Below are 57671 nucleotides of genomic sequence, written 5' to 3'. Positions count from 1 at the left end.
CGCACAATGCAGCGTGTCGTGCAGTAGCATTAACAACAGCGCAAGCAAAGAGAATAAATATATAACGGCGAGCATGCTTATCCGTTGTAAGTGACACCGAGCGGCGGCAGTCGTGAGGTACAGGAGGTCGCGTGAATGGTTAACGTTACGGTTTTGGGCGCTGGAGCAGGGGCGGCGCCGTTAGGCAAACAGCCCGGTGGGCTGTTTGTAGGCGACGCCGAGCGGCGGCAGCCGCGAGGTAATGTGACAGCACCCCATGTGGAGGCGTGCCGATGAATATTACAGTTCTAGGCGCCGGAGCATGGGGTACCGCTTTCGGCAAAGTACTGGCCGACGCAGGCAACGACGTGACGATGTGGGCCATCGAACCGGAGATCGTCGAAGGCATTCGTGACCGCCACTGCAATGAGGTGCGCCTGCCCGTTGTCGAGCAACTGCCCGCGAACATGACGGCTACGGGCGATCGCGCCGAAGCCGTGCGGGGTGCCGAGATCGTCGTGGTGGCCATCGCCGCCCAGTTCGCGCGCGTCGCCCTCGAACCGTTCAACGGGCTGATCCCCCCGAACGCCATAGTCGTGAGCCTGATGAAAGGCATCGAACGCAACACCAACAAGCGCATGGACGAGGTCGTGTGCGAATCGCTGGGTCTTGACGCCAGCCATTTCGCCGCCGTGTCCGGGCCGAACCTCAGCAAGGAAATCGCCCAGGAGCAGCCCGCCGCCACCGTGGTCGCCTGCGAGGATATCGACAATGCCAAGAAGGTCGCGCGCGCTTGCACCACCAACTATTTCAAGGCCTTCGTCACCACCGATGTCATCGGCTTGGAGATGTGCGGCAGCCTGAAGAACGTGGTGGCGCTCGCCGTCGGCATGGCACGCGGCGCGGGGTACGGCGAAAACACCGCCGCCATGATCGAGACGCGCGGCTTGGCCGAACTCACCGCTTTGGGCGAAGCGGCCGGCGCGAATCCGAAGACCTTCGCGGGGCTCGCTGGCGTGGGCGACCTGATCGCCACCTGCGGCTCGCCGTTGAGCCGCAACTACACATTTGGCGCGAATCTGGGCAAGGGCATGAGCAAGGACGAAGCCACCAAGGCAAGCAACGGCGTGGCCGAAGGCGTGCCCACCACAGCGGCTGTGGTCGCGCTCGGCGAGCGGTACGGCGTGCCCACGCCGCTGGCTTCGGCCATGAACCGCGTGCTTGAGGAGGGCATCTCCTGTGCGGATATGCTCGCGCAACTGTTCGGCAGCGACATCACCGTCGAATAACCCAACACAAGCCAAGACAAACCCAACACAACCCAACACAACAAAGCCGGCTGAGAGCAAGAGGGAGCAGTCATGACCAAGAAGCGCATTGCGGTGCTGTATGGCGGCCGCGCCGACGAACACCCGATCTCCTGCGTGTCCGCAGCCGGCGTGCTGAATGCGATTGACGCCGAGCGGTTCGACGTGCTGCCCATCGGCATCACCAAAACCGGCCAGTGGATTGTCGACGGCCCCGACCCGCGCAACGCGAACCTGAGCGGCGAAGCAATGCCCGAAGTCACCGTCACTGCCACCTCGCGCCCGGTGATGCTGGACGTCTCACTCGGCAAGGACGGCTTCTTCGCAGCCGACCCGCACAACCCCACCAATATCGCGCCGCTCGGCCATGTGGACGCCGTATTCCCCGTGTTGCACGGCATGTATGGCGAGGATGGCACCGTGCAGGGTTTGCTGGAGATGATGGGCGTGCCGTACGTCGGTTGCGGCGTGCTCGCCTCCGCCGCCTGCATGGACAAGCATTACACCAAGGTGCTGTTGAACGCGGCCGGCATTCCCACCGCGCCCGGCGTGATGGTGGACGCGCGCCGAATTTCCGCCGCCGAAGCGCTCGAACAAGTCGAACAGGCCGGTCTGCAATACCCGCTGTTCGTCAAGCCGTCGCGCAGCGGCTCCAGCTTCGGCGTCACCAAGGTGGAGCAGCCCGCGGCGCTCGGTGAGGCCATCGAGAAGGCCGGCAAGCACGATTGGAAAGTGCTTATCGAGCAGGGTATCGATGCGCGCGAAATCGAGTGCGCCGTGTTGCGCCCCGGCGAGGGCGACGAGCCGCAGGTCAGCCAGCCCGGCGAGATCGTGCTCGACCGTCGCGAGACGGGCGACGACCAGTTCTACGACTTCGATTCCAAATACCTTGATTCCTCCGCCTCGCATGTGGAGGTGCCGGCCAACTTGCCGGCCGAAACGCTTGAGCGGGTGCGCGAAGTGGCCCGCCGCGCGTTCGTGGCGGTGGACGGCGCCGGACTGAGCCGCGTCGACACCTTCGTCACGCCCAGCGGCACCGTGATGGTCAACGAGATCAACACCATGCCCGGCTTCACCCCCATCTCCCTGTATCCCAAGGCATGGGAGGCCGCCGGCATCTCCTACGCCGCCCTCATCACCCGCCTCATCGAAGGCGTCCTGCGCTAGCGCTCGCTGGGTTTCGCGCCATCGATCCATACCCGCAACAGCTCCTACTATAGGATTATCGGATTTCCTACTATAAGATTATCGGAATCGCTACTATAGGATTATCGGATTTCCTACTATAGGATTATCGGAAAAGCAACTATAGGATTATCGGATTTCAGGAGCGGTGATGATACCCAGAACATTAATCGACCAAGCCCAAAAACTAGCGACCTGGTTTCCCGTGGTGTCCGTCACCGGCCCGAGGCAGAGCGGCAAATCGACCCTGGTCAGGCATGCGTTCCCCGACTACGAATACATCAATCTCGAAAGCGAGCAAGTGCGCCGGCTCGCCCAGGAGGATCCGGTCGGCTTCATCAGGAACCGACCGGCGAAACTCATCATCGACGAGGCGCAACATGTGCCGGAACTGTTCTCCGAGATACAGGTCGTCTCCGACGCCAACAACAAGCCGGGGCAATATATTCTTTCCGGCTCGCAGAACTTCCTGTTGCTCAAGAACATCACCCAATCGCTGGCCGGCCGCGTCGGTCTGCTCAAACTGTTGCCGCTCTCCTTCAAAGAGGCGTTACAGGCGAAACCCACCCTGACGGCCGATGAGTTCATGTTCTCCGGCGGCTTCCCGCGCCTGTACGACACGGGGCTCCCGGAACATCTGCTGTTCTCGAACTACGTCGAAACGTATGTGCAACGCGATGTGTCCGATTATCTTGATGTGCGCAACCTCGCAAGCTTCAGGAAATTTCTGGAACTGTGCGCCCTGAACGTCGGCAATCTCACCAACTACAGCAACCTTGCCAACGACGCGGACATCAGCCCGCTCACCGCGAAATCGTGGCTGTCGATTCTCGAGTCGAGCTATGTGGCTTTCGAGCTGATGCCCTATCACAGCAGTGCGCGCACGCGCCTGACGAAAACCCCGAAGCTGTATTTTTACGATACGGGGTTGCTGTGCTATTTGCTGGGAATAACCAGCTTGGAGGAGCTGCTGCTTTCCGAGCATCTCGGTGCCGTGTATGAGAATCTCATCATCGGCGAAACGTTGAAGGATTACTTCAATCAGACGCAGGAGCCACGTTTGTGTTTTTATCGCGACGCCAGCGGCCGCGAAATCGATCTGATTGACGAATCGCGCCCCCGGGAGCCGATGCTTGTGGAGATCAAATCGAGCGAAACCTATCACGACAGATTCGCCAAGCACTTGCGCGCCATCGGTGACGAACTGGGGGTGCCGTCGGAGCGCCGGCATGTGGTTTCGCGCGTGGCGGATAGCTATGTTTCCAAGGGGGTTCCCGTCAGCAGCGCCCGCGACTGGCTATTGCGCTAGCACTCACAGCGAATATTTGCGGCGGCGTGCGTCGGCGAGTTCATATACTTCCTTGTCGGAACGCACACCCACGACGATGATGCGCATCACATTGTCTTGACGAACCGCCTTATAGACCACGCGGATGCCGATTTCGCGGAACTTGACCTTGCAGAGCCCGGCGAGTTTTGCCTGGTTATCGTTGCGCAGCGGCTTGCCGTACCCGCCTTCGTTTTGTGGCAATGGGTTTTGGGCGACTTTATCCAAACCTTTTTGGACCTGCACTCGCACCGCTTCGGTAAGTTTGCCCATCTCCTTGCTGGCTTCTGGAAGAAATTGCTGTTCCCATGCGGTCATTCGACGGTGACCTCCGGTGCGGCGTCGATGTCGGCTTGCGTGATGCCCAGAAGCTTCATGTTTTCTTCCCGGCTGATCGTGGGCTTACCCTCGTTCGCTTCGAGCCGCTGAACGGCGAGTTCGTAATCGTAGAGATCCTCCAGAGCGTCCATCTGCCGCTTGTATTCATCAAAGTCGATGATGACGTAGCTGGGCGTGTTGTTCTTGAGAATGTACTGCGGGCGGTGCTCCGCGCGCGCGAAAATCTTGCTGTATTTGCCTTTGCCGAAGTCGCTGATCGAGGCGATGTCGTCAAATACATCCAATGCTGCTGCCGGGCTCATAGTATTTCCTTTCTATACATATTTACATCTAATAATAGATTAGTATTTTCCATACTATTATCAAGCTACTATTTAGTGAACGTGTTGCCTGGCCCGCGCTCATCGTCCCTGTCGCGCTTGCCGTCGCGCCATCCGCATGGAACCCGCGACTGGCTATTGCGCTGAGGAGGCGCCGTTGGTGACGAGATGGTTGTCGCTCATTTCGGCGATGGCGCGCGCCGCCTGATCCGCCACGGTGGGCAGGGCCACGCCGTCGCGCGCGAATAACACCACGTTGCCTTCGGTGCCATACGGCGAAAAGCCCGTCAATCTCACGACTGGCTGACTGCCGGGCATGGTCAGGTCGGCTGTTGCGCCGCTGACGGCCGCGAGAATGTCGCGTTCGAGCTGCTCCGGGGCGCTGTCGCCCCGCGCGGTGAACGCCACGGTGACGGCACTTTCCGTGGCCGGCGTCAGTCGCGTCAGCGCGGTGGTGTTGAGCACCGAATTGGGAATCACCATGTGATTGCCCAGCCGCGTTTCGATGACGGTCTGCCGCCAGGTGATGTCGCGCACCGTGCCGGTGATGTCTTGGATGGTGACCAAATCGCCGGGGCGAATCACATGCCCGAACATCAGCGCGAATCCGCCGATCACATTGGCGATCGTGTCCTTCAAACCCAGCGACAGCGCCAAGCCGCCGATGCCCAGTGCGGCAAGCAGCGTGGTGGGGTTGATGCCGAACACCGGCTCCAGCACCAGCGCGAAAGCGAGCAGGCAGATAATCGCGCGCATGAGGTTCACGAAAATCGAGGCGCTGGGAATCTGCGACTTATCCAGCACGCGGCGCAACAGCCGGCCGAACACCGTCGAAGCGGCAATCGCCAGCGCAATCACCACCACCAGCCAAATCAATTTGCCGAGATTGGCGGCGAGCCACGTCAACACCGTGTCTTTGAATTCACTCATACCCGCTATCGTAACCCGCCCGTCGTCTCGCCCACAACGGGCGCAGCTCGAAAGACTACAGGCGCTTAAGGGTTATAGGGATATTAAGGGACTTAAGGAATAGCCGAAGTAAAGTAACGAAACAGACACCCCGTCACTGAATTTCAGTAATTCATCCCCATGGCGCAGCGGACCTCGTCCAAGGTAGCTTCGGCGATGGCGTTGGCGCGGCGGTTGCCGTCCTCCAACACGTCACGCACGTAGTCCATGTCCTTGGCGAGCTCGGCGCGGCGCTCGCGGTGCGGGGCGAGGAACCCATTCACCGAATCGATGACATACATCTTCAACGCACCCGCGCCGGCGTCGCCAATCTCGGCGGCGATATCCTCAGGCGCGCGGCCGGTCGCCAGCGAGGCGGTGGTCAGCAACGCGGACACCTCCGGGCGGTTCACCGGGTCGAAAGTGATGGTGCGCTCGGAATCGGTGCGGCTCTTCTTGATGAGCTTCGCGGTCTCTTCCGCGGTGGCGCTCAGCACAATGGAATTGCCGCGCGACTTGCTCATCTTCTGCCCGTCAAGCCCCGGAATCTCCGGCGCGTCGGACAAAATGGCCGCCGGCTCGGGGAACACGGGGTTCTTCTTGGCATACCGCTCGTTGAAACGGCGCGCGATGGTGCGAGTCAACTCGATATGCGGCAGCTGATCCTTGCCGACCGGCACCACATTGCCCTTGCAGAACAGAATGTCGCACGCCTGATGCACCGGGTAGGTCAGCAGCAGCCCGGTCAGCGCGTGGCCGGAAGCCTCCATCTCCGCTTTGACGGTGGGGTTGCGGTGCAGCTCCGCTTCGGTGACCAGCGACAGGAACGGCAGCATCAGCTGGTTCTCGGCCGGCACGGCGGAATGCGTGTAGATCATCGTCTTCTTCGGGTCGATGCCCGCGGCCAAGTAGTCGAGCACGAGGTTCAGCACATTGTCTTGGATATGTTCGGTGGTGTCGCGGTCGGTGATCACCTGATAGTCGGCGATGATGATGTTGGTGTGCACACCCTTGTTCTGCATGGCCACGCGCTCGCGGATTGTGCCAAAATAATGGCCCAGATGCAGCCGCCCCGTCGGCCTGTCGCCGGTGAGCATGGTGAATTTGCCGGGATTGGCTTCGATTTCGGCCTCGGTGGCGTCCGAACGTTTTTTCGCCGCTAGAAAACTGGCGCTCATTTCATTGCCGACCGCTGTGATTTGCGTGCCCCGCGTTTCGTCCGTCATGCCTGCCATCCTTCGCCAAGAAGTGGGATAAACCTGTGCAAAATATCGCTTTTATCGTAAAAGTGTCAGCAGACAAGCAAACCTGCTTGAACAAGTGGTACTCTTCTTAGGTGATGAATCGATAGCAAGCGAATACAGCAGGGGGTCAGATGGGCCGCGGACGTCAGAAAGCCAAGCAACAGAAAATTGCCCGTAAGCTCAAGTATCTGACCACCGACACCGATTACGACGAGCTTGCCAAGGAGCTGAACCATCAGGAGCCGGGTTCCGGTTCGGTCGATCCGTTCGCCGATGTGGAAGACCAGTATGCGGACAAAAACGCGGACTCCGTGTCGACTCCCGCCCCTGCCGACGATTTGGACGATTACGCCAAGTGGGCCGCCGAAGCCGCGGCCAAGGCGACCAGCGGCGAAATGCCGGTGTCCAACCCCGCGCCGAAACCGCGTAAGCCCATGCCCATGCCGGTGCCCAGCGCGCTGAAGCGCAAGAAGAGCTGATATCTACAGCGGCAGCAGCTCGCTCAGGTCGTCGCGCTCGCCGACGGCGCTGATATGCCCCGCTTGCCGCTCCTCGCTCCATGTGGTGATGCCGCACGCAAGCCGCAACCATACGTTCGGCTCGAGTTCGATGACATCGGGCGGCGTGAGGTTATGCGGATCGGAAGCCGGCCCGTCGAGAATCTTGACGGCTCCCCACGGCGCCACGCGCACCTCCACGCCGGGGCCGGGGGCTTTGCGCTCCAGAAGATGCAGCGAATAGCGCACGGCCATGGCTTGTGTGGAACGCGGCACTTCGGGGTCAAGGCTCGCGCGATATGCCACGCTTGTGCTCGCGCCGCTCTCGCCGTTCCCCCCGTTTCCGCCGTTCGCGCCCGCCTCGCCGCCGTCTGCGAGCGCGTGTCGAGCCGCTTGCCCCCACTGCTCGTATGCCGCGCGCCCGCGTTCCAAATCCTTGCGCAAAATCACTGCCATGCCTCCATTGTGGCGCATACGGCACCCATGCCGCGGTTTGGTGCGGTTTGGCGCGGCTTGGTACGGCGTTTTGCCTACGTTTTCATTTTGGCAACACCTCATGCGTCGATTACTGCAGCTCGAGACTGATGTATGTGGTAGCCTTGCAGTGACAACGTATGCACAACGGTGTGGAAACGTGACAGAAGCCTTCGGGCGGAATTGAATCGTAACGATACCGCGACATACTATTGACCGGGAAACATAACAGAGAAAGTCGGGAAGCAATATGAGCGAAATCACCGCACCAAAATCCCCAGTCACCGCCGAGCAATTTGCCGACGAGATCCGCGAACAGCTCAAATACGCCCAAGGCGTCACCGTCGAGCAGGCCACCCCCGCCGATGTGTACGTCGCAGCGGCAGTCGCCGTGCGCCATCACCTGATGGATTCGTGGATGCAGACCCAGCACGACATGGTCAACGGCACCACCAAGGCCGTCGGCTATCTGTCCGCCGAATTCCTGATGGGCAAGCAGCTGCGCAACGCCCTGCTCAACGCCGGGCTCACCGAGCAATACAACGCCGCCATCGAATCCCTGGGCTTCAACCTGCAGGACGTCGTCGACACGGAATACGAGCCGGGCTTGGGCAACGGCGGCCTGGGCCGTCTGGCCGCGTGCTTCATCGATTCGCTCGCTTCGCTGGGCGTGCCGGCGTTCGGTTACGGCATCCAATACAAGTACGGCATCTTCAAGCAGGAGTTCGACAAGGACGGCAAGCAGGTCGAAACGCCGGACTACTGGCTGGCCAACGAGGAGCCGTGGGGGCATATCGATTACAACCGCTCGCAGAAGGTCTCCTTCGGTGGCAAGGTCGTCAAGGAAGGCGGCAAGAAGGTGTGGAAGCCGGCGTGGTCGGTGCGCGCCGTTCCGGTGGATTACATGGTGCCCGGCTACGCCTCCGGCCGCGTGAACACCCTGCGTTTGTGGAGCGCGAAAGCTGAAGACGAGTTCGATCTGCTCACTTTCAACCGCTCCGAATACTTAAGCGCCGTCAAGCCGCAGGTCAAGGCGGAGAACATCTCCAAGATTCTCTATCCGGAGGACTCCACCAAGGAAGGCAAGCAACTGCGCCTTGAACAGCAGTATTTCTTCGTGTCGGCCTCGCTGCATGACGCAATCCGCGTGTTCTATCCGGGCGAAAGCAAGCCGGACCTGACCACGCTGCCGGACAAGATCGTCTTCCAGCTCAACGACACCCACCCGGTGATCGGCATCCCCGAGCTGATGCGCATCCTCATCGACGAATACGGCTACGACTGGGACACCGCCTGGTCCATCACCAACAAGACCTTCAACTACACCTGCCACACGCTGCTGCCCGAGGCGCTGGAAGTGTGGCCGGCCGACCTGATCGGCGAGCTTCTGCCGCGTCACCTCGAAATCATCGAGAAGATCAACGAGCAATTCGAGGCCGAGCTGAAAGCCAAGGGCGTGGGCGCCGTCACCATCAAGGATATGGCGATTTACACCGGCGACTCCGTGCGCATGGCCTACCTCGCCACTTACGGTGGCTCGCACGTCAACGGCGTGGCCGAACTGCACTCCCAGCTCCTGAAGGACGTGACGCTCAAGAACTTCTCCGACGTCTACCCTGACAAATTCACCAACGTGACCAACGGCGTCACCCCGCGCCGCTTCATCAAGCTGGCCAACCCGCGCCTGTCCGACCTCATCACCGAAGGCCTGGGCACCGACAAGTGGCTGAGCGACCTGGAGCTGCTCAAGGGCCTGGAGCCGCTGGCCGCCGATGACGAGTTCGTCAGGAAGTTCGCCGCCGTCAAGCAGGCCAACAAGGTCGATTTCGCCAACTACGCCAAACGCGAGTATGGCTTCGACCTCGACCCCGACACCATGTTCAACACCATGGTCAAGCGCTTGCACGAATACAAGCGCCAGGCCTTGAAGATTCTGGCCCTGATCGCCCGCTACGCCGACATCAAGTCGGGCAAGCTCTCCGCCGACGACGTGATGCCGCGCACCGTGATCTTCGGCGCGAAGGCCGCCCCCGGCTATTACCTGGCCAAGATGACCATCCAGCTGATCAACAATGTGGCGCGCGTGGTCAACAACGATCCGGACGTCAAGGGCAAGCTCAACGTGTATTTCCCGTGGAACTACAACGTGCGCCTCGCCCAGCACCTCATCCCGGCCACCGACCTCGACGAGCAGATCTCGCAGGCCGGCAAGGAGGCCTCCGGCACCGGCAACATGAAGTTCGCCCTGAACGGCGCGATGACCGTCGGCACGCTCGACGGCGCAAACGTCGAGATTCGCGAGCGCGTGGGCGCCGAGAACTTCTTCCTCTTCGGCATGACCGTCGACGAGGTGGACAAGCTCTATGCCGACGGCTACGGCCCGCGCAAGTACTATGAGGCCGACCCTCGCCTGAAGGCCGCGATCGACATGGTGGCCGACGGCACCTTCTCCAACGGCAACAAGGACACCTACGCCCCGCTGGTCAGCGATTGGCTCTCCAAGGATTGGTTCATGACGCTGGCCGACTTCCACGCCTACACCGCCATCCAGTCCGAAATCGAGGCGCTGTATGCCCAGCCGCTTGAGTGGAACCGCAAGGCCCTGATCAACGTGGCGAACTCGGGCTACTTCAGCTCCGATCGCTCGATCAGCGACTATCTGGAGCGCATCTGGCACACCGGCCCGCTGCCGGCGCTTGCGTGAGGTTGATGACGCGAGGTCAGTAGCGTGAGGTCAATAGCGTAAAGAAAACCCCTGCAACCGTTGTGGCGCAGGGGTTTTCTTCGTTGCTTTAGCGTTTTAAGCGCTTTAAACGTTTATTCGATTCAGGCAACTTCCGCGGCGGTTTCGCCCTCGGCAACTTCGTCCTCGTCTTCGGCCTTGTCCAAGCCCAAATCGACCGGCGAGGAGCTGTTCTCCCACGGTTCCTCCCACGGATCGTAATCCGGGTTCTGCTGCTTGTAGACGTAGAGTCCAACGGCTGCGGCGAGCAGTGCGCCGAACAGCAGGGCAAAGAACTTCCAACCGCTTGAAGACTTATTCTCCATGGCGACTCCTTTCGTTAAGGCTTGTTGGCCTGTCCATTCAAACCAACTCCACTATCCATCATAAAACGAGTTATGTGAGGATTAAGTGAGGTTGTCCCCGCCAGTCGCGGCAGACAACAATCCGCCGCCATCGGTTGCGCCCGGATTCCACGCCGCCGCTCGCCCGAACCGGCCGGGAATGCCATTCGCTACAGTGGGGGCATGCAGATTCCAACCAAACGGCAGATTCGTGGCGAGTGGGCGAGCGGCGGCCCGGTAATCACATGGGCACTTATCGTCGCATGCGTGGCCGTGTGGCTGGTGGAGATGATTCTGCGATTCATGGCGCCCCGCGCGTTCGCCGTGATGGTCAACTTCGGTATGGTCATGCCCGCGACCATGGTCTCCCATCCGTGGACGTGGCTGACTTCGATGTTCCTGCACGCGCCGAACCTGATGCACATTGCGTTCAATATGCTCGCGCTGTTCTCGGTGGGGCCGGTGCTGGAGCGCATGATGGGCCATTGGCGTTACCTTGCGTTCTATCTCATCTCCGGTTTTGGCGGTGCCGCCGGGCTGATGGTGTGGGCGCGGGTGAGCGGCGATTGGACGATGGCCGCGTATGGTGCCTCTGGCGCGCTGTTCGGCCTGTTTGCCGCCCTGCTGGTGGTGTTCCGCCGCATCGGCGCGGATATCCGCTCGATGCTGGTGTGGATGGGCATCAACTTCCTGCTGCCGTTCGTGGTCGGCGGCATCGCCTGGCAGTCGCATGCCGGCGGATTCGTCACCGGCGGCGTGCTCACTTGGCTGCTGGTTTCCGGCGTACCGGCTTTGCGCAACCGTTCGTTCACCCAGCGCATGATGATTTACGGCACTGCCGTTGTCGCGGTGCTGATTGTGGTCATTCTGGTCTGTGCGCCGGTCTTCTAGGCTCTAGGCTGTCCACAGACATAAATTACACACGTGTAGTTTTCCACACATGTGGAAAACATTGTGGATAACTTAGATGTCGAGACGGCGAGCCGTATTGGGCAAACATGGCAAGGCGGATTCAGAACCGCAGCAAACAGAAAATCCATCAACAGACATCATCAGCCCCTGCGTCCAACTCAAGGAATGAAAACGGTCCAACTCAAGGAATGAAAACGGTCCAACTCAAGGAATGAAAACGGTCCAACTCAAGGAATATGATGTGCCTATTGCTTTGATTGCAAAGGAATGTCATGTCCGTAAACCAATACTTGCCGCGGATTGCCGACAGCGTACTTGCCCGTAAGCTGCGCACGGCGGGAGCTGTGCATATCGTGGGGCCTAAATGGTGCGGCAAAACCGCTACGGCGCGTCAGAGATCGGCCAGCCAGGTTTACCTACAAGACCCCGATAGCGGCCCTGCGTTGCTGGCATTGGCGGATGCCAAGCCTTCGGCGATACTCGCGGGTGAAGAGCCTCGCCTGATCGACGAATGGCAGATGGCCCCCCAGCTATGGGACGCTGTCAGGTTTGCGATTGACAGTGGACACGGCAGAGGGCGTTTCATTCTCACCGGATCGGCCACACCGCGGCGGGCAGGCGAACAGCCGCAGCACTCGGGTGTCGGCCGCATCTCAAGCATGACCATGCGCCCAATGTCACTGTATGAATCCGGTGAGTCCAGCGGGGCGGTTTCATTGTCGTCACTATTCGACGGCGATTTGGCGGTTGCAGCAGGCATCACGGATTTCGATATCGAGCACTTGGCGTTCGCCCTGTGTCGTGGCGGATGGCCCGAGGCCGTTATCGAGCGGGATCGCCAGAACGCATTGGACATGGCGAGCGATTACGTGAGTGAATTGCTTGACGCAGACATCGAACAGATGGATGGCATGAAACGCAACAAAACATGGATGCGCTCGATTATGCGTTCCTATGCCAGAAACACGGCATCGGAAGCGCCGTTGACCACCATAGCCAATGATATGCAAGGCGAGCCGCCCTCAATCGACACCGTTGCGGATTACGTGGACGCGCTGACGCGAGCTTATGTCATTGAAGACCTCGCGGCTTGGAGCCCGCGGCTGCGCTCCAAAACGGCGGTCCGCACAAGTCCAACACGCCACTTCGTTGATCCTTCAATCGCGGCCACAATGCTCAGGGCCACCCCAAGCAAGCTGTTGTCTGATTTCGAGACGTTCGGGCTGCTGTTTGAATCACTGTGCGTGCGCGATCTGCGCATATATGCCGATGCCTTGCAGGGGCAGGTGCGCCATTATCGCGACAAAACTGGTCTGGAGGCGGACGCGGTCATTACGCTCGACGATGGCAGGTGGGCTCTCGTGGAGGTCAAGCTTGGTTCGCGTATGGTCGATCAGGCCGCAAAGCATCTGCTGAAGCTGGCCGACCGCGTGAATCAGCAACGTGAGGGGAGCCCCGCATTCCTTCTGGTGCTCACTGGCACTGCCACGGCATATCAGCGCGAGGATGGCGTGCTGGTCGTGCCGCTATCTATGTTGGCCCCGTAGGCGTGGATATCGGCTGGCTGGTTGGTGACTGGCTTAGAATTGCTGGTAATGGCAACGGTTCGCTGGTTGTTTGTATTGCGCAATCGCATATACAAGCCGCCAGCGAACCGTTATTGTCTTTGTGGGTAACCCTTAGCGAACCCTTAGCGCCACCACATGGTCATTAGGAAGCCGATCATGATGATGACGAAACCGATAAGCAGATTCCAAGCGCCGATGTTCGGAATCGGGTATTTGGAGGTCAGGTAATAAGTCACCACCCAGATCAGGCCAATCACCATGAGAATGCAGAACAGCGGCACGAACCAGCGCGGGTTCGACTTGGTGCCCTTGATGGACTCCTCGACGCGCTTGGTGCTCTCTTCCTGACGCGACATCATGCGGCGCATCTGCGGGGTCATGGCCGTCGTGTCCGCAGTGGCGTTCAGCACGGCTTCGATCTTGTCCATATCGACGAGGTTGACCGCTTCCTGAGCGTCGTCGTCTTTGTCGTCCGCGTTCTTATTGTCCTTGTTGTTGGCCTCATCCACAGGCGCTTCATCGGCATCAGTTTCCGCTACTTCGGCCTCGGTCGCTTCGTCGGCGTCGGTTTCCGCCTCGGCCTCGGGCGCGTCTTCCTCGGATGCCGCGTCACCGTCGACCCCGTCAGTCTCCTCAGTCTCCTCGGTCTCAGCGACTTCTGCTTCAGCGACTTCGCCGGATTCGTTGAACTCCTCGATCTCGGTGATGTCGAGCGTCTCGACCTTCTCGGCATCGTGATCGGACTGCAAGTCCTGGGGCTCGTTCGGGTCGATTGTGTGCAGTTCTTCGTCAGCCATCAGCTTATCTCCATTCAGTAGGCTAGAAGTCATCATAGTGGCTACACTCGAAAGCGACGGGCGACGCGCGTCGGCATGACGTGGGTAGTCCCGTGAATCCATCCGAAAGGTGGTCTATGAGCAAGCATGCCAGCAAGCATGGGGTTAAGCGCTCCGTGATGGGCAGTGTCGCCGTGCTGCTTGTCGTGGCGCTGACGGGGTATCTGTTCGTCACCAATCTGCGCGTCAACCGCACCTCCACCGTCACCTCCGACACAGCCGGCCTCATCGAACAGCGCGTGCAAGAGGTCAATAAGCTGCAGGAGGAAGTGAACAAACTTTCCTCCGACGTCAACACCATGACCGAACTGGCCACCAAGGACGGCAACTCCAGCAAAACCGCCGACGACCCGGGAAGCGGCACGACGCTGCCGGCCGTCGAAGGTCCCGGCGTGACGGTGACGCTGGACGATTCGCCGCTGTGGGAGCAAACCGTCGACTCGTCCGGCTCGTCCGAGGACATCGACAAATACGTCATTCACCAACAGGACATCGAGGCCGTCGTCAACGCGTTGTGGGAAGGCGGCGCCGAAGCCATGATGCTGATGGATCAGCGCGTGCTGTTCAATTCCGCCGTGATCTGCTCGGGCAATGTCATCTCCCTGCACGGCAAGAAATACTCGCCTCCGTTCACCATCTCGGCCATCGGCGACGCCGACAATCTCATCCAGGCGCTGAATGACTCGCCCACGATTAAGATTTACAAGCAGTACGTAAGCTCCTTCGGCCTCGGCTGGAAGGTGGAGCGCAAGAAGAATCTGCATTTCGATGAAACCGCGGCGTTGCTGCAACCGTTGAAATATGCGAAGGTGTCCGGCAAAACCGAACAGGAAGCGGATGCTTCAGATGCCGACGAGTCGGCAAAGGGGGATAACTGATGAGGCATGGCTCTCGGCGGCAAGCGGGGACGCGCCGCAGCCCGTTGTGGCAAGCGCTCGGCATATTGTCGGAACTGCTGTTCACGCTCGCCGCGATTTGCGCGCTTTATATCGTGTGGCAGATGTGGTGGACGGGCGTGCAGGCGGAACGTACGCAGGCCCAAACGAGCGAGCAGGTCAGCTGGTCGGACCCCGCCTCCTCCTCGGAAGTCAAAATCGCCCAGGCGCAGGAGGGTGATGCGCCCGTGCAGCCGACGAGCGCCAGTTACGGCGATCTGATCGCGCAGATTTATATTCCGCGCTTCGGCCAAAGTTGGGAACGCAATGTGGTTGAGGGCACGGATGCCGCGCAGCTCGCCCGGCATGGCTTGGGGCACTATACGAACACGCAGATGCCCGGCCAGCTCGGCAATTTCGCCGTCGCCGGCCACCGCAACGGATACGGCCAGCCGCTGGGCGACGTGGACAAGCTGCAAGAGGGCGACCCCATCGTGGTTCGCACGCAGGACTATTGGTATGTCTACACCTATACCTCTTACAAGATAGTGGAGCCGACCAATGCCGAAGTCATCGATCCCGTTCCCGAACAGCCGGGCGCAGCGGCGGACAAGCGCAGGATCACCCTGACCACTTGCGAGCCGAAATACACCACCCCGACGCATCGCTGGGTCGTGTGGGGAGAGCTGAAGTATTGGGCGAAGGTCTCGGACGGCGTGCCGCAGGAGCTTGCCGTCATCGATTCCAACAACAAGGTGAAGTTCGCGGCCAAGTCGACATCCTATATGTCGCTTCCCGCCCGCATCAGCTCGCTCAAGCCCTATGTGCTCGGCGCGCTGCTCGCCTGGCTCGTGCTGTTCGCCGCCGCCGCCGTGGCGTGGCGTTGGCCGCTGCTCGCCGAGATTCGCAGTGGCGACAAGCCCCGCCCCGACGCGAGCATATACGGCTGGCTGTTGCGATTACAGCCCGGGGTGCTGCCGGTGCGCATCGTGCTGTTTGCGCTGCTGCTGTTCGCCGCCGCCGCCGCGCTGTTTGAATGGGTGTTCCCGTGGGGTGCCTCCAATATCCCCATTCTGCAACAGATGAGCAATTACGCCGCGTTCGACTGAGCAGGCGGAGTAACGGAACGATAGATCGATAGTTCGATAGTTCGATTTAGATAGATAGATTGATTAGATAGACAGACAGACCAAAACAGACCAAAGGAGCCATGGTGAGCGATTCTGCCCATATTCTGGTGATTGATAATTACGATTCGTTCGTCTATACCATCGTGGGTTATCTCAAGACGCTCGGTGCCAGCGTGGACGTGGTGCGCAACGACGCCATCGACCCGACCGATGAAACGGTGACCGAGCGCTATGACGGCGTGCTGATCAGCCCGGGGCCGGGGGCGCCATGCGATTCCGGCGCGTCCGAGGACATGATTCGCCTGTGCGCCAAGCAGGGCAAGCCGATGTTCGGCGTGTGCCTGGGGCTGCAGGCGCTCGCGGAGGTCTATGGCTGCACCGTCGGCCACGCTCCCACGATTATGCACGGCAAAACCAGCCTGGTTGAACACGTCGATGACGAGATCTTCGACGGCGTGGCCAACCCGATGACGGCCACGCGCTATCACTCGCTCGCCGTCGAGCCGGCTTCGGTGCCCGACGCGCTCGAAGTGACCGCTTGGACGCAAGGCGACCACATTGTGCAGGGGATTCGCGTCAAGGGCAAGCCGATGTACGCCGTGCAGTTCCATCCCGAATCGGTGATGACTCAAGATGGCTACCGTCTGCTCGCCAACTGGCTTGCAGTGTGCGGCCAGTCCAGCGCCGTGGCAAACGCCGCCGGACTGAAGCCCAAAGTCAGCCGGTAAGCAAGTCAGCTGTAAGCAGCTAGTCGGCTAATCAACGGCCAATCAGCCAACTAACTAAATCAACCCGCGGCCAACCGCCGCACTCCATCAAGGGGTTTTGTTGGTGGAACTCGAGCTCGAATTCGAACTTGAACTTGAGTTCGAACTCGACGAGGGCGTGGTGGTGAGGGTGACGGTGGAACCCTTGTCGGCTTCGTCGCCATTTTCAGGAGTCTGGTCGATGACTTTGTCACCGGAACTCGTGGAACCGTTTTGCTTGACGGTGAAGCCATACTTTTCCAGAATATCCTTGGCTTGGCCATAGGTGTATCCATAGCTGACGACATCCGGCACGGTCACCTGCTCCTTGCCCTTGGAGATGATGAGCGTCACCGACGAGCGCTGAGCCACCGAGGTGTTGGAACCGGGGTTCACGCTGATCACCATCCCCGTCTCGACGGAATCGGAATACGCCTCTTCGACGGTGACGCTGAACTGGATGTCCTGCAGGGTCTTCACCGCGGCATCCTTCGTCTGGCCCACCAGCCCATCGGGAACCTTGGTCATGCCCGACGAAACATACATCATAATCGACGTGCCCTTCGGCTGTGAGGTGCCTGCGGCCGGATCCGTGCGGGTCACCTTGTCTTTGTCGATGTCGATGCTGTCTTCGGTTTGCACGCTGACCTGCACATTGAAGCCGGATTGCGTCAGTTTCTCGCGGGCGTCACTTTGGGACATGCCCTTGGTGTCGGGAACCTGCTTGCTTTGCGGGCCTGCGGAGAACCATACCTTGACGGTGGAGCCCTTGTTCACCTTCGTGTCGCCGTCGGGGCTTTGCTTGGTGAAAGTGCCTTCCGCTTCGGTGGAATCGGTGTCCGTCATCTCTTCGAAGACCAAGCCCGCCGCTTCGATCTTCGAACGAGCCATGTCTTTGGTCATCGAAGTGGTGATCGTCGGCACGCTGACGGTTTGCTCCTCCTGCTGCTGTTTATTGTTGTTGTTCATCATGAACAGCAACCCGACAAGCAAGCCGATGAGCACAAGGGAGCTGATGATCGAAGTGATGATGATCTGCTTCTTGCGCTTGGCTTTCGCCGCGGTCGCACGCTGCTCGGCGCGCGTGTTCGCCGCCGCTTGTTGCTGCTGGAACTGGCCGGTGATCGGATTGAACGCCTGGGTGACTTCGCCGTGGTCCAACGCGACAGTGGCGGCGTCCTGCTCCGCCTGCTTGCGCGCCTTCATATTGGCCAGATCGGTCAGCGGGTTGAACGCGGCCGCCACCGGCTCGCCGCCGTTCATGATGGTCAGAACGTCCTTCTTGAACTCGCTGGCCGTGGCATAACGGTTCTGCCTGTCTTTGGCCATGGCCTTCGCGCAAACGGAATCCCACATCGACGGCAATCCCGGCACCACGGTGGAAGGCGGGGTGGCCACTTCGGAGACATGCTGATAGGCGATGGCCACCGCGGAATCGCCGGTGAACGGCGGCTTGCCGGTGAGCATCTCATAGAGCACGCAACCGGCGGAATACAGGTCGGAACGCATGTCCACGGTTTCGCCGCGCGCCTGCTCGGGGCTCAGGTATTGCGCGGTGCCCACCACGCCCTGCGATTGGGTCATGGTCGCCGCGGAATCGTCGAGCGCACGCGCGATGCCGAAATCCATCACCTTGACCGCGCCCTGATCGGAAATCATGATGTTTCCGGGCTTGATGTCACGGTGGATCACGCCCATGCGGTGCGAATATTCCAAGGCGCTGAGCATCCCCAGCATCACCTGCGCCGCGTCACGCTGCGACAGCGGCCCGGTGGCGCGAATGATGTCGCGCAGGGTCTGTCCCTTGACGTATTCCATGACCAGATAGGGCAGGCGCTCGGTGCGGCCCGCTTCGTCGGTCACCGTCTCCTCGCCCGAATCGTAGATATTCACGATGTTCGGGTTGTTCATCTGCGCCACCGAATGTGCTTCGCGGCGGAAGCGGGTCAGGAAGATCGCATCATTGGCCAAATCGGCACGCATGATCTTGACTGCGACGGTGCGCCCCAGTCTGGTGTCGAGCGCCACATGCACTTCCGCCATGCCGCCGCGTCCGATAAGCTGACCGATCTGATAGCGGCCATTAGCCAAAGAAGAGGGCATGTTGCTCATTATTGCTCCTTCTGATAGGTCTGCGAGTCGGCGACGTTTCGCGCGACGGGCGGAAGGTGGGGGGCGCTCGCGATTCTGCGTGGCAGGCGGGTGCCCGAGATGGTGGTGGTGGAAGCATTCAGTTCGGTCTGCTCATCGAGCAAACGCCGTTCGATGCGAGCGAGTGTGCGGGAGACCACCAAGGCGTCGCTTGGGCGGTCGAGCGGATCCTTGGCGAGCATCGACATGACGAATTCACGCAACTGCACGTCCACCGAATCCGGCAGCGGCGGCACGAAATCGTTGACGTGCGCGGCGGCAATGTCCACAGGCGTGGCGCCGGTGAACGGGCGGTGCCCGGCAAGCCCCTCATAGGCGACGACCCCCAGCGAATAGATGTCGGATTGGGGCGTGGCCTGCTGGCCCTGCGCCTGCTCGGGGGAGATGTATTGCGCGGTGCCCACCACCATGCCGTCTTGGGTGATCTGTTCCTGATCGGTCGAATAGCTCACGCCGAAATCGGTGATTTTCACGTCGTTATTGTCGGACACCATGATGTTCGCGGGCTTGACGTCGCGGTGGATGACGCCGTGGCTGTGCGCCACGAACAGGCCGCGCGCGGTTTGGATGAGAATCGGCAGCAGCTTGAGGGGTTCCATGCCACCCTGCTGCTCGTGGAACAAATCGGCCAACGATTTCGACGGCACATATTCCATAATCAAAAAGCCGATGCCGTCGTGTTCGTAATACTCGAACAACGCTGCGATATTCGGGTGCGCGAGGTTCGCGGAATTGTGTGCTTCGGCGCGAAGCCGACGCAACTTGGCTTCGGCGTTGGTGAGGTCGGAACGCAACGCCTTGATCGCCACCGGCCGGTTCAGCTGAATATCCCAGCCTTTCCACACTTCGCCCATGCCGCCTTGCGCCAGTCGCGAATCGAGGCGATAGCGGCCATGAATGAGTCGTCCTTCAACAAGTTTCATTGCTTGAGCGCCTCCTCAATCACGGAACTGAAAATCGGGCCCGCAGCTGTAATTCCATAATCGGTGATGTTGTGTACCAACACCGACACGGCGATTTGCGGGTCATCGGCCGGGGCGAAACCCATCACCCAGCCATCGATGGCATCGTTGTTCATGCCAATTTGCGCGGTGCCCGTCTTCGCGGCCACGCTGATGCCGTTGGGCGCGAGAGAAGGCGAGCTCTTGGTGACGACGGCCTTCATCATCTCGGTGAGCGTGTTGGCCGTGTCGGCGCTGAACGCGGTGCTCATCACCGAAGACTTGGTTTCGCTCAGCACAGACAAATCGCTGGCCCGCACGCGATCGACCAGCGTGGGGTGCATCAGCTGTCCGTCATTGGCGATGGCTGCGGCGATCATCGCGTTCTGCAACGGCGTTTCGACCACATCTCCTTGACCGATGGAGGCCAGGGCGAGCTTGTCGTCGCTCATTGAGGTGGGGAAGCGCGAGGCGGTGGCCTTCATCGGCGTTCCCGACGAATTGGAGCTGTCGATGGTGATCGAGCTGCCGAAGCCGAGTTTGGTGGCCTGTTGCGCAATCGCGTCCTGGCCGAGGCTCACGCCCAGTTGGGCGAACGCCGTGTTGGACGAATAGGCGATCGCGTCCTCGAAGCTGATGGTGCCATTGGAGCCGTTCGCTTGCCACGACGAGTTGGTCAGTTGCGTGCTTGTGCCGGGCAGAGTGTAGCTCGCTCCGGCAGGAATCTGGCTGTCGAGCTGGTATTTCCCTGTTTCGAGGGCGGCGGCGGCCACCACGGTTTTGAACGTGGATCCGGGCGGGAACAGCTGGCTGGTGGCGTTGCTGAGCAACGGGCTCGGGTTGGCCTCGACCAGATTCGTATAGGTCTGTTCCAGCGTTTTGCTGTCGTGCGTCGCCAATTCGTTCGGATCGTAGCTTGGTGTGGACACCATGGCGAGGATGCGCCCCGTCTTCACCTCGATGGCCACCACCGCGCCGGATCGGGAACCCAACGCCTGATAGGCCGCGGACTGCAACGATGGCTTGATTGACGTCTCGATGGTCGCGCCCTTGTTTTCGCTCCCCGATGCGATCGATTTGAGGCGTTGCCAGAATAGCGACTCCGATTCGCCCGAAAGCAGCGAGTTATATGAGGATTCGATGCCGCGGTCGGCTCGCTGGCTGATTGAGAAATAGCCGGTGACGGGCGCATACAGCGCGCCGTCGGCGTACGTGCGCTGGTAATTGAAGGCGTCGTTGCTGGGCACGGAGCTGGCCAGCACGGTGCCGTCGGAGGCGAGAATGGAACCGCGCTGGGCACCCAGTTCGTGATACAGCGCGCGCGAATTGCGGGTGTCGTTGTTCAGGGCGTTAGCGCAAATGGCCGTGATGATCGAGGTGGACATCCCCAGAATGGCGAACAATACGATCACCGCGGTGAACAGTTGGCGCAACATCTTGTTCATTGGGCGCCTCCCTTCACCGCACGAGCGGTGCTGGCGGCGCGTTCCGCCTCGCGTTCCTTGAGTTCGTGATCGCGCAATACCGCAAGCGCTTCATGCTGGAACGTGTCGGAAACGGTTTCCGGCACGGGCTTATTCGCCGCGTTCGAGATGATGATCAGCAGCGTGGCCAGCAGATAGTTGGCGATCAGCGAAGAGCCGCCGGCGGCCATGAACGGCAGGGTCAGGCCGGTGAGCGGAATCACCAGCGTGATGCCTCCCACCACGGTGAACACCTGGAACGCCATGGTGAACACCAGCCCGGAAGCGAGCAGTTTGCCGAACCCGTCCTTGATCTTCATGGCGGTGATAAAGCCGGAGGCAATGATGATGATATACAGCAGCAGCACGCCGAAGCAGCCCATAAGGCCAAGTTCCTCGCCGATGGAGGCGTAGATGTAATCGGAATTGGCGTAAGGGGTCAGGTTCGGGTGGCCTTGGCCGAGGCCGGTGCCGAACAGGCCGCCCGAAGCGAGCCCGAACAGGCCGGTGACGATTTGATAGGAACCGCCGTATTGCCGGTCATACAGCGTCTGGTCGAACGGATGCAGCCAGGCCTCAACGCGCGCGCCGACATGGCTGAAAATCATCGAGGCGAGTACCGCGCCCACGGCGAAAGCCAGGAAGCCGATGATGATCCAACTGACGCGACCGGTGGCCACATACAGCATGGCGACGAACATGGCGAAGAACATCAGCGAGGTTCCCAAGTCATGCTGTATGACCAGCACGCCCATCGAAGCGAACCAGACGATGATGATCGGTCCCAGATCCTTGACGCGCGGCAGTTGCAGTTTCAGCACTTTCTTGCCGCCGACAGCCAGCTGGTCGCGGTGATCGAACAGATATGCCGCGAAAAAGAACGCGAGAAACAGCTTGGCGAACTCGCTCGGCTGCACGGTGCCGCCGGGAACCCTGATCCAGATGGGCGAACCGTTTTCCTCCACGCCCAAGCCCGGCACCATGGGGGAGAGCAGCAACGCCAAACCCACCACCATGCTCACATAGGAGAAGCGGCGCAACAGGCGGTAATCGCGCAATGTGACGATCAATACGCAGCACAGCACGATGGCTATGCACACGAACACCAGTTGGCGCAAGGCCACCGACGTGTCGTTTTCATAGTCGATGCGGGCGATCATCGCGGTGCCGATGCCGGTGAGCAGCACCACGCACGCTTGGATCACTTGGCTGGCATAGGGCAGGAAATGCGCGGCCAGAGCCCAGAACACCAGCGACAGCGAGGCCGCCAGCACCAGCAGGGAGAGGTATTGCGTGGGGATTTTGCCGGTGGTGCGCCTGAACATTTGGAAGAAGACGATGCCGCAAATCAAGAAGGAGAACAGCAGCAGAGACAGTTGGCGCAAACGTAGGGCGATCATTGTTGCCCTCCGTTCTGTTTGGTGTCTGACGAGTTGGACTCCGAACTAGATGTCGAGCCAGACGTTTCCGTCTTGGAAGAGCCGCTCTCCGCGGCAGTGCCCGAGGTCTTGCTGGACTGCTCCAACGATTTGAGTTCCTTGCGAATGAGCTGCACATGCGAGCGCGCCTCGTCCAAACTGTCGCGGACGATGCCCTGATGCAGCTCGTCGCGCCAATTCTGCGGCAAATCCGAGGTGCTGATGGATGTGTGCTCGATTTCGTGCGAGAGCCGCAAACCGAAGATATTCGTGGGCACACCTTGGTAAATCGCCACTTTGCCGCCGGATTCGCCCACATAGTATTGCTTTTGGCTCCAGCGATACGCGCCGTACCCCGCCCCTGCGCCAATCAGCAGCACGGTCAGGATCGCAATGATGACGGCCGTGCGAAGGCGATGCTGGCGCTTGCTGGCCGATTTGCGTTTCGCCTCCTGCTTCTGCTCGATTACCTCGGCCACCTCCGGGTCGTTGGGGTCGGAGGAAATGTTGCCGTCGGTTTTCTGCACCACCGGGATTTCGCCGGTGTCCGGCGTGGCGAGTTCGTCGGCTTCGTCGCGCGAGGCGGAGGGCTGGACGACCTTGGGGGCCTTGTCGTCTTCGCTTGAGGAATTTGTGGTTTGGGTCAGCGCCGCCGCGCGTTGGGCGGGCGAGCCGTTGTTGCGCAGTGGCGGTGCGGTGGAAACCGGTTCGTTGATGATATCCGCGATGGGCTCGAGGCTGTTGCTCGCCGCGCCGCCAACGAGCGGCGTCTGATGGGGCAAGTCGAAGGCGCGCGCGTCAAGAGCCAGCGTGGCGTCGGCGATCACCGCCGTGACATTGTCGGTGCTGCCGGCCTTCAGCGCCATGCTCACCAAGTGCTGCGCGCACTCGTTCGGATCCGCGAATGCGGTCATCGCCTCGGCGATGGTTGAATTTTCGAGCACGCCGCACAGTCCGTCCGAGCACAACAGCCAGCGGTCGGCGGCATGCGCTTTGAGCATGGCGACATCCGGGTGCGGGTCGATGTCGAAATCGCCGAGCACGCGCATCACCACATTGCGCTGGGGATGGTTTTTCGCCTCCTGCTCGGTGATGCGCCCGGTGTTGATGAGGTGCTGCACATAACTGTGATCCTGGGTGATCTGTGTGAGCTCACCGTCACGAAGCAGATAGGCGCGCGAATCGCCGATATGCGCGATCACCCAATAATCCGCCACCAGCGCGACGGCCGTCACCGTGGTGCCCATGCCGCTGAGCTTGCGTTCGCGGCGAGCCTTGCCCACAATCGCATCGTGCGCGGCCAGAACGGAGGTTTCCATCATCGTCGCAATGGCGGAGACATCCTCGCTGTTGTCGTCGCGTTCAATATGCGCCAGAGAGCGAATGGCGATGGTCGAAGCCGTATCGCCCCCGGCGTGGCCGCCCATGCCGTCGCAAATCGCCACCAGATGCTCGCCCGCGAATGACGAATCCTGATTGTTCGCACGCACCGTGCCCACGTCGGAAATGGTTGTCGAATAGAGGAACAACTGGCTCGACGATACTTCCGCCTGCTCTTTTGGCGGCACCTTTGGCAAGGGTGTCGTCGGTGGCATGCTGGGCTGCTGGGTGTCGTCGCTCATCGAATCACCTCAGCTCGAACGTGGTGGCGCCGATGCGCACGGGCAGGCCGGCGGGCAGAATGACGGGCGCACCGAGGCGCTGCTCGCCCACGACAGTGCCGTTCGTGGAGCCGAGATCCTCGATGACCCACTGGCCGGACGCCTGGTCGCGGTACAGGCGCGCATGATGGGAAGATACGAATTCGTCGTCAAGCACCACGGTGTTCGACGCGGCGCGCCCCAGTGTGATCGCCTCGTTGCCCAGCGGCACGGAAGATCCGGCCAGCGGCCCGTCAATGATGACCAGAAGCGTCGGCCCCGCGCCAAACGGCAGGTTGCTCTGTGCCGGTTCCGATGCCGTCATGACAGGGGCGACGGGAGCGCTCGCCGCCTTGAGGGCGCGGCGGTTCTTGCGCCGGCGCGCACGCGAGGGGCGCGGGCTGAAGGACTCGATGTCCTTGTATAAAGAGCGCACGGCGAGCCATACGAATACCCATAACAGGATGAGGAATCCGTATTTCAGCAGTGCAAACGTAAGTTCGGTCATAAGTTCAGGCCTTGGCGCCGGGGCGCGTCACTCCTGTTCCTGGGACGAGGCCCAGTAAAGGATGCGAGTGCGGCCGATGGTAATGGTATTGCCGTCCAGCAAGGTGGCGGCGGGCACCTGATGACCCTCGACATACGTGCCGTTGGTGGAGCCCAGATCGCGGGCGATCACCCCGTTGCCGGTGATGTCGATTTCCAAGTGCTTGCGGGAGATGCCCGGGTCTTCGATAACGATATCGCAGCCGGAACCGCGGCCGAGCACGGTTTTCTCCTTGGTGAGCATGTACTGATTGCCGTTGATTTCCAGCAGCGGGCAGTCCTCGTTCTGCTCGTCGGTGGTGACGGGCACGGCGTTGCCCTGCACGGAGGCGGAGGTGAGCTTGAAGCTGCCCTTGCCTAAGTCGAGATCCTCTTCGAAGATGACCACCACAGGGCCCACGAATGCGTAATGCTGGCTGCGCGCGTAGTTGGTGAGGTTGTCCGCCAGCTCGTCGGCGAGGGCTTCGCTGCCCCACTGCTCGATGTGGTCAAAGTCCGGGGTGCTCAGCTTGAAACGGTATTCGTTCGGCGCAACCGTGCGGTCGCGGCCCACAGGCATGGCCTCCTTGTCGATCTCACGCTCAAGCGCGCTGGAGAGGTCGACGGGCTGCAGGTCTTTGGAGCCGAGTTTTGAGAATACTCCGTTCACTGCGCCTTCCACGCTTTTCTCAAAACGGTCGAGAACGCTCATAGTCATCCCTTTCTATCCTTGACCAGTGTACGCAGAGGTCATAACAGGGCCGACGCACAATACTAATACTTGCAAAAGCTTCATTGGGGGATATGCCCCTTTCGGTGGGTATTTCGACCAGGGAGGAAGCCTTGTGCGAGCTTGCTTTCGCGGGTTGGTAAGGACTTATATATAACACTGTATATAACAGTATCTATATGGCCTAATCTGACCCAAATATCTAGTCTAAATATTATGGCCTATATCTAACCTAATATCCGACCTATATTAAGGCGACTTGCGTTTGTTCGCTCGCGGAACGCAGTCAAGTAACGCAGTCAAGTACAGTGGTGGGTATGCAATCCAGTGATATGAGCAGCCGCACCTTCCGGTCGCAAGATGCCGTACGCCTGATCGACGAAAACACCTATGCCGACACGATGCTGAACACAGTGCGCCCCGCGCTCGCCTCCTGCCGCGAAGAGGGGCGGTTCGACCCCTCGGAGGCCGAGCGCGCGGCCGGACTCGAGCCGATCGGCGGCACACTGCACTATCTCGCCTACGACGCCGCCAAGTTCGACACCGAGCGCGAACAGGGTGCCACGGCCACGTTCCGCGGGTGCATCGTCATCAGCCACGGCTTCACCGAGTTCGCGGAGAAATACGACGAACTCGTGTGGTATTTCCTGCTCGCGGGCTATTCGGTGTGCGTGCTGGACCATCGCGGGCACGGCAAATCCGCGCGCGATGTGGACAGCCGCTGCCTAGTGTGGATTGACGATTGGCGGCGCTATGTCGCCGATTTCGCCGGGTTCGCCTCAAGCGTCGGCCAGCGGTATGCCAATGGTCAGCCGTTGAACCTGTTCTGTCACTCGATGGGCGGCGGCATCGGCGCGGCCGTGCTGGAGCAATACCCCACCCTGTTCGACAAGGCCGTGCTCTCCGCGCCGATGATCGCCCCGCAAACCGGCATGCCGCTGTGGCTCGCGCGTGCGCTGGCCGGTGTGTTCTGCGGCATCGGCTTGGGTCGCAAAGGTGTGTTCGGGCAGGTCGACTTCGATCCCGATGCCCCGATCGACATGAGCCTGTACAAGGATTCCAGCGAAGCGCGCGAACGCTGGTACCATCGCCTGCGCTGCGAAACCGTCGAATATCAGACCTATCGCGCCGCATTCGAGTGGGTGCGCCAGGCGCTCAAGCTCAGCCGCGCGGTGCTCGACCCGTCCGCGTGCGCCGACATCGTCACGCCGATGCTGCTGTTCCAGGCCGGGCGTGACATTTGGGTGCTCAACGAGCCGCAAAACCTGTTCGTGCGTCGCGTGCAGGACGGCGGCGGCACGGCCAAGCTGGTGCGCATCGACGAATCGGCTCACGAGATTTTCTCCATGCCCAACGAGGTGTATCAGCCGTATCTCGAACGCATCCTCGCCTTCTACGACACCCCTCTGCTGGGCGGCGAATAGTCCCCTTCACGCAACTGTTTATTTGTCATTCTGAGCGGAGCGTAGCGGAGTCGAAGAATCTTATGGCGACGCTTAGCCGGTTCACCCTCGCACTGTTGGGGATTGGTGCCATACTGAAGTGCTGTGATGAAGAAGAATCATGGGTTGAGCGGCGCTCGTCTCGTCTCGTTCGGTGCCGAGCCGCGCGCCATGCTCGCCGGCATCGGGCTGACGTTGATCGGCGGCGTGCTGTGGGGATGCAACGCCACCGTATCCAAGGTGCTGATGGACACCTATCACACCGATCCCATGTGGCTCGCCTGCGTGCGCGAAGTGTTCGCCGGGCTGCTGTTTCTGCTCGCGGGCGGCATCGCCACGCCGAAGCAACTGGTCGGCGCGGTGCGCGACGTGCGTTCCTGGCCGCGATTCCTGCTGACGTCGTTGTTATGCCTGCTCACCGGGCAGGTGGCTTATCTGCAATCGATTCATTGGACGAACTCCGGCACCGCCACAGTGTTGCAAAGCCTGAACCTGCTGTTCGTGCTCGCCTGGGTGTGCGTGGCGGGCCGCCGACTTCCCGGCAAACGCGAGTCATTGGGCGTCGCGCTCGCGTTCGTCGGCACGGTGCTCATCGCCACCGGCGGCAACCTGACCACGCTCGCGATGCCGCCACAGGGGTTGGCGTGGGGCTTGGCCAACGCGCTCGCCACTTCGGCGCTGTCGATTCTGCCCGCCGTGCTCATTGCCAAATGGGGCAATTTCGTGGCCAACGGCATTATGTTTGTGATTTCGGGATTGGCATTGTGCCCGTTCGTGCGCCCGTGGGAGGGCGTGCCGAGCTTCGACGCGCTGGGCGTGGCGTTGCTGGTGTTCACCGTGGTGGTCGGCACATTTGGTGCCTACTGGCTGTTCATGGCCGGCGTGATGCGCATCGGCTCGATGCGCGCCACCATGCTCGGCACCGTCGAACCCATGATGGCCACCATCACCGCCGTCATGTTCACCGGCGTCGTCTTCGCCCCCACCGACCTCGCCGGCTTCGCCCTCATCATCCTAATGGTCTTCCTAGTCCGCTAGCCGCGCCCCGCTTGACCTCGCAATCGAACTCATCCAGCCGCGACGCGTTCAAACATCTTGAAGGGCCTTGCGCATCAGTCCGTTAAAATGCGCGCGCACATCTTCGGGCGAACGCATCACCGTCTCGCCTTTCATCACCTCGTCGGACGTGAAGCCCATCTCCTCCGAAGCGCGGGCATGCGCATCGTAATCGAAACTCACCGTGACCTGCTGGGCACTGCTCACAATCCCTACTTCCACTTTGGTTCCCGGGCGAGCAATTCTTGCATGGCCTCAGGCATTGGGCGATCCAAGGCGTCCTTGAACTCATCGAACGCCTTGGCCGACAAGCAAGTCTTTTCAAGCGTATGAGCCTCGACGGCGGCGGACTCCTCCGGAGTGATGTTGTGTTCCCGGGCGAAATCCTCGATGGTGTAGGCCATTGCTCCTTCTTGCTTTCGTATTGTTCCTAGTCCAAGTACTTGCCGCGCCAATCGTCGAGAGCGGCCAGCATCGCCGTCTTTTCCTGCGCGCTGGCGAAAGTCGCGTTCAGCGAGTTGGCTGCGATATCGGCCAGCATGGGCAGCGCGATGCCGGCCTCGGCCAGCGCCTCGTAATTTGCCGCGATATAGCCGCCGAAATACGCCGGATCGTCGGAGTTCACTGTCACCTTGACCCCCGCATCCATGAACGCGCGAATCGGCAACTCGCGCACATCCTGCACCACCTGCAGCCTGCGGTTCGACAGCGGGCACACGGTCAGCGCAATGCCCTCGTCGGCCACGCGCCCCACCAACGCCGGGTCGTCAGCCGTGTTCACGCCATGATCGATGCGCTCGACATGCAGTACATCCAACGCCTGAAGCACGTAATCCGCCGGCCCTTCCTCGCCCGCGTGGGCCACCAAGTGCAAACCGAGCTCGGCAGCGCGCGCGTACACACTCTTGAACAGTTCGGGCGGATAGCCCACCTCGGCCGAATCCAACCCCACGCCCAGCAGTTCGCTCGCACGCGGTGCGGCGGTCTCGATCAGCGCTTCGGCGGACTCGACCGGCAAGTCACGCAGGAAGCACATAATCAGCCCGCCCTCGATGCCATAGCGCTCGCGGCCAATGCGCAACCCTTCCAATAGACCATCCAGCACCAGGTCGTAGCTGAGGCCATTGTTCATATGCACCTGCGGATCGAAGAAAATCTCCGCGCGGCGCACGCCGTCCTCATGCGCATGCTTGAGATACGCGAGCATCAGGTCGGTGAAGTCCTCGCGCGTGCGCAGCACCGCCATCAGCTGGTAATACAAATCGAGGAACGATTGCAGATTGGCGAACTCGTAATGCGCTTTCAAGTCGGCCAAATCGCGGAACGGCAGCTCGACGCCGTTGCGTTCGGCCAGTTCGAGCGCCAATTCCGGCTCCAGCGTGCCTTCGATGTGCAGATGGAGTTCGGCTTTCGGCAGCTCGCGCAACGCCTGTGTGATATTGATGCTGGACATGGGGACCCTCTTTTCGTAATTCGGTATGTTCGCTCTTACCTCTTCTGGTCTTGTCCCTTCCTATCGTATACCGATAAGCCGTGCTGAAATCCCGCTCCGTGCCGTCGCTCGCGCCCCACTCTGTCGCCGCTGGCGTTTTCCTAAATCACCCAGAGCAACATTTTTCGACACAGGAAGTTTGAACCGATTGCGATGGGCGCGCCGTTGCGTTCGTTCGGAGAAAAGAAGCTCCTGCCGATTGGATCAATTTTCCGAAGGATGATGCTCTGGCAGCAGATTGCTGTAATAGGCGGTTTTCCCGGACAGAACGTCGTTGTAAAAGCCCTGCTTCCAGTCGATGAAGGCAACCGACTCCCGCAGCTCGTCGATGGACTTGAGCAGAGCCTGTCGCTTCGCCTCCAGAATGAGCTTTCGTTGCGGGATCGAAGCCTCGCCCTGCAGGCACAAGGCCAGGTATTCCTTCATCTCGGCAATGCTCATGCCGCACTTTTTCAGGCAGGTCAGCGCCTGAATCCATTTGATGTCGTACTCATCGAAGACGCGGTAGTTGCGGCTGTCGCGCTTCACATTGGGCACAAGCCCTTCGTTGCAATAGAACTTCAGGTTCTCGTATGTCATATTCGTAAGCTGACAGGTCTCTTTCATGGAGTACATGGCAATCCTCCTCGCAACATCTCAACAAGCCATTTGACCGGTAGCTACTACCGGCTTATACGATCGTACCGCGCAACAGCGCCGACAGCCAAAATGCAAGTTTCAAGACGAAAGGAGTGCACGCCGATGAAGAAAATATGCGCGCTATTTATGGGTTTATTGCTCATGTTCGGCTTGGCTGCCTGTGGCAATAACCAGCAGACGGGAAACGAGGGTGACATGACAGCCAATAATCAGGCGGGATCTCAGACTTCTCCGAATGCGAGCGAGAAAGGCAAAACGCTGGTTGCGTATTTCTCGGCTTCCGGAAACACGGAAGCGGTGGCCAGCGTGATTGCAAACAAGACCAGCGGAGAGCTGTTCAAGCTGGAACCCGCGGAGGCGTACAGCAGCGACGATCTGGACTGGACGAAAAGCACAAGTCGCGTCAATAAAGAGCACGAGAATGAATCCGAAAGGGATATCAAACTCGTGTCCGCGAGCGTCGACAATTGGGACGAATACGACACGGTATTTATTGGCTACCCAATTTGGTGGGGCATCGCGGCGTGGCCGGTCAACGAATTCGTTACGGCAAACGATTTCACAGGCAAAACCGTGATCCCGTTCTGCACATCCGCCAGTTCGGGCATCGGCGAAAGCGGCGAGTTGCTGGCCAAAATGGCGGGCACGGGGAATTGGCAGAGTGGGCAGCGATTCCGCTCGTCCGCATCCGACAGCGATGTGACCAGCTGGCTGGATCAGCTGAGCTATTGATATGAATTGCGAAATTACGAAAGGGAGTTTTCACTATGGAATATGTAACGTTACACAACGGTGTAAAGATGCCTCAGCTCGGCTATGGCGTGTATCAGGTCACGCAGGACGAGTGCGAACGCTGCGTTTTGGACGCGCTGGAGGTGGGCTACCGCAGTCTGGACACCGCGCAGAGCTACTTCAACGAGGAGCAGGTCGGTTCCGCTATCGAAAAATCGGGCATCGACCGCAAGGAAATCTTCCTGACTTCCAAAGTGTGGATAGAACATTTCGGTTATGAGGAGTGCAAGAAATCCGTGCTGGAATCCATGGAGAAGTTGCGCACGGATTATCTCGATTTGATGCTGCTGCACCAGCCTTTCGGCGACACCTACGGCGCGTGGCATGCTTTGGAAGAACTGTATCGTGCGGGCAAACTCCGAGCCATCGGCATCTCCAATCATTATGCTGACCGCATGGTGGAGTTTGCCAACTTCGTCGATGTGAAGCCGATGGTCAACCAGATGGAGGTCCATCCCTTTAATCAGCAGGCGCAGCTTAAGGAATGGGCGGATAAGTATGACATCCGTTTGGAGGCGTGGGCGCCGTTTGGCGAGGGGCGAAACGGCCTGTTCGCCAATGAGACCCTCGCGTCAATCGGCAAGAAGTATGGCAAAACCACCGCGCAAGTCATGCTCCGCTGGCACATTCAGAGGGGCGTTATCGTCATTCCCAAGTCCACGCACAAGGAGCGCATGGCGGAGAACTTCAACGTCTTCGATTTTGCCCTGTCGGATGAGGACATGTCCGCTATTGCCGCAATGGACACCGCCACCAGCGCCTTCTTCTCCCATCAGGACCCGGCCACGGTCGAACGGTTCATGACCCTGCTAGAAGAGCGCCGGCAGCAGCGATAGCCGACGTGTTCAATGTTTCTTAACGAAGTTTGATAGAAAATGGCATATTTTCTGGCACATTTTCCATCCTCGGCACATTGCGAAGGAACCCCGGAACCTTGATTTTTCAACCGTTCCGGGGCTCTGTTATCTGGTGCGAGTGGGGGGCTTGAATCCGCCGGATCGCAGTAGGAAGACGCGACCCATACGGGTCATGGAATTAGGTATGGTGACGCGCCTAGAGACGCCTACTGTTTGGGCGCATTCACGGCAATGTGCTCGCGAAGCGATATACTGGATACATCAAGAGCCTGCCTGCATTGAAAGTCGGCTTCCACGCCGTCGGAGACTCAGTCCCCTTAGGTGCAACGCGGGCTCTTGGCATTCATTTCATCGCTCATACATCAGGACGGTTGATCCAGCAGTCTGTGGGTTATAGGCCAAATTTTGTCACCATTTTGTCACCACTGGAGCTGTTTTGAGCAAAGCAAAAGGGCTGGAATCGTTGGAGTTTCAACGATTCCAGCCCTTTGATTGCTGGTGCGAGTGGGGGGACTTGAACCCCCACGAGCATACACTCACTGCCACCTGAAGACAGCGCGTCTACCATTCCGCCACACTCGCAGACAAACAGCCAACTTAGCACCACCTCCGCAATCGGCGCAAGTCAGCACGCCCAAGCGTGTCGCGCATCCGCCCAACCGCCGAACAAACGATCGCGCACTAGTGTTCGCCAAGCTCGCCCTCGCTGGGCTTGCTCTCGCTAACCTCGCCCCCGCCAAGTTCGCTAATATTCTCCCGCATCTGCAAATACGCGCCGTGTTCGCGCAAATAATCGCGCAAATACGGCATCTTGAACGTGACCTCGCCATATCCAACAGGTTCGATCAAATCGTTTTCGATGAGCATAGTGCGATACACGTTGCCGAACTGCGGGGAGCGATTCATGCGCCGCGCAACCTCGCCGGTATTGGAAACACCGTCATCCACAGACATGGCAAGCAGATAGTTGATCGCTTGAGCCGGCAGCCCCCGCAGGGCAGGCGCGTGAACCATGTCGCCGAGTTTCGCCCGCGCCTTTTCTATACCTTGAACCGCGTCCTCATCCGTGACCCGCTCGCCGTGGCCGTTGGTTTCGGACATGCGCCAAGCCCAATACCCGACCAGCTGAATCATAAAAGGGTATCCGTGCGTGGCGTTGGTCAGTCGAATCAGGGTTTCCATTCCAGCTTTTTTCTCGCCGCCGAACGATTCCTCGAATGCCTCAAGCACCTTTTCGGCTGGCACGGAGCCGAGATGGTGGCGTTCCGCTCGTTGCAAGAACGTTATCGCATTGTCTGACAGTACGTCGTTCACGGCTGACGGCAGTCCGGCGAACACGAACGCGATATTGCGTCCCTCCCGAATCAAATGCTGGACTGCTGTGGACAGTGCCCTGATTTCGTCCATTGTCCCTGATTGCACCTCATCCAAGGTGATGAGTATGCCTTGCTTGTTTTCGTTCATTTTGTCCAACCGCGCGCCGACGGCCTGGCGGAGCGTCAGGGAACGTTCCTCTTTGCGCTCGAGTTCGACGCGACCGAGACTGAGTTCGATATTCCCGAGGGTTCCGTTCGCGCCGAGACTGGGCATTTCGTAGGCGCTTATGCGCGTGGTGTCTTTGCCGGTGAGCGCGTCGGCGAGACGTTTGGTGAACCCGTGGTCGGCGCTTTCGTTCACTACTTCCCATCCGTGTTGCCGCGCCCGTTCGCCCAGCGCGTCGAGCATGACGGTTTTGCCGACCCCTCTGGCGCCCGTGAGGAACATAAGTCTTCCGGGGCTTCCCACGCCGTCTGTGATGGCGTAGTCGAAGTCGTCTATGATTTCCTCGCGTCCGACGAGGACGGGCGGTATGCGTCCTGCGGTCGGTTTGAATGGGTTGGGCATGGGGCTGGTTCCTTCCGCATTTAAAATAATTAAAATAAGTATAATGCTTTAAAAATACGTTCAGAAGACTTGGGTAGAGGCCCCCGACCGCGAAGGTCTGTTTTGGTTATTGCCGTTTCGTGGGGGCGTTTTGGTTATTGTCGTTTCGAGCGAACCCCGTTTACTGTCATTTCGAGCGGAGTGAACGCAGTGAGTGTAGTCGAGAAATCTTGTGCCAGTTGCCTCGACTGGTGAGGGTGATGAAGGTGGTGAAGGCAGCAGCCGTCACTCGCCGTAGAAATGCGCCAGGCTCTCGTCGCGGAACTGCTCGAAATAACCGCCGTCGATCGAGGCGCGGATGTCATCGAGCAGATGGACGAAGAAATACTCGTTGTGAATCGTCGCCAACGTGAAACCGTTGATTTCGCGGGCGCGCAGCAGATGCGCGACATACGCGCGCGAATAGTGCGTGCAGGTGTAGCACCCGCAGCCGGCCTCCAGCGGCTCGAAGTTGAGCTTGTTTTCGGCGCGCTTGATGTTGTATCGCCCGCGATGCGTGTAAATCGCGCCATTGCGCGCGCATCGCGCCGGCGCCACGCAGTCGAAGGTGTCGCCGCCGTTCTCCACGCAGGCGAAAATGTCGTCCACCGCCGCAATGCCGAGCACATGGCGCGGGCGGTTTTCCGGCATCGCGTCGCAGATCCACGCGCAAGTGTTGCCGATGATGCGCTTCTCGATCGCGCCGCCGATGCCCACGCCGTCGAAATCCAGCGACGCAATCTGCGAAGCCGCGCGCCGGCGCAAGTCCTCGTAATTCGCGCCCTGCACCACGCCATAAAGCGCCTGATACGGCTTGCCCACCCGCTCGGCCGTCAGCCGCTCGTGCTCGGCCACGCAGCGACGCGCCCAACGGAACGTGCGCTCAACCGACTCCTCCTGATAGCCGCGCGTGTTCATCAGCGTAGTCAGTTCGTCGAACGCGAACATGATGTCCGCGCCGATCCTGTGCTGAATGCCCATCGAGATTTCGGCGGAAAAGCGGTGCTCGTCGCCGTTGAGCGGCGATTTGAACGTCACGCCGTCCTCGTCCACCCAAGCCAGTCGTTCCTTGCCGGCCGCGATGATGTCGTCCGACTTCTTGCCGGTCACGTCCATGGCCAGCGTCTTCTTGAACCCCGCGCCCAGCGACAGCACCTGAAAACCGCCGGAATCGGTGAACGTCGGCCCGTCCCAGTTCATGAACTTGGACAGCCCGCCGCCCGCGTCGAGCACGCTCTCGCCGGGCCGCTCGAACAGGTGGAACGCGTTCGCCAGCAGGCATTGCGCGCCGAGTTCGCGCATCGTCTCGGGCAGCACGCCCTTCATTGCGGCCTGGGTGCCCACCGGCACGAAAGCGGGGGTGCGAATGTCGCCGTGCGGGGTATGGATGATGCCGGTGCGCCCATATCGCGCGCCGTCTCGCCCCAAGCCGCTCGCCGCGTCGGGCAGCCGGGTGATGGTCTCGAACGAAAACGCGCCGCGGTCGCCGGGTTTGCCCGGCCTCGCGCCCAGAGGGTGTTCCAGAAGATCGGTCATGTGCTTCACTCTAGGCGAACAGTCGAATTTCCGCCGCGCGCCCCCGCTGTGGTGGCTGATTTCCCCCGGTATGTGGCGGCTGGCGCGGTTTTTTCATAAGTCAATATATATTGGGTGATGGCATTCGTTACAGATTCCCAAAGAACATTCAGGAAACTTCCAGAGCGGGCATCTTTACTCTTATGTGGCAAGTTAGTTAGATAGCAAAGCGCGTCGGAACCTGAAGTGCTGATGAACAGCAGCCGACCGTTCGCCGATTACGTTGAAGGAGCGTATATGGCCGAAGAGCAGAACATCCCGAATATGCCTGATAACCCCCAAGACACGCAGCATGTCGAGTCTGTTTCCTCCGAGCAGGATGCACAGCACACTGAGTCGATTGCGCCGGTGAGCGACGCGCAGGTGCCGGAAGGCGACGCGCAGCGCGATACGACCGCCGAAGCGGCAACCGAGGTAATCGATACGGCCGCCGACACCGGGACCGAGACGACTGAGACGACCGCGCCCGCCGCCGGAACCCAAGCCGCGCCCGAGCAGCAGACCGCGCAATACCGCCCGGCTCCGCAATACGGCGCGTACGGCCCCACGCCCACCCAGCCGGGCCAAGCCCAGCCGGGCCAGGCCCAGCCGAATCAGCCCGCGCAAAATCGCAACCCGTACATCATGCCCGGCGTGCCCAATCCGTTCAGGCCCAAGCAGGGCCAGGCCGACCAGCAGTTCGGCAATGCCGCAGGTCAGGTGCCGCCGCAGGGTGCCGGTCAGCCCGCGGGCCAGCAGTTCCAGCCGGGTCAGTCCAGCCAGCCCACCCAGCCGGGTCAACCGATCCAGCCGGGCACCCCGAACGTCAACCCCAACGCCCGCCAAGACCAAAGGGCATCTTCCGCCACCGTCCGCAGCGTCATCATCGCCGTGGTCGCCGCGCTGGTCTCCGCCGCGCTGTGCCTCGGCATCGGGTTTATGGCCATCACCAGCGGCGCGGTCAAGGTGCCGACCACCAGCTCGCTCAGCAGCGTCAGTTCAAACCAGTCCGGCTCCGGCTCCGCCACCGCGAAATCCGGCGAAGCCCCCGACTGGCAGGCCGTCGCGAAGCAGGTCTCCGAGTCGGTCGTTTCCATCCAAGCCCAGGTCAGCGGCGGTGTCGCTTCCGGTTCCGGCGCCATTCTGGACAGTGATGGCAATATCGTGACCAACAATCACGTCATCTCGGGCGCCACGCAGATTCAGGTGACGTTGAGCAACGGCCAGATGTATTCCGCCAAGATCGTCGGCACCGACACCACCACCGATCTTGCGGTGATCAAGCTCAACGACCCGCCTAAGGATCTCAAGGGCGTCGAGTTCGCCGATTCGGACACGCTGGCCGTGGGCGAGAACATCATGGCCGTGGGCAATCCGCTGGGTTATGACGACACCGCCACCACCGGCATCGTCTCCGCGCTCAACCGCCCGGTGACGGTGATGGACAGCGACCAGAACAACATCGTCACCAACGCCGTGCAGATCGATGCGGCCATCAACCCCGGCAACTCGGGCGGCCCGACCTTCAACGCGGCCGGCCAGGTGATTGGCATCAACTCCTCAATCGCCTCCACGTCCAGCTCGTCCAGCTCGTCGTCCACCTCCGGCTCGATCGGCATCGGTTTCGCGATTCCCTCGAACCTCGTCAAGCGCGTTGCCAACGAGATTATGGAGAACGGCTCCGTCAAGCATGTGGCCTTGGGCGTCACGATTAAGTCCAGCACCGTTGAGGCGGACGGCGTGACCCGCGCCGGCGTGAGCGTCTCCTCCGTTGTCTCGGACGGCCCCGCCAGCAAGGCCGGCGTGAAGGCAGGAGACACCATCGTTGCGTTCAACGACCATGCGGTCAGCAGCGTCGCTTCGTTGCTCGGCTTCGTGCGCGCCTCCGCGCTCGGTGACAAGGCGAAGCTCACCATCGTGCGCGACGGCAATACCATGGAACTCGACGTCACCCTCGACAAGCAGGAAGATGAGGTCAACGGCTCCAACCGTTCCGAATCGAATAAGAGCCAGCAGAACGACGGCAACAGCAACGGTAACGGCAATAACAACAACAATAACGACAACAACTCGGGCAGCAACGGCTATCCGTTCGGCATGTGGTAATCCGCAACGAGATACCCCCCAATAGCCGAGCAACATAGCCAACATAACCAAACAACATAACCAAACATAACCACCAGCATGCGCCCCGCGCGATCCTGACAATGGATTGCGCGGGGCGCATCGCGTGATAGTGGTAGGCTGAACAGAAGCAATAATTGAATATCGATAATCTTTACGCCGTGTATCGGGTAAGCATCGCGGGAATCCCCCACACAGAGGGGTGTTCAGAGGGTCACTCAGAGGGTCACTCACCACCCCAGCAATGCCGCCGATGGGTTAACAAGGCGTGATTGCAACCCCCGGCAGCGAGCGCCGCAAGCGCGTTCCGCCAGCCGGCACCGATGCAGCGTAAGGAGCTTACATTGAAACGCATCTCGTCGTTGTTCTCCAAACTTTTCGCAGCGTGCAAACTCGTGCCCATGCTGCCCATCACCATTCTCGCCGCGCTTCCGATCGCCCTGCTATGGAACGTGCGCCCGTGGAGCCGCCCGTTCTGGTCGGTGAATCCCTCGCTCGGCCAGTGGGTCGTCATTTTTCTGGTGGCTTACACAGTTATCGATGCGCTGATTGGCATGATCGACGATATTCGCAAAGGGTATGTCGGTGTCGATGTGCTGGTGATTGTCGCGATTCTCTCCACGCTCGCCGTGCGCGAGTATTGGGCTGGCTGGGCTATTGTGCTGATGGTGTATTCCGGTGAGGCGATTGAGGAATACGCGCACGCCAAGGCGCAAAGCAATCTTACCGCGCTGATGGAGGCCGCGCCCGTCACCGCGCATGTGGTCAATCTGCCCGGAGTGGGGGCGAACGCCGCCCGCGCAGGTGCGGCCGCCAAGGAAGGTGAGTTCCGCCCCGTCACCCCCGAAGAGATTAAGCGCATCCAATCCTCCGGCTCCCATTTCGACACCGTGCCGGTCGAACAGGTGCGCATGGGCGACGTGCTGGTGGTGCTCCCCGGCGAAACCGTGCCGGTGGACGGCGAGCTGCTGTCCGACTCGGCCACGCTTGACCTGAGCAACATCAACGGCGAACCGATGCCGCGCGAAGTGTTCGCCGGCGTGCGCGTGCTCTCCGGCGCGATCAACGGCTCGACCACGCTCACCATGCGTGCCACCCAGCTCGCCCGCGACTCGCAATTCCAGCGCATTCTGGAGCTTGTCTCCTCCGCGCAAAACTCGCGCGCCACCGTGGTGCGCGTGGCGGATCTGCTGGCCGTGCCGTTCACCGTGCTTTCGTTCCTGATCGCCGGTTCCGCGTGGATTATCTCGGGTGTGCCGGCGAGGTTCGCCCAAGTGCTGGTGATCGCCACGCCCTGCCCGCTGCTGATCGCCGCGCCGGTGGCATATATCGCGGGCACGGGCCGTCTCGCCAAGGCCGGCATTCTGGTCAAGGCGCAGGAAGTGTTGGAAACGCTGGGCCGCGTGAACCATATCTTCTTCGACAAGACCGGCACGCTCACCGTCAAGAAGCCGCAGGTCGTGCGTGTGGACATGCGCGCTCAGGCGCAGGGCAATGCCGCGAACGGGCTCGATGAAGACCATATTCTGCTGCTCGCCGGCGTGCTTGAAACCTATTCGGTGCATATTCTCGCTCAGGGCATCGCGAAGGCGGGTTCCGCGGCCATCAAGCGGCTGGCCGCGCGTTACGCCGAAGCGGGCGGGCACGACCTGCCCGGCTCCGACTGGGACGGCCACGACATCGAGCACCCGGTGGTCAAGAACGTGCATGAGGATTCAGGCAAGGGCGTGGCCGGCGAAGTCAATGGCCGCAAGGTGCGCGTGGGGCGCTATGCGTTCGTCACCGAGGGCGAGCAGGTGCCGGCCCAAGCCTCCGAGGTGTTCCAGGCCGCGCTTGCCGCCGACGAAATGGCGACTTTCGTCTCCGTCGATGGCCGTCTCACCGCGCGCGTCGTGCTGAAGGACGTGCCGCGCGACAACGCCAAGGCCTCGCTCGCCCGCCTGCGCGAGTTGGGAGTGGGGCATCTGTCGATGCTCACCGGCGACAAGGCCGCCTCGGCGAACATCATCGCCAAAGAGGTCGGCATCGACGACGTGCGCGCCGAGCTGTTCCCCGAAGACAAGCTCGCCGCCGTCAAGAACGCCTCGATCGAAGCGCCGCCCGCCCAGTCGGTGTGGGACCGCGTGGTGCAACGCCTCACCGGCGAATCAGTGACCCGCTCGATCACGATGATGGTGGGCGACGGCGTCAACGACGCGCCCGTCTTGGCCGCCGCCGACATCGGCATGGCCATCACCGACGGCACCTCCACCGCCGCCTCCGAATCGGCGCAGGTCGTCATCATGAACGACGACATCGCCGGCGTGCCGCGCGCCATCTCGATTTCCCGCCGCACTAAGCGCATCATGCTGCAAGCCGTGATCGGCGGCCTCGCGCTGTCGATCATCGCCATGGTGTGCGCCGCGTTCAACCTCATCCCCGTGGTCGCCGGCGCGTTCCTCCAGGAAGCCATCGACGTCGTGAGCATCCTGTGGGCCCTCACCGCCCTCCTCAACCGCGACTAGCCAGCTGAGCAAAGTGGCTATTCGTCAAACAGATCGGCGTGGGAGCCGGTTCGTGAAGCGGTGAGAATAAGCCGCTCGTTGTCAATGGCATAGATGAGCAGCCAGTCCGGCCTGATGTGGCATTCGCGAAATCCGATGTAGTTGCCGACGAGCGCGTGGTCACGATTGCGCTCGTCGAGCGGCAAGCCCGCACGCAGCGTACCGAGCACTTTGTGCAGTTCGCGCATGTCATGGCCACGCTTCTTGATGCGTTTGAAGTCTTTCTTAAATTGCGAAGTGGCGACGATTGTCAGCGTCATGATAAGCCGTCGCCTTACTGGTCAAGGTCGTCAAACAGATCGTCGACGGAATCGTAGACTTTGGCCTGCTTCTTGCCGGAAATGATGTCGCGCGCCTCGCGCATGGCAGCCTCGGTGGTGCTGTTGTACTTGGGCTGGCGGACGTCGAAAGGCAGCCCGCCCTCCATGATCGACTTGTGCAGAAACACGTTGATGGCCTCGGTCAGCGTCATGCCGAGGCTGGAGAATATCGACTCGCTTTCGCTTTTCACTTTCGGGTCGATGCGCATATTAATTGCTGCCGTCTTGGCCATGTGTGAATCTCCCATGGTAACGCATGTGTGTATTCAATGTGTTGTATATGTTATACATAAGAATATCACCATATAACACTCGTGAAATTGACTTAACTCCCCTTTGCCGATTCGTGCGGTTGGATTATTGTGGTGATTTATGACTGAATCCAATGAACTTCGTATTGCCGTTATCGGTGCCGGCCCGGCCGGCGTGTATTCCTCCGACATCTTTCTGCGTCAGCTGAAGAAGCTGGGCGAAGAGCTGGGGCTGGGCAGCAGCGCCCGCATCGACCTGTTCGAGAAGCTCCCGGTGCCGTTCGGCCTGGTGCGTTACGGCGTGGCACCCGACCACCCGTCCATCAAGTTCATCGCCGACGCGCTGGAAAAGACGCTTGACAACCCCGACATCCACCTGTATTGCGACGTGGAGTTCGGCAAGGACGTCACGCTCGACGAACTGCTGGAACGCTACGACGCCGTGCTGTTCGCTACCGGTGCCGTCGAGGATAAGCCGCTGGATCTGCCCGGTGCCGACCTCGATGGGGTCTACGGCGCGGCCAAGTTCGTCGAATGGTACGACGGCTATCCCACCGGCGCTCGCGAATGGCCGCTCACGGCGGAAAGCGTGGCCGTCATCGGCGGCGGCAACGTGGCTATGGACGTGGCGCGCGAACTGATGCGCAACGCCGACGATCTCAAAGCCAAGACGGACATTCCCGACAACGTCTACGAAGGCATCAAGGCCAACAAGGCTAAGGAACTGCACTTGTTCATCCGCCGCGGCGTGGCGCAGGCCAAGTTCAGTGTGCAGGAGCTGCGCGAGATGGAGAAGCTGCCCGGCGTGCAGCTCGTCATCAATGAAGACGACTTCGACTTGGATGACGAGACCATCGAGGTGGCCGGCCAGGACAAGCTCACTCGTCAGATGGTCGAGGAGCTGTTCGCCATCCGCGAGATGGCCGAAGATATGGAAGACGACGGCGACACCGACTTCGAGGGCAACCCGGCGAACCGCAAATACTACGTGCACTTCAACTCCGCCCCCACCGAAGTGCTGGGCGAGGGCGGCAAGGTCACGGCGATTCGCGTCGAGCGCACCGAAACCAGCGCGGACGGCACGATGAGCCGCACCGGCGAGTTCGTCGATTACCCGGTTCAGGCCGTCTATCACGCCATCGGCTACAAGCCGGCCACCGCGCCCGGCATCGCCTATGACGACAAGCGCGCCCACCTCGCCAACGCGAACGGCGACGGCCGCATCACCACCGAGGCCGAGGGCGGCGACGTGCGCGAACGCCTGTATGCCACCGGCTGGGCCAAGCGCGGCCCGGTGGGCTTGATCGGCTCCACCAAGTCCGACGCGCTGGCCATCGTGACCAACATGCTCGAAGACCTCGCCAAGGCCGCCGAGGGTGGCCGCGTGGCCGCCGACCGCGACCCCGAGTCCATCGATCGCTTGCTGGCCGAACGCGGCGTCAAGCCCATCGACTTCGCCGGCTGGAAGAAGATCGACGCCTACGAGCGCGCCGAGGGTGCCAAGGAAGGCCGCGAACACAAGAAGGTCATCGACCCCGACCAAATGCGCCGTCTCGCCCAGGCCTAGCCCATAGCCCCATTTTTAAAAATTGCGTGAATCCGCACTTTTTAAAAATGACCATAGCGATATGAAGCCAGATTGCTCCAGTTCCATTTTTAGAAATTGCAGAAATCTGCATTTTTTAAAAATGACCATAGTGCCGTGGGCTCAGCGTGCAGCAGGACCTGTCCGCTCGTTAAATGCGAATTAATGTATCAATTTACATTTTTATGTACCAAAAAATGTAAAAATCAACATTAATTCGCATTTATCGCTGTTTGGGTGTTAACATTCGTGGCAGACAGGATGCAATAGGCAGGGGAGGTGACAGCGGATGCAACGCGAGGCAATGCGCTATCTGCGCGAATGGAAAGAGCGCAAACGCCGCAAGCCGCTGTTGCTGTATGGCGCGCGTCAGGTGGGCAAAACCCATGTGCTCAAAGAGTTCGGGCGCGAGTGCTTCGATACCGTGGCCTATTTCGATTTGGAGCGCGACGGCGCCGCCCGCGCGGTGTTTGAAGGCGAGCAGAGCGCCGATCTCAACCCGCAAATGCTCATCCGGCGGCTTGCGGCGGCCACCGCGTCAAATTCCACCATCGAACCAGGCCGCACACTGCTGGTGCTGGACGAAATCCAAGCCTCAAACCGCGCGCTGGCCAGCCTGAAATATTTCTGCGAGGAGCTGCCCCAACTGCATGTCATCGGCGCGGGCAGCCTGCTGGGCGTGGCGGTGAAGTCCAAGGTGAAGTCCAAAGGGTTCACCATGCCCGTGGGCAAAGTGCAGACCTACACCATGCACCCGATGACCTTCCCCGAGTTCCTGCAAGCCCTGGGGCAGGGCGGCTTGGTCGACGACATCCGCGATTGCTACGAAACCGGCCAGCCCTTTTACCTGCACGAGCGCATGTTGGAATTGCTGTGGACATACGCTCTGGTCGGCGGCATGCCCGAAGCCGTCAGCGTGTTCCTCGACGATCACGATTACTCCGCGGTCGCTGAAGTGCAAGACGACATTCGCGATCTGTACGTGGGCGACATGGCCAAATACGCCATGCCCGCCGAAACGGCCAGGATCCGCGATGTGTGGAACAGCGTGCCGGCTCAGCTGGCCAAGCAGAACCACAAGTTCCAATACAAGGCGGTCAAAACCGGTGGCCGCGCCGCCATATACGCCGACGCGATTTCCTGGCTGCTGTCCGCCGGGCTGATCAACCGCTGCGTGAACGTGAGCGCAGGTTCGTCCCCGCTGAAGAACCACGAGGATCTCTCGTCGTTCAAAACCTATATGGCGGATACGGGCTTGCTGGTGAGGGCCGACGGGCTGACTGCCAGCATGCTGCTTGACGACAAGATTCGCGCCACATTGGATATCGGCGGCATCGGCGAGAATCTGGTTGCTCAGATGCTGACGGCCAACGATGTTCCGTTGCGCTACTGGACCAGCGGCAGCACGGCTGAGGTTGATTTCGTCTACGAGCGCGAGGGTGTCGCCGGCGGCATCCCCATCGAGGTGAAGACATCGGAGCATGTGCGCTCGCGCAGCTTGGCTTCATACCGCGCGAAATACAGCCCCGTCGAGGCGATCCGCGTGTCGGCGAAGAATTTTGGGGTGAGTGGCGGCATTCGTTCTGTTCCGCTTTATGCGGCTTTTTGCATTTAGCCGCACCGCGCCCCGCAACGTCCCGCGCCCCGCGAACCGCCGCACACCGCCAACGCCCCCTCAAAAGTCCCAGTCGGTGTCGTCGGTCTCGACGGCCTTGCCCATCACGTAGGAGCTGCCGGACCCGGAGAAGAAATCGTGGTTCTCATCCGCGTTGGGGCTCAGCGCCGCCAGAATCGCCGGGTTCACATCGCAAATCTCCCCCGGAAACAGCGCCGCATACCCCAAATTCATCAGCGCCTTGTTGCCGTTGTAGCGCAGGAACTTCTCGACGTCCTCCACCAGCCCCACCGACTCATACAGCGACTCGGTGTATTCCACCTCGTTGTCATACAGCTCGTTGAGCAAATCGTAAGTATACGACTGCATCTCGCGCTGCTCGGCCCCGTTCGCCATCTCAAGCTGCCGCTGGTACTTGTAGCCGATGTAATACCCATGCACCGCCTCGTCGCGAATGATCAGACGAATCACATCCGCCGTGTTGGTCAGCTTCGCGTGCGAAGAGAAATACATCGGCAAATAGAAGCCGGAATAGAACAGGAACGACTCGAGCAGCGTGGAGGCCACCTTGCGTTTGAGCGGGTTGTCGCCCTCGTAATAGTCGAGCACGATCTGCGCCTTCCGCTGCAGCGGCCCGTTCTCCTCGCTCCAGGCGAAGGCCGCGTCGATCTCAGCGCTGGAGCACAGCGTCGAGAAAATCGAGGAATACGACTTGGCGTGCACCGACTCCATAAACGCGATGTTGGTGTACACCGCCTCCTCGTGCGGCGTCAGCGCGTCGGGAATGAGGCTGACGGCGCCCACGGTGCCTTGGATGGTGTCGAGCAGCGTCAGCCCGGTGAACACGCGCATGGTCAGAACGCGCTCGGCCTCGCTCATCGCCTGCCAGGAGGGGATATCGTTGGAAACGGGCACTTTCTCGGGCAGCCAGAAGTTGCCGGTGAGCCTGTCCCACACCTCCAGATCCTTGTCGTCCTCAAGGCAGTTCCAATTGATCGCGGTGACGCGGTCGATGAGTTTCAGCGGTTTGCGCGGCACGGAAATCGGTGACATATCAAGTTCCTTTCGTGATTGCTGATTTGTAGATTCATGATTCGTGATTGGTGATTGGTGATTGGCGATTCGTGTTTCGTGATTGCTGATCCGTAAATTGTCATTTCGCCCATCACCCCATCACAGCACGCAACTAACACAATCCTGCACCTCCGTGCCCGACAGCGCCTGCTGGCGAATGCGAATGTAATACAGCGTCTTGATGCCCTTGCGCCACGCGTAAATCTGCGCTTTGTTCAGGTCGCGCGTGGTCGCGGTGTCGGGAAAGAACAGCGTGAGCGACAACCCCTGATCAACGTGCTGCGTCGCCTCGGCGTAAGTGTCGACGATGGCCTGCCAGCCAATCTCGTAGGCATCCGCGTAATAGGCGAGGTTTTCGTTGGTCATATAAGGCGCGGGGTAATAGACACGCCCAGTCCGCCCCTCCTTGCGGATCTCCACTTTGGAGACGATGGGGTGAATCGAGCTGGTGGAATGGTTGATGTATGAGATCGACCCGGTGGGCGGCACGGCTTGCAAATACTGGTTATAGATCCCGTCGCGCCGGATCGCCTCGCTCAGCTCGCGCCAGTCGTCCGCGCTCGGAATCGTGACGCCATACCGCTCGAACAGCCGGCGCACACGCTCGGTGCGCGGCTCGAGCGAACGCCGCCCGTCGGTGTATTTGTCGAAATAGTTGCCCCTTCCGGCCGGCTTGGCGTAATCGGAACGCTCAAAACCCACGAACGCCGCCCCCCGCTCCGCGGCCAGCTCGTGCGAGGTGCGATAGGCGTGATAAGCCACCGTCATGAAATACATATCGGTGAAATCCAGCGCCTCCTGGCTGCCGTACATAATCCCCTCGCGCGCCAGAAACCCGTGCAGGTTCATCTGCCCAAGCCCGATGGCGTGCCCCTCCGCGTTGGCCCGCCTGATCGAGGGCACGCACTCCATGCTCGTCTGCTCGCTCACCGCCGTCAGCGCGCGAATCGCGGTCGCAACGCTGCCCGCCAGCCGCCCGCCGTCCATCGCTTTGGCAATGTTCAGCGACCCGAGGTTGCACGACACGTCGCGCCCCACATGCGCGTAAGTGAGGTCCTCGTTGTAGGCGCTCGCCTCCTGCACCTGCAGAATCTCGGAACACAGGTTGCTCATCGTCACGCGCCCGTCGATGGGGTTCGCGCGGTTGACGGTGTCCTCGAACACGATGTACGGATATCCCGACTCGAACTGCAGCTCGGCCAGCGTCATGAAGAACTCGCGCGCGCCGATGTAGCTTTTGTGAATGCGCCCGTCGGCCACCATCTCCTCGTAATGCTCGCTGATCGAAATGTCGGCGAGCGGCTTGCCGTAAACGCGCTCCACATCGTAGGGGCTGAACAGCGCCATCTGTTCGTTGCGTTTGGCCAGCTCGAATGTGATGTCGGGCACGACCACGCCCAGGGACAGCGATTTGATGCGGATCTTCTCGTCCGCGTTCTCGCGTTTGGTGTCCAGAAAACGCATGATGTCGGGGTGGTGGGCGCTTAGGTACACCGCGCCCGCGCCCTGCCTGGCCCCCAGCTGGTTCGCGTAGCTGAAGGAGTCCTCCAGCAGTTTCATCACCGGCACCACGCCGCTGCTCTGATGCTGGATGTGCTTGATCGGCGCCCCCAGCTCGCGCAGGTTGGTCAACAGCAGCGCCACGCCGCCGCCGCGCTTCGAGAGCTGCAGCGCCGCGTTGATGCCGCGTGAAATCGACTCCATATTGTCTTCCACGCGCAGCAGGAAGCAGCTGACGGCCTCGCCTCGCTGCGCCTTGCCGAGGTTCAGGAAGGTTGGGGTGGCGGGCTGGAAGCGCCCCGAGACGATCGCCTCCAGATACTCGCGGGCGGCCTGTTCGCTGCCTGCCGCCAGTTCCAGCGCCACGGCTGCGGCGCGCTGGGGGAAGTTTTCGAGGTATTGCTTGCCGTCGAAGGTTTTCAGTGCATAGGAGCGGTAGAACTTGAACGCGCCGAGGAAGGTGGGGAACTCGAAGCCGCCGGCCTCGGAACCGCCCTCAACTCCGCCCTCGGCTTCGGCATAGAAGGCGTCAAGGAACTCGGGCGAATACTGCGCGAACACCTTGCCTGCGTAATAGCCATTGTCGATGAGATACTGCAGCCGCGCCGCGGTCGAATCGAACCGCATGGTGTTGGCGGCCACGTGGCCTGTCATGAACTCGCGCTCGGCGGCCTTGTCTTTGTCGAATTGGATGCGCCCGTTGGCGTCATACAGGTTGAGCATGGCGTTCAGGGCATGGAAATCGTGCCGCGGGTCGTATGAAGTCTGCCCCGCGTCCCGCTCGGTGTCTCGCTCGGCTGTCTGCCCTGCGTCGGTCTGCCCCGCGGTCTGCTCGGCCCCCCGCCCCGCAGTCCGTTCAATTTCAATCGCCAGATTGCTGATACTGTTCATATCCGTCATGTCCGTCGTGTTCCTAAATGCTTCCTATGTCTTGCCGTGCTCCGTTCCATCGTCGGCACCATCGAGGTCGAGGGCGCTGAAGAGTTCACGCAATCCGTTGCGCACGGTGTCCCTGTCTTCGGGTGTGCCCATCAGCTCGAAGCGATAGAGCAGCGGCACGCGGCATTTGGCGGCGATGATGTCGCCGGCAATGCCGTACGCCTCCCCAAAATTCGTGTTGCCGGAGGCGATGACGCCTCGAATCCACCGCCGGTTGCGCTCGTCGTTCAGGAAGCGCTTGACCTGCACGGGCACGGCTTTGCTCACCGTGCCCCCGCCGTAAGTCGGCGCCACCAGCACGAACGGCTCGTCGATCACCAGCGGTTCGTCGGCGGATCTCAAAGGGATCCTATAGACGCTGATGCCTTCCTCGTCGAACCGGCACCCCGCAACGAACCGCGCGGTGTTGCCGGAAGCGGACGAGAAATACACCAGTGCGCTCACTGCATAACCCCCACAAGGCTGCGAATCTTGTCGGGGCGATACCCCGACCACGCCTCCTGCTCGGTGACGACGACCGGCGCCTGCGCGAAACCGGCCTGAAGCAACTGACCGAGGGCTTGCTCGTCTTGCGTGATGTCGATCACCGAATAGTCAATGCCTTGGCGTTCCAGCTGGCGCTTGGTGGCGTCGCACTGCGGGCAGTATGGCTTGGCGTACACGGTGATGTTCATCGTTTCTCTCCTGGTTGGTGTTGTGTGCTTGTTGCTATCGCCGACCCACTGGAAAAGGGTCGCGTCTGGCGATAGTAACCCTGATTGTCAGAAAACCATGCACCCAACATTTAGTGGCGTGTCGTGCCGCAAAACACTACATATTGTGTTTGCGCCGGTATTTCACCATTCGTCACCGAGGCGCCGATGGCACCCGCGCAATTTTCGTGATGTATATCACTATCCATCTCCCCTGGGGCCCACTGGACTGTTCGTCCCGTTCTTTGTCATTTCGACCGGAGGCCGTTAGGCCGGAGCGGAGAAATCTTTTGGCTGGCGTGATATCCCGGCAAAGCAAGATTTCTCCACTCGCTGCGCTCGGTCGAAATGACACACGCCCCTGGGCCCCGCTTGCGGGGGTGGTCGCGTCAACCACGTCTTTCGCCATTCCTACCGTAATCCGCCAGCCCGGAGCGTGCTAACCCCCCGTAGCGTGTTTCTACGGGGGGATTGGTTTCGGTGGTTCCCTGCTGGTTTGGAGGGGGTTTTCTGTCTCTGGAGGGGGGTAGTCTCGGATGGCATTGGAGACCAGTGTGCCCAATCAGCTGTATGTTTGCGGCCGATTCAGGCATACAAGGCCCCCTCTCTCCTACGGGGGGTATCCGTGCGAAACGTGCGGAGCCCCCCGTGTGAGGGAGGTCTGTATGAGTCGCCCTGCCGGTTGTGGGGGCGAGGAAAAGAAGGAATAGGAGTTTCTTATGATGAGACATTTGTCTCAGGATGGCTTGAAACGCCGGGGCGTGGTGCAACGTGTGTTGCTCATGCTGGTGGCGGTGGCCATGGTTGTGCCGCTGACGCTGGTGGCCGGCCGGGCCTCGGCTGCCACGAAGGTGTTGGGCGACGAGCTGATCTGCTCGTACGACGAGGGCACGCTGGAAGCGAAGATCACGCAGTACGTCCCGTCGACCACGACGGGCAAGGATATCGAGATCCCCGCGACCATCGACTATAACGGTAAGACGTACACGATTACGGAGATTGGCGACAGTGTGTTTGCCGGCCAGCAGTTGACCACGGTCTCGTTCGCCGCCGACAGCAAGATCACGAAGATCGGCGACAACGCGTTCCAGACGAACTCGTTTACGTCGATGAGCCTGCCGGACACGGTCACGACCCTGGACAGCAACGTGTTCAATAATTGCTCGCAGATGACGTCGATTGGTCTGCCGGCCGCGTTGACGACCATCGGCGCCGACGTGTTCGGCGGTTGCGGTAAGCTCGCGTCGGTGGATCTGCCGGCTACGTTGGAGACCATCGGCAACGGCGCGTTCTATGGCTGTGGCAGCTTGACGTCGGTTGATTTTTCGAATACAAAGGTCACCGTGATCCCCGCGAATGCGTTCCGTAATAGCGGCGTTCAGAACGTGACGTTGAACGACAAGACGACCACCATCGGCAGCTACGCGTTCTCCAATGCCCAGGTCACCGAGTTGAAGGTTCCCTCGACGATCCAGAGTATCGGCGACAGTGCGTTCTATGGCTACAGCGGTCCTAAGCATATAGTGATTGATCATGTGCCTGATTCGACTATCCTGAAGGGTTCTTTGAGCGCCCACAATGGTGTTGTGGAGTGGAAGGACACGGGTGTTGCCGCGGTTGACAACTCGTGTTTCTACTTCGACCAGAACACCGGCGCGATCCTCGGTCTGAAGGAGTCCGGGCATGATAATTGCGCCCATTCGGAGTATCATCAGGCGAACGCGAGTCTGGTGATCCCCGCCCAGATCGGCGGCAAGGACGTGACAAGCATCTTCGCGGGCACGTTCTGCAATGCGAATAGGCTCAATATCGTGGACCTGTCGTTCGAAGACGGCAGCAAGGTCACCACCATCGGCAATGATGCGTTCCAGTTTACGGGCTTGAAGTCGGTGTCGTTGCCTGACTCGTTGACCACCATCAACTCGGGCGCGTTCCAGAATTGTAACAGCTTGAAGTCGGTGTCGTTGCCTGACTCGTTGATCACCATCGGCAGCGCCGCGTTTGCCTACTGCGGCTCTCTTTCCGAGGTGTCGATTCCCGATTCGGTCACGAGCATCGGCATCGGCGCGTTCAACGCTGCGGCGATGAAGAAGATTGATATCCACACCAAGTTGAAGGGCAGCATTCCTGGTTCTCCGTGGGGTGCGCAGTATGCTTCGGTGGTGTGGAAGGACGAAACCGAGGATCCGCAGATTGTGACGGCCTTTGGCGCGGATGGTTCCAAGTGGTATTACAACGCGGTTTCCAAGCAGTTGATCTCCTATCTGGGTGATGCCGGCACTGGCGAGCAGGATTTGACGGTTCCTTCGGTAGTGATGTGGACCAGTGCGGACGGCACGTCCCAAACGGGCTCCCCGATCAGCATCGGTGTCAGCGCGGTGCAGAGCAAGGGCTCGTTCAAGTCGGTGACGGTTCCGGGCAGCATCACCTCGATCCAAAAGAATGCCTTCACTTATACGACGATCGGGAGCCTGTCCCTCGGGGAGGGCATCCAAGCAATCGCCGACAGCGTGTTCGTGAGTTGTGGTTTGACGGAGGTCACCTTACCGCAGTCCGTGACCAGTATTGCCGCCAGCGCGTTTACGAATAACAGTCTGACCGAGGTGACGATTCCGCAAAAGGTGGACTACCTGGCGGTTAACGCGTTCAGCAATAATCCGAATCTGTCGATGATAACTGTTGATCAGTGTCGTTTGAATGCGACCGCTGATTATCGGGAGTCTCCGAAGAATGTGAAGAATAATCTGCCGTGGGGTGCGCCGTCGACTGTCAGTGTGTTTTTTAAGGATGACCCTGCGCCGGTGATTGTGCCTGATACGGAGGCGAATAATGCCCTGGGCCAGTCGACGGATGATATGGCCAAGTTGGATACTGATTTTTCGCATGGCGTTGTGGTGGATTCCACTAATAATACGGCGACTGTGAAGGTGATTTCGAGGATGAACACGACGGGTAAGTCGACCCTCCTCGAGAGCCTGACGGTTGACAACGGTGAGGACGCGACGGGCGGCGCTACGCAGACGGACTCCGGTGCTTGGCTTCATGGTTCGAAGACCTTCACTCAGAATGGCCATGCGACGTTCGTGTCGACGTTCAAGGATTCCGAGGGCAAGACGAAGTCGCTTACGCAGTTGGTCGAGGTGACTTCGTTCCATAATGTCACGTATGATGCGAATGCTCCGAAGGGTCAGTCGGTGACTGGTCAGGCTCCGACGGATTCGACTGGTTATGTCGAGGGTTACAAGTTCAAGGCGGCGGACTCGAATGGTATGAAGGTCCTGTCTGCTGGTGTGGAGGCGTATACCTTCGAGGGTTGGAACACGAAGGCGGATGGTTCGGGCACGACTTATAAGGCTGGTGCCGATGTGCCTATGACCGCCGATAATATGACCTTGTACGCGGTGTGGAAGGTCAAGGATGCCGTGGACTTCACGCTGGATGCGAATGGTGGCATGTTCGATGCGACGGCTTCCAAGACGACGTTGAAGGTGTCGGGTACGCCCGCTTTGAGCCTGAACACGGCGACGGGTTATAAGGAGCCGACGCGTGATGGTTACGTGTTCAAGGGTTGGAGCGCGGAGAAGGCCGCGACTGAGCCTTCGACGGTGTTGCCGATTGACGAGGGCAAGACGTATTACGCGGTGTGGGCGAAGGCCACGGACATCACGGTGACGTTCGACGCGAACGGCGGCAAGCTGGCCGACGGCGCGAAGGATTCGTATACCGGCACGTATGACGCGGCTCTGGCGGCCCCGTCGGTGACGCGTACGGGTTACACGCTCGCGAAGGATAACAACTGGAACACCAGTGCCGACGGCACGGGCACGAAGTTCGCGGGCAAGTATCCCGCGAAGTCGACGACGTATCGTGCCGTGTGGACGCCGAACAGCAACACGGTGACGTTCACGAAGGGCGCTCACGGTGATCTGACGGGTACCGCGGCGTTTAAGGATGCGGTGAAGTCGGATCAGTCGTTGGCCGATGCCAAGGTCACGGCCCCGACGGTCAAGGAGGATGCCGGCTGGACGTTCACGGGTTGGATGTCCAGCGAGAACGATCTGGTGTATTCGGCCGAGGCCGTGAAGGCCTACGTGGTGTCGGGCGCGAACGGCACGGTGACGTTCGAGGCGCAGTACGTGGCGAATGAGAAGTGCACGGTGGTGTTCAACGCGAACGGCGGCCAGATCGACAACCAGGGCAAGGACGCGGTCGTGAGCATGAGCGATTCGAAGGGCAAGGCCTACGTCGTGCCGACCGTCCTGGAGCGTACCGACGGCTATTCGTTCGGTGGTTGGTCCCTGGATGGCAAGACCGCCGTGAACCCGCAGCCGAGCGGCACGTACGACACGGATGGCGTGACGGTGTACACGGCCCTGTGGAACGCGGACACCATTAGGGACATCACGTTCGACGCGACCGATAAGGGTTCGCTGGACACGGGTGTGAAGGCGTCCCTGTCGGTGAAGACCGGCGACGCGTTGAGCACGGCCGCGGAGGGTTACGTGAAGGCGAGCGCGACCGCGACGGCGGGCAACGGTTGGAAGTTCACTGGCTGGAAGGCCAATGACGGCACGAAGTACACGCCGGACCAGATCGCGAGCGTGAAGGCCAGGCCGGGCCTGAAGTTCACCGCGGAGTACGAGAAGCTGCCCGATATGACGGTCGTGTTCGACTACAACGGCGGCACCCTGGACGGCAAGTCGTCCTCGTCGCTCACGGGCACGCAGGACACCGCGTACACCCTGGACGATGTTCCGGTTCCGACGCGCAACGGCTACTCGCTCGACGGTTGGACCAAGGACGGCGAGACCGTCGTGGACCTGTCGATGAAGTACGAGAATGTGACGTACAAAGCCAAGTGGAGCGCGACGCACAACCAGATCACGTTCACCGTGAACGAGGCGGACGGCCAGCAGACCGCGGGCAAGTCCCTGTTGACGGTGGACACCGACCAGCCGATGAGCAAGGCCGCGGAAGGCTACGAAAAGCCGACGGTGAGCCCGGTCGACGGCAGGAAGTTCCTGGGTTGGCGTGCCAGCGTGAACGACGAGCCGGGCGCGTTGTATCAGCCGGAGGATATCGCCGACCTGGTTTCCGAGCCGGGCCTGAAGTTTGTGGCGGAGTTCGATGATCAGCCGACGGTGACGGCGACGTTCGACTACAACGGCGGCAAGGTCGGCGAGGAGTCGTCCTCGAGTGTGACGGACAAGCTGAACCTCACGGCGGCTGTGCCGGCCCCGACTCGCGATGGCTACAAGTTGGCCGGTTGGACGGCGACCCCGTCGTCCGCGGGCGATCTGGCCGAGGGCGCCACCGAGGTGAAGCTGCTGTCGAATGTGACGTACACGGCCAAGTGGGACGCGCAGTCCGTCGACGTGAGCTTCAACGTGGGCGACAACGGTTCGCTGACCACCGGCGCGCAGGCCAAGCTGTCGGTGCTGGCCGGTTCGAGGCTGGACAGCGCGGCTGGCTATGCGGAGCCGTTGGTGACGGCGAACTCGGGTTGGCGTTTCACGGGTTGGAAGTCCAGCGCGGACGGCCGCCTGTACCAGCCGTCCCAGATCGCCGGCCTGGCGGCCGAGCCCGGTCTGACGTTCACGGCGGAGTATGTGGAGTTGGGCAGCGTGGATGTGGTGTTCAACTACAACGGCGGTCGGAATGCGGCGGGCGAGTCGTCCGTGACGATCAGCGGCAAGGAGAACACCGCGTACAAGGACGCCGACAAGGCGAAGGCCGACGAGGAGCCGACCCGCACGGGTTACTCGTTCAAGGGTTGGGACAAGACCCCGTCGGGCAAGTATGAGTCGGTGACGTATGTTGCGCAGTGGACGGCGTTGGAGAGCACGGCGATGTTCATGGCCGGCGACCACGGCACGCTTGAGGGTACCGCGGTGTACACGGTCAAGACCGGCAGCCCGGTGGGCGGCAAGCCCGAGGCGAAACCCTCTGAGGGTTGGCGTTTCGTGGGTTGGCGGTGCAGCGAGGACAACCGGTTGTATGCGCAGGACAGCGTGGACAAGTACGTCGTGACGGGCGCGAAGGGCCAGCAGATCACCTTCACCGCCGAGTACGTGGCATTGTCGGATGTGCAGGTGCACTTCAACTACGCCGGCGGCCTTGACGCGGCCGGCGCGACGTCCGGCACGCTCAGCGGCCAGGAGGGCACCGCGTACGCGAAGGACCAGATCCCCACCCCGACGCGCACGGGCTACACGTTCGACGGTTGGAACGAGGATCCGTCGCTGAAGTACGAGTCCAAGACGTATACCGCCAAGTGGAAGGTCAACGCCAACACCGTCACCTTCGAGCAGGGCGATCACGGCACCCTCGACGGCACCGCGCAGTACACGGTGAACTCCGGCGACAAGGTGTCCGGCGAGCCGACCGCGAAGGCGGCGGACGGGTACACGTTCACGGGCTGGCTGTGCAGCGAGGACCAGAAGGTCTACGCGGCGGACGGCGTGAAGGATAAGTACGTCGTGACGGGCGCGAACCCGCAGGTCACGTTCACCGCGCAGTACGAGGAGAACAAGGGCGCCAAGGTCGTGTTCAACGCCAACGGCGGCCTGGTCAACGGCAAGTCCACCGACACCCTGACGGGCACGGCGGGCACGAAGTACGCTACGCCGGCCGACCCGTCGCGTGACGGCTACACGTTCGACGGGTGGCTGGACGCGGACGGCAAGGAGCCGACCAACACGTACGCCGAGGGCACGGCTGTGTACACGGCGCAGTGGATCGCGACGGCCAACACGGTGACGTTCGCGCAGGGCGATCACGGCACGATCCCCGAGACCGCGCCGTACCAGGTCGCCACGGACGCCAGGCTCACCGACGTGACGGCGCCCGAGGCCACCGCGGAGGCGGGTTGGTCGTTCGACGGGTGGGAGTCCGCGGAGTTCGGTTTGGTGTCCTCGGAGCAGTTGGCGGAGCTGGTCATGCCGGCCCATGCGGTCACGTTCACGGCGCATTATGTGCAGAACCCGACCGGTACGGTGATGTTCCTCGCCAACGGCGGCCTGATCGACGGCCAGGACACGGTGACCCTGTCCGGACCGCTGGGCACCGGGTACGAGGCGCCGGTGGAGCCGACGCGTGAGGGCTGGACGTTCGACGGGTGGGACACGAAGGTGTCCGGCACGTTCGACCAGGCCGTCCTGGTGGTCAGCGCGAAGTGGGCGGAGGCCAAGAACACGCTGGTGTTCGCGGAAGGCGAGCACGGCGCGCTGACGGGCACCAAGGAGTACCAGGTGGCCACCAACGCGAACCTGACCGGCGCGGGCGTCAAGGCGCCGACGGTCGAGCCCGCGACGGGTTACGAGTTCCTGGGCTGGCAGTCCGACCAGTTCGGCCTGGTCACCACCGACCAGTTGTCCACCCTGGTGATGCCGGCGGGCAACGTGACGATGACGGCGCAGTACACGCCGGTCGCCCCGGGCGTGGTGATCTTCGCCTACAACGGCGGCACCGACACGGACAATAACGCGTCCAAGGTCCTGACCGGCCCGCTGCGCACCAAGTACACCAAGCCCGCCGACCCGACCCGCACGGGCTACACGTTCGCCGGCTGGGACCGCGAGGTGTCCGGCACGTTCGACCAGGCCCTGCTGCAGATCAACGCCACCTGGAAGGCCAACACGTACAAGATCACGTACAAGCTCGACGGCGGCACCGACCCGAAGAACCCCACCACGTACACGTACGGCGTGGGCGTCACCGGCCTGAAGAACCCGACGAAGGACGGTTACACGTTCGCCGGCTGGGCCGACCAGAAAGGCAACCTCGTCAGCGGTATCGGCGCCTTCGACACGGGCGACAAGACCCTGACGGCCAAGTGGACGAAGAACGCCAGCACCGACGGGTTGAACCCCGACGGCGGCAAAGTCCCGTCCGACTGGACGGGTGCGGACGGCCAGCTGCCGATTCCGACGCGTGACGGCTATAAGTTCGATGGCTGGTTCGACGAGGACGGCAACCAGGTGACCACGCTGAAGGATGCGGTGGGCAAGAACCTGACGGCCAAGTGGACGAAGATCGACGACGCGTTCGACCCCGGCGACGGCACCCTGCCTGACGACTGGACCGGCGCCGACGGCGAGCTGCCGACCCCGACCCTGCCCGGCTACAAGTTCGACGGCTGGTACGACGAGGACGGCAACTTGGTCACGACTGTCAAGGATGCGGTGGGCAAGAACCTGCACGCGAAGTGGACGAAGATCGACGACGCGTTCAACCCCGACGGCGGCACGATCCCGTCCGACTGGACGGGCGAGGACGGCGAGCTGCCGACCCCGACGCGTGACGGCTACCGTTTCGACGGCTGGTACGACGAGGACGGCAACAAGGTCACGACGTTGAAGGATGCCGCGGGCAAGAAGCTGACGGCCCACTGGACCAAGCTGCCCGTGACGTTCGACGTGGACGGCGACGTGACCATCCCCGACGACTGGACCGGCGAGGACGGCAAGCTGCCCGTCCCGACCAAGCCCGGTTACAAGTTCGACGGCTGGGTGGACGAGGACGGCAACCCGGTGACCAACGTGGACGATGCCGCTGGCAAGAAGCTGCATCCGAAGTGGACCCCGGTTGACGAGGCGTTTAACCCGGACGGCGGCACCCTGCCCGACAACTGGACCGGCGAGGACGGCAAGCTGCCCGTTCCCACCAAGCCCGGCTATAAGTTCGACGGCTGGTACGACGAGGACGGCAACCTGATCACGAACACCGAGGACGCTGCGGGTAAGAAGCTGTACCCGAAGTGGACGAAGGTCGAGGACGGGTTCGACTCGGACGGCGGCAACATCCCCTCGGACTGGACCGGTGAGGACGGCAAGCTCCCCCTGCCGAGCAAGCCCGGTTACAAGTTCGACGGCTGGTACGACGAGGACGGCAACCTGATCACCAACGTCGAGGACGCGGTGGGCAAGAAGCTGCATGCCAAGTGGGCCAGCGTGAACGACGCGTTCGATGTTGACGGCGGCAACCTGCCTGACGGCTGGACCGGTGAGGACGGCAAGCTCCCCTTGGCGTACAAGCCCGGCTTCAAGTTCGATGGCTGGTATGACGAGCAGGGCAACCTGATCACCAGCGTCGAGGACGCCATCGGCAAGAAGCTGCACGTCAAGTGGACCAGCGTCGCTGACGCGTTCGACGCCAACGGCGGCAACATCCCCGCGGACTGGACCGGTGAGGACGGCAAGCTTCCCGTGCCGACCCGCGACGGCTACCAGTTCGAGGGCTGGTACGACGACGAGGGCAACCTCATCACCAACCTCGAGGACGCCATCGGCAAGAAGCTGCACGCCCGCTGGAGCAAGGTCAACGCCTTGGCCTCCACCGGCGCCACCAGCTTCGCCGCGGGCCTGACGGCCCTGGCCCTGGCCGCCACCGGCTTCGCCGCCAGCGGCGCGCGCCGCAAGCGCTCCCACTGACCGGCCCGGGCAACGGCCCGATCCCCGAGCTGGGCTAACGCCCAGCTCCCCGGGCCGGACTTAACCCCGGCCCACCGGCCGAACCGGTCTAACCGACCGGTTCCGCCCACCGGCTGGCCCGGGCTCAACCGCCCGGCCAACCGGCCCGGATCGGGCCTAACCCCCGGCCAGTTAACGGCCCCGAAAGGCGGGGGGCCGCGAGGCTTACGCCCCCCATGCCCCCGCCCTTCTTCATATCCAAC

46 protein-coding genes and 1 tRNA gene (1 of these 47 running past the window's edge) are annotated in these 57671 nt (G+C 60.9%); 20 read left to right on the top strand and 27 right to left on the bottom strand.

Annotated elements, in window-relative coordinates:
- The 4 genes from G1C94_RS06570 to G1C94_RS06555 form a co-directional block, all read left to right on the top strand.
- Positions 1-27 carry the end of a lysophospholipid acyltransferase family protein gene (locus tag G1C94_RS06570; RefSeq protein ID WP_172146623.1) on the top strand. Its footprint begins 855 nt before the window's first position, so the window shows 27 of its 882 coding nt (coding positions 856-882); the start codon falls outside the window, past its left edge; the stop codon is at positions 25-27.
- A 239-nt stretch (positions 28-266) separates the two neighbouring features.
- Positions 267-1268, top strand: a complete 1002-nt coding sequence (locus G1C94_RS06565) for an NAD(P)H-dependent glycerol-3-phosphate dehydrogenase (protein WP_335341219.1) — start codon at positions 267-269, stop codon at positions 1266-1268.
- A 72-nt stretch (positions 1269-1340) separates the two neighbouring features.
- Positions 1341-2453, top strand: coding sequence for a D-alanine--D-alanine ligase family protein (locus G1C94_RS06560; protein WP_172146591.1), 1113 nt, complete (start codon positions 1341-1343; stop codon positions 2451-2453).
- Positions 2454-2622: 169 nt separating this feature from the next.
- Positions 2623-3780, top strand: a complete 1158-nt coding sequence (locus G1C94_RS06555) for an ATP-binding protein (protein WP_172146588.1) — start codon at positions 2623-2625, stop codon at positions 3778-3780.
- A gap of 3 nt (positions 3781-3783) precedes the next feature.
- On the opposite strand, the gene G1C94_RS06550 is transcribed toward G1C94_RS06555, so the two are convergent.
- The 4 genes from G1C94_RS06550 to trpS all read right to left on the bottom strand — a co-directional run bounded on the left by G1C94_RS06550 (position 3784) and on the right by trpS (position 6631).
- The gene (locus tag G1C94_RS06550) at positions 3784-4116 is read right to left on the bottom strand and encodes a type II toxin-antitoxin system RelE family toxin (RefSeq protein ID WP_172146585.1); all 333 of its coding nucleotides are present in this window, start codon (positions 4114-4116) and stop codon (positions 3784-3786) included.
- The gene (locus G1C94_RS06545; protein WP_172146582.1) at positions 4113-4439 is read right to left on the bottom strand and encodes a type II toxin-antitoxin system Phd/YefM family antitoxin; all 327 of its coding nucleotides are present in this window, start codon (positions 4437-4439) and stop codon (positions 4113-4115) included. The genes G1C94_RS06550 and G1C94_RS06545 overlap by 4 nt, the downstream gene beginning before the upstream one ends.
- Before the next feature lie 153 nt (positions 4440-4592).
- A complete protein-coding gene (locus G1C94_RS06540; RefSeq protein ID WP_172146579.1) occupies positions 4593-5387 on the bottom strand; it encodes a mechanosensitive ion channel family protein in 795 nt (264 codons plus the stop codon).
- Between the two features lie 143 nt (positions 5388-5530).
- On the bottom strand, positions 5531-6631 hold the full coding sequence (gene trpS, locus G1C94_RS06535; protein WP_172146560.1) for a tryptophan--tRNA ligase: 1101 nt from the start codon (positions 6629-6631) through the stop codon (positions 5531-5533).
- Positions 6632-6780: 149 nt separating this feature from the next.
- Here trpS and G1C94_RS06530 point away from each other — a divergent pair, with 149 nt between their 5' ends.
- Positions 6781-7128: a DUF3073 domain-containing protein gene (locus G1C94_RS06530; protein ID WP_172146557.1), complete on the top strand. Its 348-nt coding sequence runs from the start codon at positions 6781-6783 to the stop codon at positions 7126-7128.
- Between the two features lie 3 nt (positions 7129-7131).
- On the opposite strand, the gene G1C94_RS06525 is transcribed toward G1C94_RS06530, so the two are convergent.
- Positions 7132-7602 carry a sterol carrier family protein gene (locus G1C94_RS06525; RefSeq protein ID WP_172146554.1) on the bottom strand — a complete coding sequence of 157 codons (471 nt, stop codon included), beginning with the start codon at positions 7600-7602 and terminating at the stop codon, positions 7132-7134.
- 268 nt (positions 7603-7870) lie between these two features.
- Here G1C94_RS06525 and G1C94_RS06520 point away from each other — a divergent pair, with 268 nt between their 5' ends.
- Positions 7871-10324 carry a glycogen/starch/alpha-glucan phosphorylase gene (locus G1C94_RS06520; protein WP_172146551.1) on the top strand — a complete coding sequence of 818 codons (2454 nt, stop codon included), beginning with the start codon at positions 7871-7873 and terminating at the stop codon, positions 10322-10324.
- Positions 10325-10446: 122 nt separating this feature from the next.
- Here the strand turns inward: G1C94_RS06520 and G1C94_RS06515 are convergent, their stop codons facing one another.
- The gene (locus G1C94_RS06515) at positions 10447-10668 is read right to left on the bottom strand and encodes a hypothetical protein (protein ID WP_172146548.1); all 222 of its coding nucleotides are present in this window, start codon (positions 10666-10668) and stop codon (positions 10447-10449) included.
- 201 nt (positions 10669-10869) lie between these two features.
- Here G1C94_RS06515 and G1C94_RS06510 point away from each other — a divergent pair, with 201 nt between their 5' ends.
- Positions 10870-11577 (top strand): rhomboid family intramembrane serine protease, encoded by a 708-nt coding sequence (locus G1C94_RS06510; protein ID WP_172146545.1) that lies wholly within the window; start codon positions 10870-10872, stop codon positions 11575-11577.
- A 293-nt stretch (positions 11578-11870) separates the two neighbouring features.
- Positions 11871-13145, top strand: coding sequence for an ATP-binding protein (locus tag G1C94_RS06505; protein ID WP_172146542.1), 1275 nt, complete (start codon positions 11871-11873; stop codon positions 13143-13145).
- 143 nt (positions 13146-13288) lie between these two features.
- Here the strand turns inward: G1C94_RS06505 and crgA are convergent, their stop codons facing one another.
- Positions 13289-13864 (bottom strand): cell division protein CrgA, encoded by a 576-nt coding sequence (gene crgA, locus G1C94_RS06500; RefSeq protein WP_172146660.1) that lies wholly within the window; start codon positions 13862-13864, stop codon positions 13289-13291.
- A gap of 215 nt (positions 13865-14079) precedes the next feature.
- Between crgA and G1C94_RS06495 the strand changes: the two genes are divergently transcribed.
- From G1C94_RS06495 to G1C94_RS06485, 3 genes are all read left to right on the top strand, one after another.
- Positions 14080-14880 carry a DUF881 domain-containing protein gene (locus tag G1C94_RS06495; protein ID WP_172146539.1) on the top strand — a complete coding sequence of 267 codons (801 nt, stop codon included), beginning with the start codon at positions 14080-14082 and terminating at the stop codon, positions 14878-14880.
- The gene (locus G1C94_RS06490; protein ID WP_172146536.1) at positions 14880-15986 is read left to right on the top strand and encodes a class E sortase; all 1107 of its coding nucleotides are present in this window, start codon (positions 14880-14882) and stop codon (positions 15984-15986) included. Before G1C94_RS06495 ends, G1C94_RS06490 begins: the two co-directional genes overlap by 1 nt.
- A 104-nt stretch (positions 15987-16090) precedes the next feature.
- Positions 16091-16735, top strand: a complete 645-nt coding sequence (locus G1C94_RS06485; protein WP_172146658.1) for an anthranilate synthase component II — start codon at positions 16091-16093, stop codon at positions 16733-16735.
- A gap of 87 nt (positions 16736-16822) precedes the next feature.
- On the opposite strand, the gene pknB is transcribed toward G1C94_RS06485, so the two are convergent.
- The 7 genes from pknB to G1C94_RS06450 are packed head-to-tail and all read right to left on the bottom strand — an operon-like array spanning position 16823 to position 25603.
- On the bottom strand, positions 16823-18868 hold the full coding sequence (gene pknB, locus G1C94_RS06480; protein WP_172146657.1) for a Stk1 family PASTA domain-containing Ser/Thr kinase: 2046 nt from the start codon (positions 18866-18868) through the stop codon (positions 16823-16825).
- Positions 18865-19827: a serine/threonine-protein kinase gene (locus G1C94_RS06475; RefSeq protein WP_172146533.1), complete on the bottom strand. Its 963-nt coding sequence runs from the start codon at positions 19825-19827 to the stop codon at positions 18865-18867. Before G1C94_RS06475 ends, pknB begins: the two co-directional genes overlap by 4 nt.
- Positions 19824-21290: a peptidoglycan D,D-transpeptidase FtsI family protein gene (locus G1C94_RS06470; protein WP_172146531.1), complete on the bottom strand. Its 1467-nt coding sequence runs from the start codon at positions 21288-21290 to the stop codon at positions 19824-19826. Before G1C94_RS06470 ends, G1C94_RS06475 begins: the two co-directional genes overlap by 4 nt.
- A complete protein-coding gene (locus G1C94_RS06465; protein ID WP_172146529.1) occupies positions 21287-22708 on the bottom strand; it encodes an FtsW/RodA/SpoVE family cell cycle protein in 1422 nt (473 codons plus the stop codon). Before G1C94_RS06465 ends, G1C94_RS06470 begins: the two co-directional genes overlap by 4 nt.
- Entirely contained in the window at positions 22705-24321 is a 1617-nt protein-coding gene (locus tag G1C94_RS06460) for a Stp1/IreP family PP2C-type Ser/Thr phosphatase (RefSeq protein ID WP_417852152.1), read from the bottom strand. The genes G1C94_RS06465 and G1C94_RS06460 overlap by 4 nt, the downstream gene beginning before the upstream one ends.
- 31 nt (positions 24322-24352) lie before the next feature.
- Positions 24353-24874: an FHA domain-containing protein FhaB/FipA gene (locus G1C94_RS06455; RefSeq protein WP_172146525.1), complete on the bottom strand. Its 522-nt coding sequence runs from the start codon at positions 24872-24874 to the stop codon at positions 24353-24355.
- A gap of 27 nt (positions 24875-24901) precedes the next feature.
- Positions 24902-25603: an FhaA domain-containing protein gene (locus G1C94_RS06450; RefSeq protein WP_172146655.1), complete on the bottom strand. Its 702-nt coding sequence runs from the start codon at positions 25601-25603 to the stop codon at positions 24902-24904.
- A gap of 350 nt (positions 25604-25953) precedes the next feature.
- Here G1C94_RS06450 and G1C94_RS06445 point away from each other — a divergent pair, with 350 nt between their 5' ends.
- Both G1C94_RS06445 and G1C94_RS06440 read left to right on the top strand, forming a co-directional pair.
- Positions 25954-27045, top strand: a complete 1092-nt coding sequence (locus tag G1C94_RS06445) for an alpha/beta fold hydrolase (RefSeq protein WP_172146523.1) — start codon at positions 25954-25956, stop codon at positions 27043-27045.
- A 126-nt stretch (positions 27046-27171) separates the two neighbouring features.
- Complete coding sequence (locus tag G1C94_RS06440) at positions 27172-28101, top strand: DMT family transporter (protein WP_172146507.1); 930 nt, start codon at positions 27172-27174, stop codon at positions 28099-28101.
- Between the two features lie 48 nt (positions 28102-28149).
- Here the strand turns inward: G1C94_RS06440 and G1C94_RS06435 are convergent, their stop codons facing one another.
- The 4 genes from G1C94_RS06435 to G1C94_RS06420 form a co-directional block, all read right to left on the bottom strand.
- Entirely contained in the window at positions 28150-28326 is a 177-nt protein-coding gene (locus tag G1C94_RS06435; protein WP_172146504.1) for a hypothetical protein, read from the bottom strand.
- Positions 28327-28331: 5 nt separating this feature from the next.
- Positions 28332-28523 carry a DUF1778 domain-containing protein gene (locus G1C94_RS06430; RefSeq protein ID WP_172146501.1) on the bottom strand — a complete coding sequence of 64 codons (192 nt, stop codon included), beginning with the start codon at positions 28521-28523 and terminating at the stop codon, positions 28332-28334.
- A 26-nt stretch (positions 28524-28549) separates the two neighbouring features.
- Positions 28550-29572 (bottom strand): adenosine deaminase, encoded by a 1023-nt coding sequence (locus tag G1C94_RS06425; protein ID WP_172146498.1) that lies wholly within the window; start codon positions 29570-29572, stop codon positions 28550-28552.
- A 243-nt stretch (positions 29573-29815) separates the two neighbouring features.
- Positions 29816-30226 (bottom strand): MerR family transcriptional regulator, encoded by a 411-nt coding sequence (locus G1C94_RS06420; RefSeq protein WP_172146495.1) that lies wholly within the window; start codon positions 30224-30226, stop codon positions 29816-29818.
- Positions 30227-30352: 126 nt separating this feature from the next.
- Between G1C94_RS06420 and G1C94_RS06415 the strand changes: the two genes are divergently transcribed.
- Positions 30353-30982 (top strand): flavodoxin, encoded by a 630-nt coding sequence (locus tag G1C94_RS06415; RefSeq protein ID WP_172146492.1) that lies wholly within the window; start codon positions 30353-30355, stop codon positions 30980-30982.
- A 35-nt stretch (positions 30983-31017) separates the two neighbouring features.
- Positions 31018-31878 (top strand): aldo/keto reductase, encoded by an 861-nt coding sequence (locus tag G1C94_RS06410; protein WP_172146490.1) that lies wholly within the window; start codon positions 31018-31020, stop codon positions 31876-31878.
- 517 nt (positions 31879-32395) lie between these two features.
- On the opposite strand, the gene G1C94_RS06405 is transcribed toward G1C94_RS06410, so the two are convergent.
- The 3 genes from G1C94_RS06405 to tgt form a co-directional block, all read right to left on the bottom strand.
- Positions 32396-32481 (bottom strand) — tRNA-Leu (locus G1C94_RS06405).
- Between the two features lie 99 nt (positions 32482-32580).
- On the bottom strand, positions 32581-33783 hold the full coding sequence (locus G1C94_RS06400; protein WP_172146487.1) for an AAA family ATPase: 1203 nt from the start codon (positions 33781-33783) through the stop codon (positions 32581-32583).
- 264 nt (positions 33784-34047) lie between these two features.
- The gene (gene tgt / locus G1C94_RS06395; RefSeq protein ID WP_172146484.1) at positions 34048-35337 is read right to left on the bottom strand and encodes a tRNA guanosine(34) transglycosylase Tgt; all 1290 of its coding nucleotides are present in this window, start codon (positions 35335-35337) and stop codon (positions 34048-34050) included.
- A gap of 276 nt (positions 35338-35613) precedes the next feature.
- Between tgt and G1C94_RS06390 the strand changes: the two genes are divergently transcribed.
- Both G1C94_RS06390 and G1C94_RS06385 read left to right on the top strand, forming a co-directional pair.
- Positions 35614-37461: a trypsin-like peptidase domain-containing protein gene (locus G1C94_RS06390; RefSeq protein ID WP_172146481.1), complete on the top strand. Its 1848-nt coding sequence runs from the start codon at positions 35614-35616 to the stop codon at positions 37459-37461.
- Between the two features lie 341 nt (positions 37462-37802).
- Positions 37803-39983: a heavy metal translocating P-type ATPase gene (locus G1C94_RS06385; protein ID WP_172146653.1), complete on the top strand. Its 2181-nt coding sequence runs from the start codon at positions 37803-37805 to the stop codon at positions 39981-39983.
- A gap of 17 nt (positions 39984-40000) precedes the next feature.
- Here the strand turns inward: G1C94_RS06385 and G1C94_RS06380 are convergent, their stop codons facing one another.
- Both G1C94_RS06380 and G1C94_RS06375 read right to left on the bottom strand, forming a co-directional pair.
- Positions 40001-40282 (bottom strand): type II toxin-antitoxin system YafQ family toxin, encoded by a 282-nt coding sequence (locus G1C94_RS06380; RefSeq protein ID WP_172146478.1) that lies wholly within the window; start codon positions 40280-40282, stop codon positions 40001-40003.
- Between the two features lie 14 nt (positions 40283-40296).
- Positions 40297-40575, bottom strand: a complete 279-nt coding sequence (locus tag G1C94_RS06375; RefSeq protein ID WP_172146475.1) for a type II toxin-antitoxin system RelB/DinJ family antitoxin — start codon at positions 40573-40575, stop codon at positions 40297-40299.
- A gap of 139 nt (positions 40576-40714) precedes the next feature.
- On the opposite strand from G1C94_RS06375, the gene G1C94_RS06370 reads away from it, so the two are divergent.
- Positions 40715-42160, top strand: coding sequence for an FAD-dependent oxidoreductase (locus tag G1C94_RS06370; RefSeq protein WP_172146472.1), 1446 nt, complete (start codon positions 40715-40717; stop codon positions 42158-42160).
- Positions 42161-42467: 307 nt separating this feature from the next.
- Positions 42468-43793 (top strand): ATP-binding protein, encoded by a 1326-nt coding sequence (locus tag G1C94_RS06365; RefSeq protein WP_172146469.1) that lies wholly within the window; start codon positions 42468-42470, stop codon positions 43791-43793.
- A gap of 60 nt (positions 43794-43853) precedes the next feature.
- Here the strand turns inward: G1C94_RS06365 and nrdF are convergent, their stop codons facing one another.
- The 4 genes from nrdF to G1C94_RS06345 all read right to left on the bottom strand — a co-directional run bounded on the left by nrdF (position 43854) and on the right by G1C94_RS06345 (position 47980).
- Positions 43854-44846, bottom strand: a complete 993-nt coding sequence (nrdF, locus tag G1C94_RS06360) for a class 1b ribonucleoside-diphosphate reductase subunit beta (protein ID WP_172146466.1) — start codon at positions 44844-44846, stop codon at positions 43854-43856.
- Between the two features lie 120 nt (positions 44847-44966).
- A complete protein-coding gene (gene nrdE / locus G1C94_RS06355; protein ID WP_417852151.1) occupies positions 44967-47267 on the bottom strand; it encodes a class 1b ribonucleoside-diphosphate reductase subunit alpha in 2301 nt (766 codons plus the stop codon).
- A 24-nt stretch (positions 47268-47291) separates the two neighbouring features.
- Positions 47292-47750, bottom strand: a complete 459-nt coding sequence (nrdI, locus tag G1C94_RS06350; RefSeq protein ID WP_335341218.1) for a class Ib ribonucleoside-diphosphate reductase assembly flavoprotein NrdI — start codon at positions 47748-47750, stop codon at positions 47292-47294.
- A complete protein-coding gene (locus tag G1C94_RS06345; RefSeq protein ID WP_172146463.1) occupies positions 47747-47980 on the bottom strand; it encodes a glutaredoxin family protein in 234 nt (77 codons plus the stop codon). The genes nrdI and G1C94_RS06345 overlap by 4 nt, the downstream gene beginning before the upstream one ends.
- Before the next feature lie 737 nt (positions 47981-48717).
- Between G1C94_RS06345 and G1C94_RS06340 the strand changes: the two genes are divergently transcribed.
- The gene (locus G1C94_RS06340; RefSeq protein ID WP_172146461.1) at positions 48718-57429 is read left to right on the top strand and encodes an InlB B-repeat-containing protein; all 8712 of its coding nucleotides are present in this window, start codon (positions 48718-48720) and stop codon (positions 57427-57429) included.
- The last annotated feature ends 242 nt before the right edge of the window (positions 57430-57671 follow it).

Origin of the sequence: Bifidobacterium panos (assembly GCF_012932445.1) — a bacterium.
GTDB lineage: Bacteria > Actinomycetota > Actinomycetes > Actinomycetales > Bifidobacteriaceae > Bifidobacterium > Bifidobacterium panos.
The sequence above is the reverse complement of the archived record's forward strand: the minus strand, read 5'-3'. Positions and strand labels throughout refer to the sequence as shown.

What these genes read in the sequence shown, in the direction of transcription:
- G1C94_RS06425 (WP_172146498.1), bottom strand. Translation starts at nt 29,572, where the DNA reads ATGTCCAGCATCAATATCACACAGGCGTTGCGCGAGCTGCCGAAAGCC.
- G1C94_RS06530 (WP_172146557.1), top strand. Translation starts at nt 6,781, where the DNA reads ATGGGCCGCGGACGTCAGAAAGCCAAGCAACAGAAAATTGCCCGTAAG.
- G1C94_RS06375 (WP_172146475.1), bottom strand. Translation starts at nt 40,575, where the DNA reads ATGGCCAAGACGGCAGCAATTAATATGCGCATCGACCCGAAAGTGAAA.
- G1C94_RS06510 (WP_172146545.1), top strand. Translation starts at nt 10,870, where the DNA reads ATGCAGATTCCAACCAAACGGCAGATTCGTGGCGAGTGGGCGAGCGGC.
- G1C94_RS06380 (WP_172146478.1), bottom strand. Translation starts at nt 40,282, where the DNA reads ATGACGCTGACAATCGTCGCCACTTCGCAATTTAAGAAAGACTTCAAA.
- G1C94_RS06445 (WP_172146523.1), top strand. Translation starts at nt 25,954, where the DNA reads ATGAGCAGCCGCACCTTCCGGTCGCAAGATGCCGTACGCCTGATCGAC.
- G1C94_RS06400 (WP_172146487.1), bottom strand. Translation starts at nt 33,783, where the DNA reads ATGCCCAACCCATTCAAACCGACCGCAGGACGCATACCGCCCGTCCTC.
- G1C94_RS06470 (WP_172146531.1), bottom strand. Translation starts at nt 21,290, where the DNA reads ATGAACAAGATGTTGCGCCAACTGTTCACCGCGGTGATCGTATTGTTC.
- G1C94_RS06415 (WP_172146492.1), top strand. Translation starts at nt 30,353, where the DNA reads ATGAAGAAAATATGCGCGCTATTTATGGGTTTATTGCTCATGTTCGGC.
- G1C94_RS06455 (WP_172146525.1), bottom strand. Translation starts at nt 24,874, where the DNA reads ATGACCGAACTTACGTTTGCACTGCTGAAATACGGATTCCTCATCCTG.
- G1C94_RS06555 (WP_172146588.1), top strand. Translation starts at nt 2,623, where the DNA reads ATGATACCCAGAACATTAATCGACCAAGCCCAAAAACTAGCGACCTGG.
- G1C94_RS06420 (WP_172146495.1), bottom strand. Translation starts at nt 30,226, where the DNA reads ATGTACTCCATGAAAGAGACCTGTCAGCTTACGAATATGACATACGAG.
- G1C94_RS06460 (WP_417852152.1), bottom strand. Translation starts at nt 24,321, where the DNA reads ATGCCACCGACGACACCCTTGCCAAAGGTGCCGCCAAAAGAGCAGGCG.
- G1C94_RS06490 (WP_172146536.1), top strand. Translation starts at nt 14,880, where the DNA reads ATGAGGCATGGCTCTCGGCGGCAAGCGGGGACGCGCCGCAGCCCGTTG.
- G1C94_RS06505 (WP_172146542.1), top strand. Translation starts at nt 11,871, where the DNA reads ATGTCCGTAAACCAATACTTGCCGCGGATTGCCGACAGCGTACTTGCC.
- trpS (WP_172146560.1), bottom strand. Translation starts at nt 6,631, where the DNA reads ATGACGGACGAAACGCGGGGCACGCAAATCACAGCGGTCGGCAATGAA.
- G1C94_RS06520 (WP_172146551.1), top strand. Translation starts at nt 7,871, where the DNA reads ATGAGCGAAATCACCGCACCAAAATCCCCAGTCACCGCCGAGCAATTT.
- G1C94_RS06390 (WP_172146481.1), top strand. Translation starts at nt 35,614, where the DNA reads ATGGCCGAAGAGCAGAACATCCCGAATATGCCTGATAACCCCCAAGAC.
- G1C94_RS06365 (WP_172146469.1), top strand. Translation starts at nt 42,468, where the DNA reads ATGCAACGCGAGGCAATGCGCTATCTGCGCGAATGGAAAGAGCGCAAA.
- nrdE (WP_417852151.1), bottom strand. Translation starts at nt 47,267, where the DNA reads ATGACGGATATGAACAGTATCAGCAATCTGGCGATTGAAATTGAACGG.
- G1C94_RS06340 (WP_172146461.1), top strand. Translation starts at nt 48,718, where the DNA reads ATGATGAGACATTTGTCTCAGGATGGCTTGAAACGCCGGGGCGTGGTG.
- G1C94_RS06410 (WP_172146490.1), top strand. Translation starts at nt 31,018, where the DNA reads ATGGAATATGTAACGTTACACAACGGTGTAAAGATGCCTCAGCTCGGC.
- G1C94_RS06540 (WP_172146579.1), bottom strand. Translation starts at nt 5,387, where the DNA reads ATGAGTGAATTCAAAGACACGGTGTTGACGTGGCTCGCCGCCAATCTC.
- G1C94_RS06370 (WP_172146472.1), top strand. Translation starts at nt 40,715, where the DNA reads ATGACTGAATCCAATGAACTTCGTATTGCCGTTATCGGTGCCGGCCCG.
- G1C94_RS06430 (WP_172146501.1), bottom strand. Translation starts at nt 28,523, where the DNA reads ATGGCCTACACCATCGAGGATTTCGCCCGGGAACACAACATCACTCCG.
- G1C94_RS06475 (WP_172146533.1), bottom strand. Translation starts at nt 19,827, where the DNA reads ATGAAACTTGTTGAAGGACGACTCATTCATGGCCGCTATCGCCTCGAT.
- G1C94_RS06450 (WP_172146655.1), bottom strand. Translation starts at nt 25,603, where the DNA reads ATGAGCGTTCTCGACCGTTTTGAGAAAAGCGTGGAAGGCGCAGTGAAC.
- nrdF (WP_172146466.1), bottom strand. Translation starts at nt 44,846, where the DNA reads ATGTCACCGATTTCCGTGCCGCGCAAACCGCTGAAACTCATCGACCGC.
- G1C94_RS06550 (WP_172146585.1), bottom strand. Translation starts at nt 4,116, where the DNA reads ATGACCGCATGGGAACAGCAATTTCTTCCAGAAGCCAGCAAGGAGATG.
- G1C94_RS06385 (WP_172146653.1), top strand. Translation starts at nt 37,803, where the DNA reads ATGCAGCGTAAGGAGCTTACATTGAAACGCATCTCGTCGTTGTTCTCC.
- G1C94_RS06515 (WP_172146548.1), bottom strand. Translation starts at nt 10,668, where the DNA reads ATGGAGAATAAGTCTTCAAGCGGTTGGAAGTTCTTTGCCCTGCTGTTC.
- G1C94_RS06345 (WP_172146463.1), bottom strand. Translation starts at nt 47,980, where the DNA reads ATGAACATCACCGTGTACGCCAAGCCATACTGCCCGCAGTGCGACGCC.
- G1C94_RS06525 (WP_172146554.1), bottom strand. Translation starts at nt 7,602, where the DNA reads ATGGCAGTGATTTTGCGCAAGGATTTGGAACGCGGGCGCGCGGCATAC.
- tgt (WP_172146484.1), bottom strand. Translation starts at nt 35,337, where the DNA reads ATGACCGATCTTCTGGAACACCCTCTGGGCGCGAGGCCGGGCAAACCC.
- G1C94_RS06545 (WP_172146582.1), bottom strand. Translation starts at nt 4,439, where the DNA reads ATGAGCCCGGCAGCAGCATTGGATGTATTTGACGACATCGCCTCGATC.
- G1C94_RS06465 (WP_172146529.1), bottom strand. Translation starts at nt 22,708, where the DNA reads ATGATCGCCCTACGTTTGCGCCAACTGTCTCTGCTGCTGTTCTCCTTC.
- G1C94_RS06495 (WP_172146539.1), top strand. Translation starts at nt 14,080, where the DNA reads ATGAGCAAGCATGCCAGCAAGCATGGGGTTAAGCGCTCCGTGATGGGC.
- G1C94_RS06440 (WP_172146507.1), top strand. Translation starts at nt 27,172, where the DNA reads ATGAAGAAGAATCATGGGTTGAGCGGCGCTCGTCTCGTCTCGTTCGGT.
- G1C94_RS06560 (WP_172146591.1), top strand. Translation starts at nt 1,341, where the DNA reads ATGACCAAGAAGCGCATTGCGGTGCTGTATGGCGGCCGCGCCGACGAA.